This window comes from Pseudomonas sp. RGM2987, from assembly GCF_022952855.1.
In the GTDB taxonomy this organism is placed as follows: domain Bacteria; phylum Pseudomonadota; class Gammaproteobacteria; order Pseudomonadales; family Pseudomonadaceae; genus Aquipseudomonas.
Genome location: NZ_JALJDX010000195.1, coordinates 1 through 56,668, shown reverse-complemented (window position 1 = coordinate 56,668; position 56,668 = coordinate 1). Strand labels below are relative to the sequence as shown.

59 protein-coding genes, 4 tRNA genes and 1 rRNA gene (1 of these 64 cut by a window edge) are annotated in these 56,668 nt (G+C 58.6%); 7 read left to right on the top strand and 57 right to left on the bottom strand.

Translation table 11 applies throughout. The features are described from left to right. A protein-coding gene (locus RGM2987_RS14295; protein WP_245142179.1) for a DEAD/DEAH box helicase crosses the window boundary here: on the top strand, positions 1-4,236 show its 3' portion. It extends 78 nt beyond the left edge of the window; the window shows 4,236 of its 4,314 coding nt (coding positions 79-4,314); its start codon lies off the left edge, out of view; it ends in the stop codon at positions 4,234-4,236. A 134-nt stretch (positions 4,237-4,370) separates the two neighbouring features. On the opposite strand, the gene RGM2987_RS14290 is transcribed toward RGM2987_RS14295, so the two are convergent. After that, complete coding sequence (locus RGM2987_RS14290; protein WP_245142191.1) at positions 4,371-6,437, bottom strand: mechanosensitive ion channel family protein; 2,067 nt, start codon at positions 6,435-6,437, stop codon at positions 4,371-4,373. Positions 6,438-6,742: 305 nt separating this feature from the next. On the opposite strand from RGM2987_RS14290, the gene RGM2987_RS14285 reads away from it, so the two are divergent. Genes RGM2987_RS14285 through RGM2987_RS14270 form a run of 4 tightly spaced genes read left to right on the top strand, consistent with a single transcriptional unit; the run spans position 6,743 to position 10,764 of the window. Further along, positions 6,743-7,669 carry a DUF72 domain-containing protein gene (locus RGM2987_RS14285; RefSeq protein ID WP_245142176.1) on the top strand — a complete coding sequence of 309 codons (927 nt, stop codon included), beginning with the start codon at positions 6,743-6,745 and terminating at the stop codon, positions 7,667-7,669. Between the two features lie 44 nt (positions 7,670-7,713). After that, positions 7,714-8,481 (top strand): endonuclease/exonuclease/phosphatase family protein, encoded by a 768-nt coding sequence (locus tag RGM2987_RS14280; protein WP_245142188.1) that lies wholly within the window; start codon positions 7,714-7,716, stop codon positions 8,479-8,481. Then, the gene (gene clsB / locus RGM2987_RS14275) at positions 8,475-9,776 is read left to right on the top strand and encodes a cardiolipin synthase ClsB (RefSeq protein WP_245142186.1); all 1,302 of its coding nucleotides are present in this window, start codon (positions 8,475-8,477) and stop codon (positions 9,774-9,776) included. Before RGM2987_RS14280 ends, clsB begins: the two co-directional genes overlap by 7 nt. Further along, a complete protein-coding gene (locus RGM2987_RS14270) occupies positions 9,763-10,764 on the top strand; it encodes a lysylphosphatidylglycerol synthase domain-containing protein (protein ID WP_245142173.1) in 1,002 nt (333 codons plus the stop codon). The genes clsB and RGM2987_RS14270 overlap by 14 nt, the downstream gene beginning before the upstream one ends. 150 nt (positions 10,765-10,914) lie before the next feature. On the opposite strand, the gene RGM2987_RS14265 is transcribed toward RGM2987_RS14270, so the two are convergent. From RGM2987_RS14265 to RGM2987_RS14255, 3 genes are all read right to left on the bottom strand, one after another. Next, positions 10,915-11,673 carry an alpha/beta fold hydrolase gene (locus tag RGM2987_RS14265; protein WP_245142171.1) on the bottom strand — a complete coding sequence of 253 codons (759 nt, stop codon included), beginning with the start codon at positions 11,671-11,673 and terminating at the stop codon, positions 10,915-10,917. Beyond that, the gene (locus RGM2987_RS14260) at positions 11,663-12,772 is read right to left on the bottom strand and encodes a DUF3182 family protein (RefSeq protein ID WP_245142168.1); all 1,110 of its coding nucleotides are present in this window, start codon (positions 12,770-12,772) and stop codon (positions 11,663-11,665) included. The genes RGM2987_RS14265 and RGM2987_RS14260 overlap by 11 nt, the downstream gene beginning before the upstream one ends. A 269-nt stretch (positions 12,773-13,041) precedes the next feature. Further along, positions 13,042-14,040, bottom strand: coding sequence for a GlxA family transcriptional regulator (locus RGM2987_RS14255; protein ID WP_245142165.1), 999 nt, complete (start codon positions 14,038-14,040; stop codon positions 13,042-13,044). 99 nt (positions 14,041-14,139) lie between these two features. Between RGM2987_RS14255 and RGM2987_RS14250 the strand changes: the two genes are divergently transcribed. Continuing rightward, positions 14,140-14,694 carry a cysteine hydrolase family protein gene (locus RGM2987_RS14250; protein ID WP_245142163.1) on the top strand — a complete coding sequence of 185 codons (555 nt, stop codon included), beginning with the start codon at positions 14,140-14,142 and terminating at the stop codon, positions 14,692-14,694. A gap of 75 nt (positions 14,695-14,769) precedes the next feature. Here RGM2987_RS14250 and RGM2987_RS14245 read toward each other — a convergent pair whose 3' ends face one another. Beyond that, positions 14,770-15,285: a single-stranded DNA-binding protein gene (locus RGM2987_RS14245; RefSeq protein WP_024778338.1), complete on the bottom strand. Its 516-nt coding sequence runs from the start codon at positions 15,283-15,285 to the stop codon at positions 14,770-14,772. A 9-nt stretch (positions 15,286-15,294) separates the two neighbouring features. After that, positions 15,295-16,692 (bottom strand): MFS transporter, encoded by a 1,398-nt coding sequence (locus tag RGM2987_RS14240; RefSeq protein WP_245142160.1) that lies wholly within the window; start codon positions 16,690-16,692, stop codon positions 15,295-15,297. Between the two features lie 179 nt (positions 16,693-16,871). Here RGM2987_RS14240 and uvrA point away from each other — a divergent pair, with 179 nt between their 5' ends. Continuing rightward, positions 16,872-19,706 (top strand): excinuclease ABC subunit UvrA, encoded by a 2,835-nt coding sequence (gene uvrA / locus RGM2987_RS14235; protein ID WP_245142158.1) that lies wholly within the window; start codon positions 16,872-16,874, stop codon positions 19,704-19,706. Positions 19,707-19,863: 157 nt separating this feature from the next. Here the strand turns inward: uvrA and bfr are convergent, their stop codons facing one another. The 51 genes from bfr to rrf all read right to left on the bottom strand — a co-directional run. Then, positions 19,864-20,328: a bacterioferritin gene (bfr, locus tag RGM2987_RS14230; protein ID WP_215000980.1), complete on the bottom strand. Its 465-nt coding sequence runs from the start codon at positions 20,326-20,328 to the stop codon at positions 19,864-19,866. 158 nt (positions 20,329-20,486) lie between these two features. Next, a complete protein-coding gene (locus RGM2987_RS14225) occupies positions 20,487-21,935 on the bottom strand; it encodes a catalase (protein WP_245142155.1) in 1,449 nt (482 codons plus the stop codon). A 222-nt stretch (positions 21,936-22,157) separates the two neighbouring features. Beyond that, positions 22,158-22,544: a 50S ribosomal protein L17 gene (rplQ, locus tag RGM2987_RS14220; RefSeq protein ID WP_003186009.1), complete on the bottom strand. Its 387-nt coding sequence runs from the start codon at positions 22,542-22,544 to the stop codon at positions 22,158-22,160. A 42-nt stretch (positions 22,545-22,586) separates the two neighbouring features. After that, complete coding sequence (gene rpoA / locus RGM2987_RS14215; RefSeq protein WP_003186012.1) at positions 22,587-23,588, bottom strand: DNA-directed RNA polymerase subunit alpha; 1,002 nt, start codon at positions 23,586-23,588, stop codon at positions 22,587-22,589. Between the two features lie 22 nt (positions 23,589-23,610). Beyond that, positions 23,611-24,231 carry a 30S ribosomal protein S4 gene (gene rpsD, locus RGM2987_RS14210; protein ID WP_003176404.1) on the bottom strand — a complete coding sequence of 207 codons (621 nt, stop codon included), beginning with the start codon at positions 24,229-24,231 and terminating at the stop codon, positions 23,611-23,613. Between the two features lie 18 nt (positions 24,232-24,249). After that, entirely contained in the window at positions 24,250-24,639 is a 390-nt protein-coding gene (gene rpsK, locus RGM2987_RS14205; protein WP_002555466.1) for a 30S ribosomal protein S11, read from the bottom strand. Positions 24,640-24,669: 30 nt separating this feature from the next. Beyond that, complete coding sequence (gene rpsM / locus RGM2987_RS14200; RefSeq protein WP_003194635.1) at positions 24,670-25,026, bottom strand: 30S ribosomal protein S13; 357 nt, start codon at positions 25,024-25,026, stop codon at positions 24,670-24,672. Between the two features lie 130 nt (positions 25,027-25,156). Continuing rightward, positions 25,157-25,273, bottom strand: a complete 117-nt coding sequence (gene rpmJ / locus RGM2987_RS14195; protein WP_002555468.1) for a 50S ribosomal protein L36 — start codon at positions 25,271-25,273, stop codon at positions 25,157-25,159. Between the two features lie 30 nt (positions 25,274-25,303). Continuing rightward, entirely contained in the window at positions 25,304-26,632 is a 1,329-nt protein-coding gene (secY, locus tag RGM2987_RS14190; protein ID WP_003186029.1) for a preprotein translocase subunit SecY, read from the bottom strand. Next, entirely contained in the window at positions 26,633-27,070 is a 438-nt protein-coding gene (gene rplO / locus RGM2987_RS14185) for a 50S ribosomal protein L15 (protein WP_003186032.1), read from the bottom strand. It abuts the gene before it with no gap. Between the two features lie 3 nt (positions 27,071-27,073). Next, complete coding sequence (gene rpmD / locus RGM2987_RS14180; protein ID WP_003186033.1) at positions 27,074-27,250, bottom strand: 50S ribosomal protein L30; 177 nt, start codon at positions 27,248-27,250, stop codon at positions 27,074-27,076. A 2-nt stretch (positions 27,251-27,252) separates the two neighbouring features. Next, the gene (gene rpsE / locus RGM2987_RS14175; protein WP_003186035.1) at positions 27,253-27,753 is read right to left on the bottom strand and encodes a 30S ribosomal protein S5; all 501 of its coding nucleotides are present in this window, start codon (positions 27,751-27,753) and stop codon (positions 27,253-27,255) included. 3 nt (positions 27,754-27,756) lie between these two features. Beyond that, positions 27,757-28,107: a 50S ribosomal protein L18 gene (gene rplR / locus RGM2987_RS14170; RefSeq protein WP_003186037.1), complete on the bottom strand. Its 351-nt coding sequence runs from the start codon at positions 28,105-28,107 to the stop codon at positions 27,757-27,759. Between the two features lie 10 nt (positions 28,108-28,117). Next, positions 28,118-28,651 (bottom strand): 50S ribosomal protein L6, encoded by a 534-nt coding sequence (gene rplF / locus RGM2987_RS14165; protein WP_003186039.1) that lies wholly within the window; start codon positions 28,649-28,651, stop codon positions 28,118-28,120. A gap of 12 nt (positions 28,652-28,663) precedes the next feature. Beyond that, a complete protein-coding gene (gene rpsH, locus RGM2987_RS14160) occupies positions 28,664-29,056 on the bottom strand; it encodes a 30S ribosomal protein S8 (RefSeq protein ID WP_003186040.1) in 393 nt (130 codons plus the stop codon). A 210-nt stretch (positions 29,057-29,266) separates the two neighbouring features. Beyond that, entirely contained in the window at positions 29,267-29,572 is a 306-nt protein-coding gene (gene rpsN / locus RGM2987_RS14155; protein WP_003186042.1) for a 30S ribosomal protein S14, read from the bottom strand. 13 nt (positions 29,573-29,585) lie between these two features. Then, positions 29,586-30,125: a 50S ribosomal protein L5 gene (rplE, locus tag RGM2987_RS14150; protein WP_030140492.1), complete on the bottom strand. Its 540-nt coding sequence runs from the start codon at positions 30,123-30,125 to the stop codon at positions 29,586-29,588. Between the two features lie 20 nt (positions 30,126-30,145). After that, positions 30,146-30,460, bottom strand: coding sequence for a 50S ribosomal protein L24 (gene rplX / locus RGM2987_RS14145; RefSeq protein ID WP_003186046.1), 315 nt, complete (start codon positions 30,458-30,460; stop codon positions 30,146-30,148). 11 nt (positions 30,461-30,471) lie between these two features. Next, entirely contained in the window at positions 30,472-30,840 is a 369-nt protein-coding gene (gene rplN, locus RGM2987_RS14140; protein ID WP_002555479.1) for a 50S ribosomal protein L14, read from the bottom strand. A 23-nt stretch (positions 30,841-30,863) separates the two neighbouring features. Continuing rightward, positions 30,864-31,130 (bottom strand): 30S ribosomal protein S17, encoded by a 267-nt coding sequence (rpsQ, locus tag RGM2987_RS14135; protein WP_003194644.1) that lies wholly within the window; start codon positions 31,128-31,130, stop codon positions 30,864-30,866. 2 nt (positions 31,131-31,132) lie between these two features. Continuing rightward, positions 31,133-31,324: a 50S ribosomal protein L29 gene (gene rpmC, locus RGM2987_RS14130; protein ID WP_002555481.1), complete on the bottom strand. Its 192-nt coding sequence runs from the start codon at positions 31,322-31,324 to the stop codon at positions 31,133-31,135. After that, positions 31,324-31,737: a 50S ribosomal protein L16 gene (gene rplP, locus RGM2987_RS14125; protein WP_003186052.1), complete on the bottom strand. Its 414-nt coding sequence runs from the start codon at positions 31,735-31,737 to the stop codon at positions 31,324-31,326. Before rplP ends, rpmC begins: the two co-directional genes overlap by 1 nt. A gap of 12 nt (positions 31,738-31,749) precedes the next feature. Next, positions 31,750-32,436: a 30S ribosomal protein S3 gene (rpsC, locus tag RGM2987_RS14120; protein WP_003176422.1), complete on the bottom strand. Its 687-nt coding sequence runs from the start codon at positions 32,434-32,436 to the stop codon at positions 31,750-31,752. A 13-nt stretch (positions 32,437-32,449) separates the two neighbouring features. Further along, on the bottom strand, positions 32,450-32,782 hold the full coding sequence (rplV, locus tag RGM2987_RS14115; RefSeq protein ID WP_003103908.1) for a 50S ribosomal protein L22: 333 nt from the start codon (positions 32,780-32,782) through the stop codon (positions 32,450-32,452). Positions 32,783-32,793: 11 nt separating this feature from the next. Continuing rightward, the gene (rpsS, locus tag RGM2987_RS14110; RefSeq protein ID WP_002555486.1) at positions 32,794-33,069 is read right to left on the bottom strand and encodes a 30S ribosomal protein S19; all 276 of its coding nucleotides are present in this window, start codon (positions 33,067-33,069) and stop codon (positions 32,794-32,796) included. A gap of 16 nt (positions 33,070-33,085) precedes the next feature. Next, entirely contained in the window at positions 33,086-33,910 is an 825-nt protein-coding gene (gene rplB / locus RGM2987_RS14105) for a 50S ribosomal protein L2 (protein WP_007924198.1), read from the bottom strand. Between the two features lie 14 nt (positions 33,911-33,924). Then, positions 33,925-34,224: a 50S ribosomal protein L23 gene (gene rplW / locus RGM2987_RS14100; RefSeq protein WP_002555488.1), complete on the bottom strand. Its 300-nt coding sequence runs from the start codon at positions 34,222-34,224 to the stop codon at positions 33,925-33,927. Then, positions 34,221-34,823, bottom strand: coding sequence for a 50S ribosomal protein L4 (gene rplD, locus RGM2987_RS14095; protein ID WP_003186057.1), 603 nt, complete (start codon positions 34,821-34,823; stop codon positions 34,221-34,223). Before rplD ends, rplW begins: the two co-directional genes overlap by 4 nt. Before the next feature lie 12 nt (positions 34,824-34,835). Next, positions 34,836-35,471: a 50S ribosomal protein L3 gene (rplC, locus tag RGM2987_RS14090; RefSeq protein ID WP_003186059.1), complete on the bottom strand. Its 636-nt coding sequence runs from the start codon at positions 35,469-35,471 to the stop codon at positions 34,836-34,838. An 80-nt stretch (positions 35,472-35,551) separates the two neighbouring features. Further along, positions 35,552-35,863, bottom strand: a complete 312-nt coding sequence (rpsJ, locus tag RGM2987_RS14085; protein ID WP_003186070.1) for a 30S ribosomal protein S10 — start codon at positions 35,861-35,863, stop codon at positions 35,552-35,554. Positions 35,864-36,019: 156 nt separating this feature from the next. Further along, positions 36,020-37,213, bottom strand: a complete 1,194-nt coding sequence (gene tuf, locus RGM2987_RS14080) for an elongation factor Tu (protein WP_003186103.1) — start codon at positions 37,211-37,213, stop codon at positions 36,020-36,022. 30 nt (positions 37,214-37,243) lie between these two features. Continuing rightward, a complete protein-coding gene (gene fusA / locus RGM2987_RS14075; RefSeq protein ID WP_245142152.1) occupies positions 37,244-39,349 on the bottom strand; it encodes an elongation factor G in 2,106 nt (701 codons plus the stop codon). A 30-nt stretch (positions 39,350-39,379) separates the two neighbouring features. Further along, complete coding sequence (gene rpsG / locus RGM2987_RS14070) at positions 39,380-39,850, bottom strand: 30S ribosomal protein S7 (protein ID WP_024776462.1); 471 nt, start codon at positions 39,848-39,850, stop codon at positions 39,380-39,382. Between the two features lie 103 nt (positions 39,851-39,953). Then, entirely contained in the window at positions 39,954-40,325 is a 372-nt protein-coding gene (rpsL, locus tag RGM2987_RS14065) for a 30S ribosomal protein S12 (protein WP_003186084.1), read from the bottom strand. Between the two features lie 216 nt (positions 40,326-40,541). Next, on the bottom strand, positions 40,542-44,741 hold the full coding sequence (rpoC, locus tag RGM2987_RS14060; RefSeq protein WP_245142149.1) for a DNA-directed RNA polymerase subunit beta': 4,200 nt from the start codon (positions 44,739-44,741) through the stop codon (positions 40,542-40,544). Positions 44,742-44,805: 64 nt separating this feature from the next. Continuing rightward, complete coding sequence (gene rpoB, locus RGM2987_RS14055) at positions 44,806-48,879, bottom strand: DNA-directed RNA polymerase subunit beta (protein WP_245142145.1); 4,074 nt, start codon at positions 48,877-48,879, stop codon at positions 44,806-44,808. A gap of 220 nt (positions 48,880-49,099) precedes the next feature. Beyond that, entirely contained in the window at positions 49,100-49,465 is a 366-nt protein-coding gene (gene rplL / locus RGM2987_RS14050; protein WP_007970414.1) for a 50S ribosomal protein L7/L12, read from the bottom strand. Between the two features lie 78 nt (positions 49,466-49,543). Beyond that, on the bottom strand, positions 49,544-50,044 hold the full coding sequence (rplJ, locus tag RGM2987_RS14045; protein WP_003206099.1) for a 50S ribosomal protein L10: 501 nt from the start codon (positions 50,042-50,044) through the stop codon (positions 49,544-49,546). Positions 50,045-50,241: 197 nt separating this feature from the next. Further along, positions 50,242-50,937 carry a 50S ribosomal protein L1 gene (gene rplA / locus RGM2987_RS14040; RefSeq protein WP_003186095.1) on the bottom strand — a complete coding sequence of 232 codons (696 nt, stop codon included), beginning with the start codon at positions 50,935-50,937 and terminating at the stop codon, positions 50,242-50,244. Beyond that, on the bottom strand, positions 50,937-51,368 hold the full coding sequence (gene rplK, locus RGM2987_RS14035; RefSeq protein WP_003176435.1) for a 50S ribosomal protein L11: 432 nt from the start codon (positions 51,366-51,368) through the stop codon (positions 50,937-50,939). The genes rplA and rplK overlap by 1 nt, the downstream gene beginning before the upstream one ends. 117 nt (positions 51,369-51,485) lie before the next feature. Then, a complete protein-coding gene (gene nusG, locus RGM2987_RS14030) occupies positions 51,486-52,019 on the bottom strand; it encodes a transcription termination/antitermination protein NusG (protein WP_010443972.1) in 534 nt (177 codons plus the stop codon). Between the two features lie 9 nt (positions 52,020-52,028). Then, positions 52,029-52,397, bottom strand: coding sequence for a preprotein translocase subunit SecE (gene secE / locus RGM2987_RS14025; protein ID WP_003186101.1), 369 nt, complete (start codon positions 52,395-52,397; stop codon positions 52,029-52,031). Positions 52,398-52,442: 45 nt separating this feature from the next. Next, a tRNA-Trp gene (locus RGM2987_RS14020) sits at positions 52,443-52,518 on the bottom strand. 53 nt (positions 52,519-52,571) lie between these two features. Then, positions 52,572-53,765 (bottom strand): elongation factor Tu, encoded by a 1,194-nt coding sequence (gene tuf / locus RGM2987_RS14015; protein WP_003186103.1) that lies wholly within the window; start codon positions 53,763-53,765, stop codon positions 52,572-52,574. 84 nt (positions 53,766-53,849) lie between these two features. Beyond that, positions 53,850-53,925: transfer RNA gene (locus RGM2987_RS14010), tRNA-Thr, on the bottom strand. 26 nt (positions 53,926-53,951) lie between these two features. After that, positions 53,952-54,025 (bottom strand) — tRNA-Gly (locus RGM2987_RS14005). A gap of 24 nt (positions 54,026-54,049) precedes the next feature. Next, positions 54,050-54,134 (bottom strand) — tRNA-Tyr (locus RGM2987_RS14000). A 142-nt stretch (positions 54,135-54,276) separates the two neighbouring features. After that, positions 54,277-54,732, bottom strand: a complete 456-nt coding sequence (locus tag RGM2987_RS13995) for a hypothetical protein (RefSeq protein ID WP_245142143.1) — start codon at positions 54,730-54,732, stop codon at positions 54,277-54,279. 7 nt (positions 54,733-54,739) lie between these two features. Beyond that, positions 54,740-55,489: a pantothenate kinase gene (locus RGM2987_RS13990; RefSeq protein WP_245142141.1), complete on the bottom strand. Its 750-nt coding sequence runs from the start codon at positions 55,487-55,489 to the stop codon at positions 54,740-54,742. Next, positions 55,479-56,435: a bifunctional biotin--[acetyl-CoA-carboxylase] ligase/biotin operon repressor BirA gene (birA, locus tag RGM2987_RS13985; protein ID WP_245142139.1), complete on the bottom strand. Its 957-nt coding sequence runs from the start codon at positions 56,433-56,435 to the stop codon at positions 55,479-55,481. The genes RGM2987_RS13990 and birA overlap by 11 nt, the downstream gene beginning before the upstream one ends. 133 nt (positions 56,436-56,568) lie before the next feature. After that, positions 56,569-56,668, bottom strand: a 5S ribosomal RNA gene (rrf, locus tag RGM2987_RS13980); the annotation flags it as partial.

The window sequence follows — 56,668 nt, the reverse complement described above, 5'->3', positions numbered from 1 at the left end:
CCGGCGGTCACGGCCGCCCAGGCCCAGGCGTGGCCGTTGATCGGCCAGCGCCGCTCAACCCTGGTGGCCGCGCCCACAGGTTCGGGCAAGACCCTGACCGCCTTTCTCGCGGTGCTCGATGACCTGGTGCATCGCGGCCTCGAACAGGGCGGCCTGCCGAACCAGACCCTGGTGGTCTACGTCTCGCCGCTCAAAGCCTTGAGCAACGACATCCAGATCAACCTGCAAAACCCGCTGGCCGGGATCACCGAACAGCTACGACAAATGGACCTGCCGCCGCTGCACATCACAACCGCGGTGCGCACCGGCGACACTCCGCAGAAAGACCGCACGGCAATGCGCAAGACCGCGCCGCACATTCTGGTGACCACGCCCGAATCGCTCTACGTGCTGCTCGGCTCGGATTCCGGCCGACAGATGCTCGCCAGCACCCGCACGGTGATCGTCGACGAAATCCACGCCATCGCCGCCAGCAAGCGCGGCAGCCACTTGGCCTTGAGCCTGGAACGCCTGCAAGCGCTGTGTGCCGAACCCTTGGTGCGGATCGGCCTGTCCGCCACGCAGAAACCCATCGAAGCGGTATCGCGCTTTCTGGTCGGCGAAGGGCGAACCTGCGACATCGTCGACATCGGCCACGCCCGCCCCCGGGACCTGGACATCGAGGTGCCACCGGTGCCGCTCTCGGCGGTGATGGCCAACGACGTCTGGGAGCTGGTTTACAACCGTCTCGCCGAGCTGGCCCGGAAACACCGCACTACCCTGGTATTCGTCAATACCCGACGCCTGGCCGAACGCTTGAGCCGGCATTTGAGCGAGCGCCTGGGCAAGGACGCCGTGGCGGCCCACCATGGCAGCCTGGCGAAAGAGTTTCGCCTCGACGCCGAGCAACGGCTCAAGCGCGGCGAACTGCAGGTGCTGATCGCCACCGCATCGCTGGAACTGGGCATCGATATCGGCGATGTCGACCTTGTGTGCCAGATCGCCTCGCCCCGCTCGATCTCGGCATTCCTGCAACGGGTCGGACGCTCCGGGCACCAGGTGGGCGGCACGCCCAAGGGCCGGTTGTTCGCCATCACCCGCGACGATCTGATCGAATGCGCCGCCCTGCTCGACTGCGTGCGCCGCGGTGAGCTGGACATCCTGCACATCCCCAAGGCACCGCTGGACGTGCTGGCGCAGCAGATCGTCGCCGAAGTCAGTTGCCAGGAATGGCACGAGCAAGCGCTGCTGGCGATGTTCCGCCGCGCCGCGCCCTACGCAGAATTGGATGAAGGCCATTACCAGGCCTTGCTGCAAATGCTCGCCGAAGGCCTCAACGGGCGCCAGGGCGTGCGCAGCGCCTACCTGCACCGCGATGCCGTCACCCGCACGTTGCGCGGACGCCGCGGCAGCAAGCTGACCGCCGTGACCAGCGGCGGGACCATTCCGGATAACGCTGACTACAGCGTGCTGCTCGAACCCCAGGGCTTGAACATCGGCAGCGTCAACGAAGACTTTGCGGTGGAGAGCATTGCCGGCGACGTGTTCCAACTCGGCAATACCTCCTACCGGATCATTCGCGTCGAGACCGGCCGCGTACGGGTCGAGGATGCCCAGGGCCAGCCGCCGACCATTCCGTTCTGGCTCGGCGAGGCCCCGGGGCGCAGCGCTGAACTGTCGGTGGCGGTGGCGCGCCTGCAAGCGCAACTGGACGCACTGCTTGGCGCCACGCCGGGCGATCTGCAACCGGCGCTGGACTGGTTGACCGGCACTTTGCAGCTCAATCTGCCGAGCGCCGAGCAACTGCTCGACCACCTGGCCCCGGCGCGCCGGGCCTTCGGCGCCCTGCCGTCCCAGGACACGTTGCTGATGGAGCGCTTCTTCGACGAGTCCGGCGGCACGCAACTGATCATCCACACGCCGTTCGGCAGCCGTATCAACCGCGCCTGGGGCCTGGCCCTGCGCAAGCGCTTTTGCCGCACCTTCAGTTTCGAACTGCAAGCGGCCGCCAGCGAAGACGCCATCGTGTTGTCGCTGTCCACCAGCCACAGCTTCGAGCTCGAAGAAGTCTGGCGCTATCTCAACAGCCAGAGCGCCGAACAGATCCTGGTCCAGGCGGTGCTGGATGCGCCGCTGTTCGGCGTGCGCTGGCGCTGGAACGCCGGCGTGGCCCTGGCGCTGCCGCGCTATACCGGCGGACGCAAGGTTGCGCCGCAGATCCAGCGGATGAAAAGCGAAGACCTGATCGCCAGCGTGTTCCCGGACCAGATCGCCTGCCTGGAAAACCTCGCCGGTAAACGGGAGATTCCCGACCATCCGCTGGTGGAGCAGACCCTCGACGATTGCCTGCACGAAGCCATGGACAGCGAAGGCTGGCTGGCACTGCTGCGGCGCATGGAAGCGGGCGAGATTCGGCTGATCAGTCGCGACCTGCCCGCGCCCTCGCCCCTGGCGGCGGAGATCCTCAGCGCCCGGCCCTACACCTTCCTCGACGACGCACCGCTGGAGGAACGGCGCACCCAGGCGGTGATCAACCGGCGCTGGAGCGACCCACAGTCCACCGACGACCTCGGCGCGCTGGACGCCGAGGCCATCCAGTCGGTGCGCGAAGAAGCCTGGCCGACGCCGACCAACCTCGACGAGATGCACGAAGGGCTGATGAGCCTGGCCTGCATCGCCGACAGCGAAGCCAGCGCCAACGCGTCCTGGCTGGACTGGTTGCGCACGCTGGCCGAGCGTGGTCGCGCCAGCCATGTGCAGATCAGCGCCGAGCGCGGCCTATGGGTGGCACTGGAACGCCTGACCTGCCTGCAAGCCATTTATCCACAGGCCCGATGGCAGCCGCCGCTGACGCCCCTGGCCGACTTCGATGAAGCCTGGAACAGCGACGAAGCCGTGGTGGAAGTGCTCCGCGCCCGGCTCAGTGCGTTCGGGCCGCTGCCGTTGAAGGCCATCGCCTACCCGCTGGGGTTGTCGACGCCGCAAGCCACCCAGGCCCTGGCGCAACTGGAGCAGCAAGGCTACGTGTTGCGTGGTCGCTTCACGCCGGGCATCGGCCAGGAGGAATGGTGCGAGCGGCATTTGCTGGCGCGTATCCATCGCTACACGGTCAAGCGCTTGCGGCGGGAAATCGAGCCGGTAATGTTGCAGGATTTCATGCGGTTCCTGTTCGACTGGCAGCACCTTTCGACGTCCACTCAAGGCCGGGGCAGCGCCGTGCTGCCGTCAATCGTCAGTCAGTTCGAAGGCTATCCTGCCGCCGCTTCGGCCTGGGACAGCGACTTGCTGCCGGCGCGGATCAAGGATTACTCGCCCACTTGGCTCGATGAGTTGTGCCGCAGCGGCCGGCTAGTCTGGACGCGCTTGAGCGCCCGGCAAAAGCTTTCGGCCAGCGCCCTGCGCAGCACGCCGGTGGTGTTGCTGCCGCGCAGCCAGGTCGGCCTGTGGAGCAGCCTGGCCGAACAGACGCCTTTGGAAGAACTGTCGCTCAAGACGCAAAAAGTCCACCAGGCCCTTAGCGAACACGGCGCGTTGTTTTTTGACGAACTGCTGCACGAAGCCCACCTGCTGCGCGCCGAACTGGAAATTGCCTTGCAGGAACTGGTGGGCGCCGGGTTGGTGAATGCCGACAGCTTCGCCGGCCTGCGGGCGCTGATCACCCCCGCGAGCAAGCGTCAGGCCCGCAGCAGTCGGCGCGGGCGCGGGGCGTTTGTCGGCGGCATGGACGATGCCGGGCGCTGGGCCTTGTTGCGCCGCAGTGCGCCCGCCGCTGTTGAAGGCAACCGCCCGGCGCCGACCCCGCCCGAAACCCTGGAACACATCGCCATGACCTTGCTGCGCCGTTACGGCGTGGTGTTCTGGCGTCTGCTGGAACGAGAGGCCGATTGGCTGCCGAGCTGGCGCGAATTGCTGCGCACGTTCCATCGGCTGGAGGCTCGGGGGGAGATTCGCGGTGGGCGTTTCGTCAGCGGCCTGGCGGGCGAGCAGTTCGCCTTGCCCGAGGCCATCCCACTGCTGCGCGAAGTGCGCCGACGGCCCATCGACACCAGCCTGATCGTAGTGTGTGGCGTCGACCCGCTGAACCTGGCCGGCACCCTGCTGCCGGGGGCGAAAGTGCCGGCGTTGGCGAGTAACAGGTTGGTGTATCGCGATGGGTTGCCGGCCGGGGCGTTGATTGCCGGCAAGCCGGTTTTCTGGATGGAGCTGGATGCGCAGGGAATGGCTGAGGTGCGTAGCAGGTTGATCCAGAAGAATTGAGGGCGGCAGGCTGGCCTCTTCGCGAGCAAGCCCGCTCCCACAGTTTGATCGCATTCCATCTTAAGAAACTCGGTCACCTGTGGGAGCGGGCTTGCTCGCGAAAGGGCCATAAGCCTCGCCAACCGACTTAGCGATTATTGCGGTTGACCAGACACCCCATCCCCCACCTTCGACTCCCCGACCAACCGCTGCGGCATCATCACCTGCTGTGGATAAGTCTGCGCAAAATGCACCGCCGGGCTTTCATCCACCAGCTTCTTCAAACGCTGGTTGAACGCCCGGCTCACCGCATATTGCCCGCCGGACACGGTTCGGAACTGCGCCGTGAGCACCACACCGTTGAGGTCCATCCGGTCCACGCCAAACACATCCAACGGCCCTTGCAGGTTGAACTTGAGGAACGGGTCTTCGGAGATCGAGCGCCCGGCTTCGCGAATCAGTTCGATGGCCTGGTCCACATCGGTGTCGTAGGTGAACTGCACCGAGAAGAACGCGAAGGCGAATTGCCGCGATTGGTTGGTCACTGCCTTGATCTGGCCGAACGGCACCGAATGCACGAAGCCCTTGCCGTCGCGCAGGCGCAGGGTGCGGATGGTCAGGCCCTCGACGGTGCCGGCGTGACCGGAATCGAGCACCACCCAGTCGCCGATGGACAGCGTGTCTTCGATGATGATGAACAACCCGGTGATCACGTCCTGCACCAGTTGCTGCGAACCGAAGCCGATCGCCAGACCCACCACCCCGGCGCCGGCCAGCAGCGGCGCGACATTGATGCCCAGGTTGGCCATGGTGGTGATCGCGCAGATCACCACCAGGATGATTTTCGCGGCGTTGCGCAACAACGGCAGGATGGTCTTGATCCGCGTGCTCGGCTGCCGGGCCCCGCGTTTGTTGAGCGGCGGCTTCAAGGCCTCCTGGATGGCCGTGTCGAGCACCACCCACATCAGCCACGTCACCAGGAAGATCAGGCCGATGCGACTCAATGAATCACTGATCGCCCGGCCCACGGCATTGCGCGAGGCGAATTCGAACAGAGAAATCCCCCAGATCCGCCCGAGGATTTCAATGAACGCCACCGCCATGACGATCCGCAGCAAGGCATGCACCAGGCTCAGCAACCGGCTCTTGTAGGCGCTGTTGCGCTGGATCGCCTCAAAACGGGGGGACTTGAACACATGCTGGAACACGGTACTGAGAAACACCGTGGCGATCAGCAGGATGGTGGTGAACAACGCACAGCGCAGGGCCTTCTGGTTGTCCTCGCCGACGCCGATCAGGCTGACCGCCGAGACCAGCACCATCAACAGGATCGGCCAGTTCCACAACCCGGAGAAAATCCGCAGCGATTCCTGCAAGGCCGGCTGTTTCAGGCGTTGCGCCAGCGGCCGGTTGCGGATCAGGTGCGCCACCGGACGGCGCATGCGGATCACCAGCCAGCCAAAGATCACCGAAGCGAGCAAGCCGGTGAACACCGCGACGCTGCTGGTGATATTGCCACCCAGCTGCCGGGCGATCTGCGGGCTGGTCAGCGCATCGCTGAGGGCCGCGAGGAAGCCGATCAGGAACAACGGTCGCGGACTGAAGCGGCGGATAATTGCCACCGCCCGGCGCTTGTGCCCGGCGTTGAACATCACGATCACGCAGAGCAGCACCGAGGTGGAGAAAATACCGCTGCTGGTGGCGTAGGCGAAGCACAGCGCCAGGGCGCGCCCGACCGAAACCTGCAAGAAGTGGCTGACGTACAGCGTCAGCGGCAGGCAGACCAATGCCGGGACCGTGTAGGGCAACAAGTAACCAAGCAGGTCGCGGATGCGCTGGCGGCTACGCAGCCAACGCCCCGGGCCGAGGCGCCGCATCAGCAGGCGGGCGCCCGTCCAAAGCAGCGCAAACGTCCCCAGCCAGACGCCGGACAGCAACAGGAAATCCCCGGCCACCCGCCAGGAAGAACGCGACGTCTGGTCCACCAACCGGTCCACTTCATCCGCCGCCCGATCCGCCCGCAGGCGCCAGGCATCCACCAGGCTCTGGTTCAGGTCGAGTTTGTCCTGGACGTCGTCGATGCTCGAGCTGATGGCGCCGAGCAATCCGCCCTGCACCAGCGGCTCGGGTTCGGCGGGGGTTTCGCTGGGGGCGGGCGTGCCGGGAACGGCGGCCGTTGCGAAGGCGACGTTGCCGGTCAGTGTCAGCAGGACCAGCAGCAATGCAGCAGTCAATCGAGACAAAACGCGAGGCTCCTATGCAGGGGGCGGTAAGGAACTGATCCCGATCGGGCGGCCAAGTTCGCTGGAGAGATCAACACAGGATCCTGTGGCGAGGGAGCTTGCTCCCGCTGGGGCGCGTAGCGGCCCTGATTTTTGGGGCTGCTGCGCAGCCCAGCGGGAGCAAGCTCCCTCGCCACGAGGACCTCACCAACCCTTGCCGCCGAGCATTCCAGCGAAACTTTCCACCCCGCCCGACAGTCATCACAAGACACAGGCAGTACGAGGTCATTGGCACGGGAGGACACATGACGGCGATCCACATTGGCATTTCCGGTTGGCGCTACACGCCTTGGCGGGGGGATTTCTACCCCAAGGGGCTGACCCAGAAGCGGGAACTGCAATTCGCCTCGCGAGCAGTCAACAGCATCGAAATCAATGGATCGTTCTACGCCCTTCAACGCCCCGAACGGTATGCCCAGTGGTACGCCGAGACGCCGCCCGGCTTCATTTTCAGCGTCAAGGCCCCGCGCTTCATCACCCACATCAAGCGCCTGCGTGACGTGCACAAGCCAATGGCGAATTTCTTCGCCTCCGGCATTTTGGAGCTCAAGGAAAAACTCGGCCCGATCCTCTGGCAGTTTCCACCGAGCTTCAAATTCGACCCCGAGCTGTTCGAAGACTTCCTCAAGCAACTGCCCCACGACACCGAAGGCGCCGCAGCCCTGGCCCGCGAGCACGAACCGCGCCTGGACGGCCACGCCAGCACCCACGCCGATAAAAAACGCCCGTTGCGCCATGCTGTCGAGATCCGCCATGAGAGCTTCGTCGATCCGCTGTTCGTGACCCTGCTCAGGCGCTACGACGTGGCCCTGGTGATCGCCGACACCGCCGGCAAATGGCCCTATCGCGAAGACGTCACCAGCGATTTTGTCTACATACGGCTGCACGGCGCCGAAGAGCTGTACGCCAGCGGCTACACCGACCAGGCACTGAAACGCTGGGGTAATCGGATCGAGGCCTGGAGCCACGGCACGCAACCGGACGACGCGCAACTGATCGACCCGAAAAAGAAGCCCCGGGCGCGCAAGAACCGCGAGGTGTTCTGCTACTTCGACAACGACATCAAGGTCCGCGCGCCCTATGACGCGCGTCACTTGCTGCACCGCTTCGAACTCGACAAAGACCTCGCCACCGCACCCGGGGTAAGCCCGGCCGAGGGGGTGTTGCCATGAGCACCCGCCAGTCCACCGAGACCACCCGCGAGCCGCTCCAGCCAATGAGCCAGGACCTTGCCCCGGTCAATCGCTTCACAGTGCTGACGGTCAACACCCACAAAGGCTTCACCGCCCTGAACCGCCGTTTCATTCTCCCGGAACTGCGCGAAGCGGTGCGCAGCGTGGCCGCCGACGTGGTGTTCCTGCAGGAAGTCCACGGCACTCACGAACATCACCCCCAACGCTACAGCAACTGGCCGAGCATGCCGCAATACGAATTCCTCGCCGACAGCCTCTGGCCGCAGTTTGCCTATGGACGCAACGCGGTGTACCCGGAAGGCGACCATGGCAACGCCCTGCTGTCGAAATTCCAGATCATTCGCCACGACAACCTCGACGTCTCCATCAGCGGCCACGAAAGCCGCGGCATGCTCCACAGCGTGCTGAGACTGCCGGGCGGCGCCGAAGGCCAGCAAGTCCATGCGATCTGCGTGCACCTGGGGCTGCGCGAAGGCCATCGGGTCGAGCAACTCAAACTGCTCTGCCGACGCTTGAGCGAACTACCGCCCGATGCCCCGGTGATCGTCGCCGGCGACTTCAACGATTGGCGCGGCAAGGCCAGCGACTTGCTCGAACCCTGCGGCCTGCGCGAGGTGTTCGCCGAACACTGGGGCAAGCCGGCCCGCAGTTTTCCGGCGCGCCTGCCGGTGCTGCGCCTGGACCGCATCTACGTGCGCAACCTCAAGGCTTTGCAACCCAAGGTGTTGAGCGTACGCCCCTGGTCGCACCTTTCTGACCATGCACCGCTGTCGGTGGAGATCGAATTATGAGCGCGACGATGAACAAGGCGACGGTGGAACAGGTCGAGGCAACGCCCACCGAGCGCGACCCGGCGCTGGTCGATATCGAATACGGCTGGCACGGCAATAACCGCGTCACGCTGCTGGAGAACGGCGAGGAATACTTCCCCCGGGTCTTCGAGGCCATCCGTAGGGCGCAGACTGAGATCCTGCTGGAGACCTTCATCCTGTTCGAGGACAAGGTCGGCTACGAACTGCGTGACTTGCTGATAGACGCCGCCCAGCGCGGCGTGCGCATCACGGTCAGCCTCGACGGCTTTGGCTGCGGTGAGCTGAGCACCGGATTCCTGACCTCGTTGAGCGACGCCGGGGTGCGCTTGCAGATGTTCGACCCGGCGCCCCGGCATCTGGGGATCCGCACCAACTGGTTCCGCCGTCTGCATCGCAAGGTCGTGGTGGTGGACGGGGTGATTGCGTTTATCGGCGGGATCAACTTTTCCGCCGACCATCTCGGCGACTTCGGCCCCGAGGCCAAGCAGGATTATTCGGTGGAGATCAAAGGCCCGGCGGTGGTGGACATCCATCACTTCGCGCTGTTACAGAGCGGTCGGCCATCGCGGGCCAAATACTGGTGGCAGCGACGCCGCAGTCGACGCAGCGAGTTAGCCTTCAGCGATCACGACGGCCAGGTGCGCCTGGTCTACCGCGACAACCATGATCACCAGACCGACATCGAAGAGGTCTACCTGCAAGTGCTGCGCAGCGCCCAGCGCCGGGTGATGATCGCCAACGCCTATTTCTTCCCGGGTTATCGACTACTGCGGGAGATGCGTAATGCGGCGCGACGTGGCGTGGAAGTCAGCCTGATCCTGCAGGGCCAGCCGGACATGATGATCGCCAAGCTCGCGGCGCGGATGCTCTACAGCTACCTGCTCAAGGCCGGTGTAGTGATCTACGAATACTGCGAACGGCCGCTGCACGGCAAGGTCGCCCTGGTGGACGAGGACTGGAGCACCGTGGGATCGAGCAACCTCGACCCCCTGAGCCTGTCGTTGAACCTGGAAGCCAACGTGCTGATCCGCGACCGTGCGTTCAACCGCCAGTTGCACGAGCGCCTCGATTACCTGTGCCGCAACCATTGCACCGTCATGCGCGAAGCCCAGGCCCCACGCGGCCTGATCTGGCGCATGACCATCGGTTTCATGGTGTTCCACTTCTTGCGCCACTTCCCGGCCTGGGCCGGATGGCTGCCGGCCCATAAACCGCGTCTGAAACCTTTTTCGCCGCCGACGGCGGTCCGGAGCGAACCCCATGAACCACTCTGAAGCGCAGACCGCGCCAAGGGACAGCCGAGCGCCGGACCAGGCCAAGCCCACCTCCCGCTGGAGCCGCTGGAAAAGACCGCTGACCCTGGCCTTCTTCCTGCTGCTGATCGTACTGTTCACGACCCTGGCCCGACGCATCGACTGGTCGGAAGTGTTCGATACCCTGGCCGATTTCAAAGTGCGCACGCTGATCATCGCCGCTGGGTTGACCATCATCAGCTTCATCACCTACGCCTGCTTCGACTTGATTGGCCGCACCTACATCCGCCAGAAACTCGGTTGGCGACAGATCCTGCCGGTGGGGGTGATCAGTTACGCCTTCAACCTCAACCTCAGCGCCTGGGTCGGCGGCATCGCCATGCGCTATCGGCTGTATTCACGACTGGGGGTCAGCACCGGGAACATCGCCAAGATCCTCGGGCTGAGCCTGGCGACGAATTGGTTCGGCTACATGACCCTGGCCGGCGTGGTGTTCAGCAGCGGCCTGGTGACCATGCCACCCGGCTGGAAACTGAGCAGCGGTGCGTTGCAGGGTGTGGGCGTGCTGTTGCTGCTGGCGAGCGCCGGGTATCTGCTGGCCTGCCGCTTCTCCAAACGCCGGGCCTGGACCATTCGAGGCATGGAAATCAACCTGCCATCGCTGCGCATGGCGATCTTGCAACTGGCACTGGGGGCGCTCAACTGGTCGTTGATGGCGGCCGTCATATTCACTTTGCTGCCGAGCAAACTGGATTACCCGGTGGTGCTCGGGGTATTGCTGATCAGCAGTATTGCCGGGGTCATCACCCATATTCCGGCGGGGCTTGGGGTGTTGGAGGCGGTGTTCATTGCCTTGCTGCAGCATGAAGTGTCGCGGGGCAGCCTGCTGGCGGGGTTGATTGCTTATCGGGCGATCTATTTCATCCTGCCGTTGTTGATCACGGTGGTGATGTATTTGGTGATCGAGGCGAAGGCCAAGGCGTTGCGGGTCAAGCCTGGGGTCAAGTGAAACCTTGAGTTAGAGGTTGTATGGGCTGGCCCCTTCGCGAGCAAGCCCGCTCCCACATGGGTTTTGTGATGAATGCTGATTTGTGGGCCAGTGAAGACTCAGTGTGGGAGCGGGCTTGCTCGCGAAGAGGCCATCACAAACACCACACTACTACCGCTCCTGAATAATGCTCAACCGTTCCCCCACCACCATTTCCGTGATCCAGCCCACCAGGATCGAGGTGTAGGCCTGTTGTGACACGGGGTCGCTCAAGGAATGGTCGGCGCCATCGATGATCCGGTGGGTCAGCGAATGAGTCTGCTGGCAGGCCGCCCGGTAGCTCATGATGGTGGCGTGGGGCACGTGATCGTCCGTCTCGGACTCCACCAGCAGCACATCCCCGGTAAATTGCGAACAGGCCTGCAAGGCGCGGTTGGTGTCGGCGTGCACCAGGGTGCTGCGGTAATCCAGCAGGTCAGCCTTGTCCAGATCGCGCTTGGGCGTGTGCCACTGTTCGTCGCGGTACAGCGCCGGCACTCGCAAGGCCAGCCAGCGCACCGGTCGCAGCGCGGTCAGGATCGAGGCCAGGTAGCCGCCGTAGCTGGTGCCCACCACGGCAATCGCCGAAGTATCGAGGGCCGGATGGGCCAGCAATCGATCATAGGCCGCCAGCAGGTCACGCAGATTGTCTTCCCGTGTGACCCGCGACAGGGGAATCCCCGCCCCGCCGGTGTGGCCGCGCAAGTCGAAAGTCAGGCACACGCAACCCAGCCCTGCAATGCCCTTGGCCCGCTCCAGGTCGCGCTCCTGGCTGCCGCCCCAACCATGGACGAACAGCACGCCGGGGACCTTCGACTTGGGGCTCAGGAAAGTCCCGTCCATCCGCTCATCGTCAATCTCGATCTGAATGGTTTCGCTTCTAGCCGTCATAGGATTGAACCGTTACGTATTTGAGAAGGAAGTCGCCATTGTGTGCCGGGCCTCGATACACCTCTCGGGCCCCGGACGGCAACGGTTGGTCGACGTAGGTCTCCACCGAGGACACCCGCACCGCGCAGGTTTGCGGGTCCTCGACAAACACCTGCAACGCCGCCAGCTCCGCGCTGCTGGCGCCGCCCATGCGCCAGGACTGTTCCAGCACGCCGCCACGGGGCTGGCCGCCGACATCCAGGCCCTGGGCGATGTCGTAATTGCGCCGAGACGCGAAAAAGTTCGGGTAGGCCTGGTTGGAGGCGTCATCAAACACCTGCGCCAGTCGCACCGCCTCACGCACATCGTCGGGCAGCTCCAGCTTGAGCAATTCGATATAGCCACCCTGGGCCACCAGCAAGTCCGAGCCGCCGTACACCTCCAGCCCTTCACTGTCGCGGGTCAGGTGCTGCACGCCGCAGTAGCTCAGGACCCGGCCGTCGATGAAACTCTGGCCGACGCTCTGGGTCTTGACCTCGCTGAGGTTCTGCTCCAACACCACGCCATCACTGAACGTCGCCTGGGCGTCGGGCGCGGCGGCCAGCTCGTCAAATTGCGCCAGGCTGGTGATGACCCGCTGATCGCGCCCGGCAGAGGCATGGATCGGCTTGAAGCGCATCGCTCCGCTGTACAGCAAGTGCTCGGCGGCCAAGCGCGCATCCTTGAGCGAAAAGACTGTCACGCCATCCAGTACCGCGCCTCGGGTCAGCTTGGAAAACAACGGCGACCAACCTATTGGCGCCACCGCATGCTTATTCAACAGACCGTGGGTAATCGCCTTGGTGCAAATGAAATCATGCTCGACGAAACCGCCCCACAGGTCCTCCGGGCCCTGCACGCCCAGGCGCTGCGCAGTCTCGGTGCCAATCAGGGTTTGCGTGGGTAGCCAATACAGGTCTGGACCGACGGCTTGCTGTCCGTCATGACTGCCGCCGAAGTCCCATCCGAGGATCTGCGCCAGCCAGCGGGCCAGCGCCCGATTGGTCTCGACTTCATGGAGCGGTGCGTGAGGATTGACCGAATGGGCCATTACCGTTTTCTTGCGATTGACCGACGTCATGCGTTGTCCTTTTACCTGCGCTCGATGGCTGTGGGCAAAGGGGGTGCAGAGATCAGGCCAACGCCGCGGCGTTGGACGCAGGATCAACGGAGCGGAGGGCTGGAGGTGAATCAGATGGCACCTGGCCTGTTTCATTCTGCACGACAGGCCCGCACGATCCGGCAAATTGCACGATATGTCCGAAGCAACACTCCCCCGTGGCGAGGGAGCTTGCTCCCGCTGGGGTGCGAAGCGCCCCCTAAGATTCAAGGGTCTGCACCCCAACAGGCTTATTGTGGCCTTGTGAGCGCTGACGGACTCACCCCAAACCGCGCCCGATAATCGCTCGGCGCCATTCCGGTGATTTTCTTGAACGTGGCGCGAAAGGCACTCGGATCCTGATAACCGACGGTCCAGGCAATGTGGTCGATGGTGCCGTTGGTGAATTCGAGCATCGCCCGGGCCTTGCCGACGCGCAGGTGCTGGCAGTACTCGGTGGGCTTGAGCCCGGTGGCGGCGCGAAACCGGCGCAGGAAGGTGCGCTCTTCCAGCCCGGCCCGCTCGGCCATCGCCCCCAGAGACACGTCCACTGCGCCGCTGCCTTGCAACCAGTGCTGGACCTTGAGGATCGCCCCATCGCCATGCCCGAGGATCGGCGCGAAATTGCTGCCGCACTGGCTCGCGCTGTCGCTGTGCTCGACCACCAGGAACTGCGCGGTGCGCGTGGCAATGCTCGGGCCGAGCAGGCGATCCACCAGGCGCAGGCCCAGCTCCGACCAGGCCATCAGCCCGGCGGTAGTGATCAGGTCGCCGTCGTCGACGATGGGCTTGTCGGCGTTGAGCTTGATCGCCGGATAACGCGCGGCGAAGCTTTTGGCGGAAGTCCAATGGGTGGTGGCGCTACGCCCGTCGAGCAGACCGCTTTCGGCCAGCAGGATCGAACCGACGCAAACCCCGCCCAACACCGTGCCACCGGCATGCAACGTGCGCAACCAATCCATCAGCGCCGGGGTAGCCAGGCCATCGTCGAACCCGGCAATCGATGGCGGAATCAGCAACGCGACCAGATGACCGGCCGGCCCGGTTTCGCTGTCGAATTCGCGCGCCGGAGTCTCGCCCTGCCCCGCCCGCCAATGGCTGACCCGCAAGCGCGGCAGCTGCGCGCTGGCCTGTTCGCCGGCAATCCGCTGGGCCACGGCAAACAGATCGGTGAGCCCATGCACCGCCGCCAATTGCGCGCCGGGATAAACCAGGATCCCCAGCTCGGCGGCTGCCCTGTGCTGCGTCATTGTCAGTTTTCCCTCGTTTATTGTCGTTGCGGCCAATCCTCGAACCGATAGCGAGCGCCAATACTGGCCGCACATCCAATCCGATCAAGGAAAGCCTCCATGTCCAAGCAAGCGCTCATCGTAGTCGATATCCAGAACGACTACTTCCCCCAAGGAAAATGGCCACTGGCCGATGTCGAAGCCGCCGCCGACAATGCTTCAAAGGTCATCGAAGCCTTTCGCCACGCCGGCAACCAGGTGGTGCATATCCGCCACGAGTTCACTTCCGACGACGCCCCGTTCTTCACACCCGGCTCCGACGGCGCGAAGCTGCACGCCAAGGTGCTTAACCGGGCGGATGAACCGGTGGTGCTCAAGCACTTCGTCAATTCGTTCCGCGAGACCGAGTTGCAATCCATTCTTGAGCAACACGGTATCGAGCAACTGGTCATCGTCGGCAGCATGAGCCACATGTGCGTCGATGGCGTCACCCGTGCGGCGGCAGACCTGGGCTATGGCGTCACAGTGATCCATGATGCCTGCGCCACCCGGGACCTGGAATTCAACGGCGTCGTTGTCCCCGCCGCCCAGGTGCATGCGGCGTTTATGGCGGCGCTGGGGTTTGCTTATGCGAGCGTGGTGAGCACAGAGCAGTTCCTTAACCCCAAGGCATGATCAACAAGCGTAAAAAAACCGCGCATTGGTAACGAAGCGCGGTTTTTTTCTTGGGCTTGAAGCTTTCAGCTGCGTTTAGAACGGAATATCGTCATCAAAGCTGTCGAAATCCGGAGCCGGTTGCGGTGCGGCCTGTTGTGGGGCCGGACGCTCGCGCTGTGGCTGTGGCGCCGACTGCGGACGCGGGGCCTGCTGGCGCGGAGCCGACTGCTGGTAGTTGTTGCCACCTTGCTGCTGGTCACCCTGTGGACGACCGCCCAGCAGTTGCATGGTGCCTTGCATGTCGACCACGATTTCGGTGGTGTAGCGCTTGATGCCGTCTTTTTCCCACTCGCGGGTCTGCAGCTTGCCTTCGATGTACACCTGCGAACCTTTGCGCAGGTATTCGCCGGCGATCTCCGCCACTTTGCCGAACATCGACACGCGGTGCCATTCGGTCTTCTCGACCTTCTGGCCGGTCTGCTTGTCGGTCCACTGTTCGCTGGTCGCCAGACTCAGGTTGGTCACGGCGTTGCCGTTCGGCAGGTAGCGAACTTCGGGATCCTGGCCGCAAGTACCGACCAATATGACTTTGTTAACCCCACGGGCCATAACGTTCTCCTAGGCTTCGCACGCGGTCGGGGCCGGGTTGTTCACCAGGCGCTCGAGCGTCGCGCGATCCAATAATTCGGTGTCCAGTTTGATATAAACGGCCGCTTCGTCGGCGACCACCACTGCATCGGTTACTCCAACGACGGCCTTGAGGCGCTCGGTCAGGCCTGCTTCGCGGATGGCTTCGGGCGACAACGGCAAGCGCAGGCTCGTCACATACGGAGGTTCGCGCATGGTAACAGCAAAGACCAGCCAAAGTGCAGCCAGCGCGGCACATCCCAGGAACACAACCGACAAACCGCCATGCTGGAACAACCAGCCGCCGAGGATCCCGCCCAACGCCGAACCAAGGAACTGGCTGGTGGAGTACACCCCCATTGCCGTGCCCTTGCCGCCAGCCGGTGAAACCTTGCTGATCAACGAGGGCAGCGAAGCCTCAAGCAGATTGAACGCGGTAAAGAACACCACCGTGCCGATCACCAGCGCCCGCAAGCTGTCGCCGAACTCCCAGAAGAATAGCTCAGTGAGCATCAGCGTCATGACGGCGCCGAGCAAAACTCGTTTCATTTTGCGTCGTTTCTCGCCATAGATGATGAACGGGATCATGGCGAAGAACGAAATCAGCAGTGCCGTCAGGTACACCCACCAGTGCTGCTCCTTGGGCAGTCCTGCCTTCTCGACCAGCGCCAGCGGCAGGGCGACGAAGCTGGACATGAGCATGGCGTGGAGCACGAAAATCCCCAGGTCCAGGCGCAGCAGGTCCGGGTGCTTGAGGGTCGGGATCAGCGCCTGGCGGGCTACGCCGGATTCACGGTGCTGCAACGGCCCGGTGGAGCGCGGCACCATGAAGGCGACGATCAGGATCCCCACCAATGCCATGGCACCGGTCGCCAGGAACAAGCCCGACAGGCCAAAGGCACGGGTCAGCAACGGTCCTACGACCATAGCGACCGCGAACGACAGGCCGATCGTCATGCCGATCATCGCCATGGCCTTGGTCCGATGCTGTTCGCGGGTCAGGTCTGACAGCAGCGCCATCACCGCTGCGGAAATAGCCCCAGCGCCTTGCAGGATACGTCCGGCGATCACGCCCCAGATCGAGTCAGCGTTGGCGGCCAGCACACTGCCGAGGGCGAAGACGACCAGCCCCAGGTAGATCACCGGACGCCGGCCGATGCGGTCGGAAATGATCCCGAACGGAATCTGGAAAATCGCCTGGGTCAGGCCATAGGCGCCAATCGCCAGACCGATGAGGGCCGGGGTCGCGCCCGCCAGGTCCATGCCATAGGTGGCCAGTACTGGCAACACCATGAACATGCCCAGCATGCGGAAGGCGAACACCAGGGCCAGACCGCTTGCCGCGCGGGTCTCGCCGCTGCTCATGCGTTCGCTGTGGGGATCGTGCATGGAAAAACCTCATGTGAACCGGCGGCGATTCTACCAGTCCCATCGATTGAGGGGGTATATGGCGACCGTTTGCCGCGCAGTCTTCATGTATGGCGCGAAACTCACTTTCAATGGTGTGTATCCATCCAGTATTTACCCGTATACTCCTACGTTTTCGACGCCCGCCGAGCGAGGCCACTTTGGACAAGATCCTGATTCGTGGGGCCCGTACCCACAACCTGAAGAACATCGACCTGACCCTGCCACGGGACAAGCTGATCGTCATCACCGGCCTGTCCGGATCCGGTAAATCATCCCTGGCCTTCGACACCTTGTATGCCGAAGGCCAGCGACGCTATGTCGAGTCGCTGTCGGCCTACGCCCGGCAGTTCCTGTCGATGATGGAAAAACCTGACGTCGACACCATCGAAGGCCTGTCGCCAGCGATCTCCATCGAACAGAAGTCGACCTCCCATAACCCGCGGTCGACGGTCGGTACCATCACCGAGATCTACGATTACCTGCGCCTGCTGTATGCGCGGGTCGGGATCCCCCGCTGCCCCGACCATGACATTCCCCTGGAAGCCCAGACCGTCAGCCAGATGGTCGACCTGGTGCTGGCCTTGCCTGAAGGCAGCAAATTGATGCTGTTGGCACCGGTGGTCCGCGAGCGCAAGGGTGAGCACCTGCTGGTCTTCGAAGAACTGCGGGCCCAGGGCTTTGTACGGGCCCGGGTCAACGGCAAGCTGTGCGAGCTGGACGAACTGCCGAAGCTGGATAAACAGAAGAAGCACTCGATCGATGTGGTGGTCGACCGCTTCAAGGTCCGGGCGGATCTGCAGCAGCGGCTGGCCGAGTCCTTCGAGACCGCGTTGAAACTGGCCGATGGCATCGCCCTGGTGGCGCCGATGGACGACGAACCGGGCGAGGAAATCATCTTCTCGGCACGCTTCGCCTGCCCGGTCTGCGGCCACGCCATCAGCGAGCTGGAACCCAAGCTGTTTTCCTTCAACAACCCGGCCGGCGCCTGCCCGACCTGCGATGGCCTGGGGGTGAAGCAGTTCTTCGACACCAAGCGCCTGGTCAACGGCGAGCTGACCCTGGCCGAAGGCGCGATCCGTGGCTGGGACCGGCGCAACGTCTATTACTTCCAGATGCTCGGGTCGCTGGCGGCCCATTACAAGTTCAGCCTGGACAAACCGTTCAACGAATTGCCTGCCGACCAGCAGAAATACATCCTGCACGGCAGCGGATCACAGAGTGTCGACTTCAAGTACCTCAACGACCGCGGCGATATCGTCAAGCGCTCCCACCCGTTCGAAGGCATCGTGCCGAACCTGGAGCGCCGCTACCGCGAGACCGAATCGGCCAGCGTGCGCGAAGAATTGGCCAAGTTCCTCAGCACCCAGCCTTGCCCGGATTGCCGCGGCACCCGCCTGCGTCGCGAAGCGCGGCACGTATGGGTCGGTGAAAAGACTCTGCCAGCGGTGACCAGCCTGCCGATCGGCGACGCCACCCAATACTTCGACGGCTTGAAGCTGACCGGTCGCCGCGGTGAAATTGCCGACAAAATCCTCAAGGAAATCTGCGAGCGCCTGCAATTCCTGGTGAACGTAGGCCTGGATTACCTGACCCTGGATCGCAGCGCGGACACCCTGTCCGGCGGCGAGGCCCAGCGTATCCGCCTGGCCAGCCAGATCGGTGCCGGCCTGGTGGGGGTGATGTACATCCTCGACGAACCGTCCATCGGCCTGCACCAGCGCGACAATGACCGGTTGCTCGGGACCCTGAAGCATTTGCGGGACATCGGTAACACGGTGATCGTGGTCGAGCACGACGAAGACGCGATCCGCCTGGCCGACTACGTGGTGGACATCGGTCCCGGCGCAGGCGTGCATGGCGGGCACATCGTCGCCCAGGGCACCGCTGCCGAAGTCATGGCGCACCCGGACTCCCTGACCGGCAAATACTTGTCGGGCCGGGTGAAGATCAAGGTCCCGGCCAAGCGTACGCCGCGCAACAAGAAGCTGTCGCTGACCCTCAAGGGTGCCCGTGGCAACAACTTGCGTAACGTCGACCTGGAAATTCCCATCGGCCTGCTGACCTGCGTCACCGGCGTTTCCGGCTCGGGCAAGTCGACGTTGATCAACAACACCCTGTTCCCTCTCAGCGCCACCGCGCTGAACGGTGCCACGACCCTGGAGGCTGCTGCCCACGACAGCATCAAGGGCCTGGAACACCTGGACAAGGTCGTCGACATCGATCAGAGCCCGATCGGGCGAACGCCGCGTTCCAACCCGGCGACCTATACCGGGTTGTTCACGCCGATCCGCGAATTGTTCGCCGGCGTGCCGGAATCCCGCTCCCGTGGCTACGGGCCGGGCCGGTTCTCCTTCAACGTCAAGGGCGGGCGCTGCGAAGCCTGCCAGGGCGATGGCCTGATCAAGGTAGAAATGCACTTCCTGCCCGACATCTATGTGCCGTGCGACGTCTGCAAGAGCAAGCGCTACAACCGCGAAACCCTTGAGATCAAGTACAAGGGCAAGAACATCCACGAAACCCTCGAGATGACCATCGAAGAGGCACGGGAATTCTTTGATGCGGTGCCGGCCCTGGCGCGCAAGCTCCAGACGCTGATGGATGTGGGGCTGTCGTACATCAAGCTGGGCCAGTCGGCGACGACCTTGTCCGGCGGTGAAGCCCAGCGGGTCAAGTTGTCCCGGGAACTGTCCAAGCGCGACACTGGCAAGACCCTGTACATCCTCGACGAGCCAACCACCGGCCTGCACTTCGCCGATATCCAGCAACTGCTCGATGTGCTGCATCGCCTTCGCGACCATGGCAACACGGTGGTGGTGATCGAGCATAACCTGGACGTAATCAAGACCGCTGACTGGCTGGTGGACCTTGGGCCTGAGGGTGGCTCCAAGGGCGGTCAGATCATCGCCGTGGGTACGCCTGAACAAGTGGCCGAGATGAAGCAGTCCTACACCGGCTACTACCTCAAGCCGTTGCTGGAGCGCGATCGGGACTGATTATCCTGGCATGAAAAAAGCCCCTGTCATCTCATCGATGGCAGGGGCTTTTGCTTTCCCGTGGGAGCGAGCTTGCTCGCGGTGGCGGTGTGTCAGCTTGCATTTCTGCGATGGCTCAATCGCTATCGCGAGCGGGTCCGCTCCCACAATGACTCCGTCAGAACTGCGACTGCAGGTAATTCTCCAACCCGATCAACTTGATCAGACCCAGCTGCTTCTCAAGCCAGTAGGTATGGTCTTCCTCGGTATCGTTGAGCTGGATACGCAGGATCTCGCGGGTCACATAGTCGTTGTGCAACTCGCAAAGCTCGATGCCCTTGCACAGCGCAGCGCGGACCTTGTATTCCAGGCGCAGGTCGGCGGCGAGCATGTCCGGCACTGTGGTACCGATGTCCAGGTCATCCGGGCGCATGCGCGGCGTGCCTTCGAGCATCAGGATCCGGCGCATCAGTGCATCGGCGTGCTGCGCCTCTTCTTCCATCTCATGGTTGATACGTTCGTAGAGCTCGGTAAAACCCCAATCCTCGTACATCCGCGAGTGGATGAAATATTGATCACGGGCTGCCAGCTCGCCTGTCAGCAACGTGTTGAGGTAATCGATTACGTCCGGGTGACCTTGCATCGCCCTGTATCTCCACAAGCTTTGAAAGGCCCTAGTTTGAACCAAGCTGACCGTCAGGTCACTGTTCCATCGCAATAAAAGCGAAGAAAATCTGAGAAAACCAGGTGAAATAACGCAAAAACCGCCCTAATGAGGGCGGTTCTGCTTCTCGTTTAGACTTAGTTAAGCTGTACGCCCAATGCCTTCGCGATCCCTTCCCCGTAAGCGGCATCCGCCTTGAAGAAATGCTGCAACTGGCGATCAACGACATCCGCCGATACACCGCCCATGGCGCCGGCAATGTTGCTGATCAGCAGGGCTCTCTGCTCATCGTTCATCAAGCGGAACAGCGCACCGGCGTGGCTGTAGTAGTCAGTGTCTTCGCGATGATCGTAACGATCCGCGGCCCCGCTCAGTGCCAAAGCCGGTTCCGCATAACGCGGCGCCTGCTTGGGCGTCTCTACGTAGCTGTTAGGCTCGTAGTTCGGTGCCGCGCCGCCATTGCTGCCGAACGCCATGGCACCATCACGCTGGTAACTATTGACCGGGCTGCGCGGCGCATTGACCGGCAATTGCTGGTGATTGGTGCCAACACGGTAGCGGTGAGCATCGGCGTAGGCGAATACACGACCTTGCAGCATGCGATCCGGCGAGAGACCAACGCCCGGCACCATGTTGCTCGGACCAAACGCTGCCTGCTCGACTTCAGCAAAGTAGTTCAGCGGGTTACGGTTGAGCTCGAGCACACCCACTTCGATCAACGGAAACTCTTTCTGCGACCAGGTCTTGGTCACGTCAAACGGATTCTCGTAGTGGGCCGCAGCCTGGGCCTCGGTCATGATCTGGATGCAGACCTTCCATTTCGGGAAATCACCGCCCTCGATAGCATTGAACAAATCACGCTGGGCGTAATCAGGGTCAGTGCCCGCCAGGCGTGCCGCTTCGGCCGGTGCCAGGTTCTTGATCCCTTGCTGGGTCTTGTAGTGCCACTTCACCCAGTGACGCTCACCTTGGGCGTTGATCAGGCTGTAGGTATGGCTGCCGAAACCGTGCATGTGCCGGTAGCCATCAGGGATGCCGCGGTCCGAGAACAGAATGGTGATCTGGTGCAGCGCCTCAGGCGAGTGCGACCAGAAATCCCACATCATCTGAGCGCTTTTCAGGTTGCTTTGTGGCAGGCGCTTCTGGGTGTGGATGAAGTCCGGAAACTTCAGCGGATCACGAATGAAGAATACCGGCGTGTTGTTGCCAACGATGTCCCAGTTACCTTCCTCGGTGTAGAACTTCAGGGCAAAGCCACGTGGGTCGCGCTCGGTGTCGGCAGAACCGCGCTCACCGCCCACGGTGGAAAAACGCAGGAAGGTTGGCGTTTGTTTGCCGACCGACTCGAACAGCTTGGCGCTGGTGTATGCGGTGATGTCCTGGGTCACGGTAAACGTGCCATAGGCACCCGAACCTTTGGCGTGCACGCGACGCTCCGGGATGTTCTCGCGGTTGAAGTGAGCGAGCTTCTCGATCAGGTGAAAATCGTCGAGCAACAGCGGGCCGCGCGGGCCGGCGGAACGAGAATTCTGGTTATCAGCGACAGGAGCGCCGCTGGCGGTCGTAAGCGTTTTGATCTGGCTCATGCTCAATCTTCCTGGGTCGGTCTTCGGACTGCCGGCTAATCGGCTGGAAAGGAGTATTGATCATGTTAGTGACAGTATCCAAATTCATTAAATCATGGACATCGATAGCTATTATCTAACGTTGTTGTATTGCCAATAGCGAAGCCAGGCGAAACGGCAAATCATCTTTCTAACAAGCACAAAAAACCGGGCACTAGGCCCGGTTTTTTGTATGTTGCCGACTTACTCAGCGGATACAGCTTCACCGCTGGTAGCACGATCAACCAACTCGACGTACGCCATAGGCGCGTTGTCGCCAGCGCGGAAACCGCACTTGAGGATGCGCAGGTAGCCACCCTCACGGGTAGCGTAACGCTTGCCCAGGTCGTTGAAGAGCTTACCAACGATAGCTTTCGAACGGGTACGGTCGAAAGCCAGACGGCGGTTAGCCAGGCTATCTGTCTTGGCCAGAGTGATCAGCGGCTCAGCAACGCGGCGCAGTTCTTTGGCTTTCGGCAGTGTAGTTTTGATCAGCTCGTGCTCGAACAGCGACACCGCCATGTTCTGGAACATGGCCTTGCGGTGCGAGCTGGTGCGGCTCAGGTGACGACCACTTTTACGATGACGCATGGTTCATTCCTTACCAAACACAACGTTCGGTGATTACGACGATCAGGCAGTCGCCTTGTCGTCCTTCTTAAGACTTGCAGGCGGCCAGTTGTCGAGGCGCATGCCGAGGGACAGACCGCGGGAGGCCAGAACGTCCTTGATTTCAGTCAAGGATTTCTTGCCCAGGTTCGGAGTCTTCAACAGCTCTACTTCGGTACGCTGAATCAGGTCACCGATGTAGTAGATGTTTTCCGCCTTAAGGCAGTTAGCCGAACGTACAGTCAGTTCCAGATCGTCAACCGGGCGAAGCAGGATCGGATCGATCTCGTCTTCCTGCTCGACAACCACTGGCTCACTGTCACCCTTGAGGTCGACGAACGCAGCCAACTGCTGTTGCAGGATGGTTGCAGCGCGGCGAATGGCCTCTTCAGGATCCAGGGTACCGTTGGTTTCCAGATCAATAACCAGCTTGTCCAGGTTGGTACGCTGCTCGACACGGGCGTTTTCCACCACGTATGCGATACGGCGAACCGGGCTGAACGAAGAGTCAAGCTGCAAGCGACCGATGCTGCGGCTTTCGTCTTCATCGCTCTGACGCGAGTCTGCCGGTTCATAACCACGACCACGAGCTACGGTGAGCTTCATGTTCAGGGCGCCGTTAGACGCCAGGTTAGCGATTACGTGATCGGGGTTAACGATCTCGACATCATGATCCAGCTGAATATCGGCAGCGGTAACCACCCCCGAACCCTTCTTCGACAAGGTCAGCGTAACTTCGTCACGACCGTGCAGCTTGATAGCCAGACCTTTAAGGTTCAACAGGATTTCAATTACGTCTTCCTGTACACCTTCGATGGCGCTGTACTCATGGAGCACACCGTCAATCTCGGCCTCGACTACTGCACAGCCGGGCATTGAGGACAACAGGATGCGGCGCAGCGCGTTGCCCAGGGTGTGGCCGAAACCACGCTCGAGAGGCTCGAGCGTGATCTTGGCGCGGGTTGGACTGACAACCTGCACATCAATATGGCGGGGTGTCAGGAACTCATTTACCGAAATCTGCATGGATGCACCTATTTTCTAGCCCTTACTTGGAGTAGAGCTCGACAATCAGGCTTTCGTTGATGTCGGCGGACAGATCACTGCGAGCAGGAACGTTCTTGAAAACGCCCGACTTCTTCTCAGTGTCTACTTCTACCCATTCTACGCGGCCACGTTGGGCACACAGATCGAGAGCTTGGACAATGCGAAGTTGGTTCTTTGCTTTCTCGCGAACAGCAACCACGTCACCAGCACGAACCTGGTAGGACGGAACGTTTACGGTCTGACCGTTAACGCTGATCGACTTGTGCGATACCAGCTGACGGGATTCGGCACGAGTAGAACCGAAACCCATACGGTATACAACGTTGTCCAGACGGCATTCGAGCAGTTGCAACAGGTTTTCGCCGGTTGCGCCTTTCTTGCCAGCTGCTTCTTTGTAGTAGCCGCTGAATTGACGCTCGAGAACGCCGTAGATACGACGGACCTTCTGCTTTTCACGCAGTTGGGTGCCGTAGTCGGACTGGCGACCGCGGCGTTGGCCGTGGATACCAGGTGCTGCTTCAATGTTGCACTTCGATTCGATCGCGCGCACGCCGCTCTTCAGAAAGAGATCGGTGCCTTCGCGACGAGCGAGTTTGCATTTTGGACCAATGTAACGAGCCATTCTTTACAATCTCCTGGATTACACGCGGCGCTTCTTCGGCGGACGGCACCCGTTGTGCGGGATTGGCGTCACGTCGGTGATGCTGGCGATCTTGTAGCCGCAGCCGTTCAAAGCACGGACTGCAGATTCACGACCTGGACCTGGACCCTTGACGTTGACGTCGAGGTTTTTCAGGCCGTATTCCAGCGCAGCTTGACCAGCACGCTCAGCAGCTACCTGAGCAGCGAACGGGGTGGACTTGCGGGAACCGCGGAAACCCGAACCACCGGAGGTAGCCCAGGAAAGAGCGTTACCTTGACGGTCGGTAATGGTCACGATGGTGTTGTTAAAAGATGCATGGATGTGGGCGATGCCATCAACCACTGTCTTTTTAACTTTTTTACGAGGACGAGCAGCAGGTTTTGCCATGATTAAATTCCTGTCGATTCGCTGGGGCGATTACTTGCGGATCGGCTTACGCGGACCTTTACGGGTACGCGCGTTGGTCTTGGTACGCTGACCGCGTACTGGCAGACCACGACGATGACGCAGACCGCGATAGCAACCGAGGTCCATCAAGCGCTTGATTTTCATGTTGATTTCGCGACGCAGGTCACCTTCAGTGGTGAACTTCGCCACTTCGCCACGCAGCTGTTCAATTTGCTCGTCGCTCAGATCCTTGATCTTTGCGGCTGGGTTGACCCCAGCAACTGCACAAATTTTCTGTGCAGTGGTGCGACCAACACCATAGATGTAGGTCAGCGAGATAACAGTATGCTTGTTATCTGGAATGTTGACGCCTGCAATACGGGCCATTCAGTGGGACTCCAATTGACAGCTACCTACGCCCCGGAAGCCAAGAAATAGGGCGCGAGATAATATCGCTGTAATAACAAATAATCAACCCGGCAGCGCACTAGCTGCCGGGCTTAAAGCACAATCACACTCAGCCTTGGCGCTGTTTGTGACGCGGTTCCGCGCTGCAAATTACCCGAACAACACCTTCGCGGCGAATAATCTTGCAGTTGCGGCACAGCTTTTTCACCGATGCACGAACTTTCATCACCAACTCCTCGAACCTTATGGACGCTACTCAGCGCAACATGCCGCTGCCGTAGCCCTTCAGGTTGGCTTTCTTCATCAGGGATTCGTACTGGTGCGAAACGAGGTGCGATTGTACTTGGGACATAAAGTCCATCACAACCACGACCACGATCAGCAACGAGGTCCCGCCAAGGTAGAACGGTACGTTTGCCGCAACCACCAGGAACTGGGGCAACAGACAGACGGCCGTCATGTAAAGAGCACCGAACATGGTCAAGCGAGTCAGAACGCCATCAATGTAGCGCGCAGACTGCTCACCTGGACGGATGCCCGGAATAAAGGCACCGGACTTCTTCAGGTTTTCCGCTACGTCTTTCGGATTGAACATCAACGCCGTATAGAAGAAGCAGAAGAAAATAATCCCTGCACTAAACAGCAGAATATTCAACGGCTGACCAGGAGCGATCGACTGCGAGATGTCCTGCAACCAGCCCATACCTTCAGACTGGCCGAACCAGGCACCCAACGAAGCCGGGAACAGCAGGATGCTGCTCGCGAAAATGGCCGGAATAACACCGGCCATGTTCACTTTCAACGGCAAGTGGCTGGTCTGCGCAGCAAACACCTTGCGGCCCTGCTGACGCTTGGCGTAGTGAACAGCAATACGACGCTGACCACGCTCGATGAACACCACGAAACCGATAATCGCTACTGCCAGCAGACCGATGGCAACCAAGGCGAAAATGTTGATATCACCCTGACGCGCAGACTCGAAAGACTGCCCGATCGCTCTCGGAAGACCGGCGACGATACCTGCGAAGATCAACATCGAGATACCGTTGCCAACACCACGCTCAGTAATCTGCTCCCCCAGCCACATCATGAACATCGCGCCGGCCACAAAGGTGGTTACCGCAACGAAATGAAAGCTGAAGTCAGCAGTGAACGAAACGCCCTGCCCCGCCAGACCAATGGACATGCCAATGGCTTGAACGAGTGCGAGGACGACAGTGCCGTAGCGGGTGTACTGGCTGATCTTGCGACGGCCAGCTTCACCTTCCTTCTTCAACTGCTCCAGCTGCGGGCTGACGGCGCTCATCAGTTGCATGATGATCGATGCCGAAATGTACGGCATGATCCCCAGCGCAAAGATGCTCATCCGCTCCAGCGCGCCGCCGGAAAACATGTTGAACAAGCTAAGAATGGTCCCCTCATTCTGTCGAAACAGGTCCGCGAGTCGGTCCGGGTTGATACCTGGAACCGGGATGTGTGCGCCTATTCGGTAGACGATAATCGCCAGGAACAGAAAACGCAGACGAGCCCAGAGTTCAGACATACCGCCTTTGCCGAGCGCAGAGAGAGCACCTTGCTTAGCCATTTATTCCTCGAACTTGCCGCCAGCTGCTTCGATAGCCGCACGCGCACCTTTGGTGGCGCCGATTCCCTTTCCGATGGTGACAGCACGAGCAACTTCGCCCGACAGCATGATTTTCACACGCTGAACGTTCTGGTTGATCACGTTGGCATCCTTCAGGGACTGCACGGTGACGATGTCGCCGTCCACTTTAGCCAGCTCGGACAGACGCACTTCTGCGCGGTCCATGGCTTTCAGGGAAACGAAACCGAACTTCGGCAGGCGACGATGCAGCGGCTGTTGACCGCCTTCAAAGCCTGGAGCAATGGTGCCACCGGAGCGGGAGGTCTGACCTTTGTGGCCACGGCCACCGGTCTTGCCCAAACCACTACCGATACCACGGCCCGGACGATGCTTTTCGCGACGGGAACCCGGCGCTGGACTCAGATCATTGAGTTTCATCGATTAACCCTCGACACGCAGCATGTAGTAAGCCTTGTTGATCATCCCGCGATTCTCGGGAGTATCCAGGACTTCTACAGTGTGACCGATGCGACGCAGACCCAGACCCTTAACGCACAGCTTGTGGTTAGGGATGCGGCCGGTCATGCTTTTGATCAGCGTAACTTTTACGGTAGCCATGATCAGAAGATCTCCTTGACGCTTTTGCCACGCTTGGCGGCAATGGATTCAGGAGACTGCATTGCTTTCAAACCCTTGAAAGTGGCGTGAACCACGTTTACCGGATTAGTCGAGCCATAGCACTTGGCCAGAACGTTCTGAACGCCAGCAACTTCGAGGACAGCACGCATAGCGCCGCCAGCGATGATACCGGTACCTTCAGAAGCAGGCTGCATGTACACCTTCGAAGCGCCATGGGCAGACTTCATTGCGTACTGCAGGGTGGTGCCGTTCAGATCAACCTGGATCATGTTGCGGCGAGCAGCTTCCATTGCCTTCTGGATCGCAGCAGGCACTTCACGCGACTTGCCACGGCCGAAGCCAACACGGCCCTTACCATCACCCACCACGGTCAACGCGGTGAAAGTGAAGATACGGCCGCCTTTGACGGTTTTGGCTACGCGGTTAACTTGAACCAGCTTCTCGATGTAGCCTTCGTCGCGCTTTTGGTCGTTATTTGACATAACTTAGAACTCCAGCCCAGCTTCACGAGCAGCATCAGCCAGCGCCTTGACGCGGCCGTGATACTTGAAGCCAGAGCGGTCGAAAGCCACCTGCGAGACGCCAGCGGCTTTAGCACGCGTAGCGACCAGCTGGCCAACCTTAGTGGCCGCGTCGATGTTGCCAGTGGCGCCATCACGCAGTTCTTTATCCAAAGTCGAGGCACTTGCCAGGACTTTGTTGCCGTCGGCCGAAATGACCTGGGCGTAGATGTGCTGCGACGAGCGGAACACGCAGAGACGCACGACTTCGAGTTCGTGCATTTTCAGGCGTGCTTTGCGAGCGCGACGCAGTCGAGTAACTTTTTTGTCGGTCATTTGCTATGCCCTACTTCTTCTTGGCTTCTTTACGACGGACGACTTCGTCCGCGTAGCGCACACCTTTGCCTTTGTACGGCTCTGGTGGACGGAAGTCGCGGATCTCGGCGGCCACTTGACCTACCAGCTGCTTGTCGATGCCCTTGATCAGGATATCGGTCTGGCTAGGAGTCTCAGCGGTGATGCCTTCCGGCAGTTCGTAATCCACTGGATGCGAGAAGCCAAGAGCCAGGTTCAGCACTGTGCCTTTTGCTTGCGCCTTGTAACCAACACCGACCAGCTGGAGCTTGCGCTCGAAGCCTTGGCTTACGCCTTGGACCATGTTGTTTACCAACGCACGAGTGGTACCAGCCATTGCGCGAGTCTGTTGATCGCCATTGCGAGCAGCGAAACGCAGCTCACCGGCTTCTTCAACGATCTCAACGGACGAATGGATGTTCAGTTGCAGAGTGCCCTTGGCACCCTTCACCGAAAGCTGTTGGCCTGCGAATTTGACTTCGACACCGGCTGGCAGCTTAACGGGGTTCTTAGCGACGCGTGACATGCTTATCCCCCCTTAGAACACAGTGCAAAGCACTTCGCCGCCGACACCGGCAGCGCGCGCAGCACGATCCGTCATCACACCTTTATTGGTGGAGACGATAGACACACCGAGACCGCCACGAACTTTTGGCAGATCATCGACGGACTTGTACTGACGCAGGCCTGGACGGCTAACGCGCTTCACTTCCTCGATGACCGGACGGCCTTCGAAGTACTTCAGCTCGATGGACAGCAGAGGCTTGATTTCGCTGCTGATCTGATAACCCGCAATGTAACCTTCGTCCTTCAGGACTTTGGCAACAGCTACCTTCAAAGTAGAAGATGGCATGCTTACGACGGACTTTTCAGCCATCTGGGCATTACGGATACGAGTTAGCATGTCCGCTAACGGGTCCTGCATACTCATGGGCTAGACGCTCCTAATACACAAAAAATTAGCCTTTCGGCTAGTACGTGTCGCCGAGAAATTCCGGGCGTGAAAAACACGGGCTCAGGCGAGCCGGGTATTCTAGACACACCCCAGAAATGAATCAAGCCCCGTGAGGAGCTTGATTCATTTTCTAGGCCACCGGCGGTCAGGATCCTGGGATCCCGAACGCCGAGACTTCGACAGTGCTTACCAGCTGGCTTTGACCAGACCTGGAACGTCACCACGCATTGCAGCTTGACGCAGCATGTTACGGCCGAGGCCGAACTTGCGGTACACGCCGTGCGGACGACCAGTCAGGCGGCAGCGGTTACGCATGCGCGAGGCGCTTGCGTCACGTGGCTGCTTCTGCAGGGCTACGGTAGCTTCCCAACGCGCTTCTGGACTTGCGTTCAGATCAACGATGATAGCTTTCAGCGCTGCACGCTTGGTGGCGTACTTGGCAACGGTGAGCTGACGCTTCAGCTCACGGTTCTTCATGCTCTTCTTGGCCATTTTCCTACTCCAATCAGTTGCGGAACGGGAATTTGAAAGCACGCAGCAGTGCGCGACCTTCTTCATCCGTCCGAGCAGTGGTGGTCAGGGTAATGTCCAGACCGCGGAGAGCGTCGATCTTGTCGTAATCGATTTCCGGGAAGATGATCTGCTCTTTTACGCCCATGCTGTAGTTGCCACGACCATCGAAGGACTTGGCATTCAGGCCGCGGAAGTCGCGAACCCGAGGCAGGGAGATCGACAGCAGACGATCCAGGAACTCGTACATACGCTCGCGGCGCAGGGTCACTTTGACGCCGATCGGCCAACCTTCACGGACTTTAAAGCCAGCGATGGATTTCCGAGCGTAAGTCACAACGACTTTCTGACCGGTGATCTTTTCCAGGTCGGCAACAGCGTGCTCGATGACTTTTTTGTCGCCGATCGCTTCGCCCAGACCCATGTTCAGGGTGATTTTGGTAACGCGCGGAACTTCCATCACGTTCGAAAGCTTAAGTTCTTCCTTAAGTTTCGGTGCGATTTCCTTCCGGTAAATCTCTTTTAGTCGTGCCATGGTCTTCTACCTAGCAGTGTTCAAGCATCAACCGCTTTTTGGGTCGACTTGAAGACACGAATTTTCTTACCGTCTTCTACTTTGAAACCAACGCGGTCAGCCTTGTTGGTTTCGCCATTGAAGATGGCGACGTTGGAAGCGTGCAGTGGCGCTTCTTTCTCGACGATACCGCCCTGTACGCCCGACATCGGGTTAGGCTTGGTATGACGCTTGACCAGGTTCAGACCACCCACAACCAGACGGTTGTCAGCAAGAACCTTCAGCACCTTACCGCGCTTACCTTTGTCTTTGCCGGCGATCACGATGATCTCGTCGTCACGACGAATCTTTTGCATGTCGGATCTCCTTACAGCACTTCTGGGGCGAGCGAGACGATCTTCATGAACTTCTCAGTACGAAGTTCACGGGTCACTGGCCCAAAGATACGGGTGCCGATCGGCTCTTGCTTGTTGTTCAACAGAACAGCAGCGTTGCCATCAAAGCGGATAATGGAGCCGTCAGCACGACGAACGCCATGGCGAGTGCGGACTACAACAGCAGTCATCACTTGGCCTTTTTTCACCTTACCGCGAGGAATTGCTTCCTTGACGGTAACTTTGATGATGTCACCGATACCAGCGTAACGACGATGGGAGCCACCCAGCACCTTGATGCACATAACGCGGCGAGCGCCGCTGTTATCGGCCACATCGAGCATGGATTGAGTCTGAATCATATAATTTCTCCGACCCCTAGCCCTTAGACTTCCACAGCGCGTTCGAGAACATCAACCAGCGCCCAAGACTTGGTCTTGGCCATCGGACGAGTTTCACGAATAGTGACTTTGTCGCCGATATGGCACTGATTGGTTTCGTCGTGCGCGTGCAGCTTAGTCGAACGCTTAACGTATTTACCGTAGATCGGGTGCTTGACGCGACGCTCGATCAGAACGGTGATGGTTTTGTCCATCTTGTCGCTGACAACACGGCCAGTCAGCGTACGGACAGTTTTTTCGGCTTCAGCCATGATTACTTACCTGCCTGCTGGTTGAGCACAGTTTTCACGCGAGCGATGTCACGCTTAACTTGCGAGAGCAGATGAGACTGCCCCAACTGGCCAGTTGCCTTCTGCATACGCAGATTGAACTGGTCGCGCAGCAGGCCGAGCAGTTGCTCGTTCAGCTGCTGTGCTGATTTTTCACGAAGTTCATTCGCTTTCATCACATCACCGTCCGTTTAACAAAGGAGGTGGCGAGCGGCAGCTTTGCAGCAGCCAGGGCGAAAGCCTCACGCGCCAGCTCTTCAGAAACACCCTCGATTTCATACAGGACTTTGCCTGGCTGAATCTGGGCAACCCAGTACTCCACGTTACCCTTACCTTTACCCATCCGAACTTCGAGTGGCTTCTTGGTGACAGGCTTGTCCGGGAATACACGGATCCAGATCTTGCCGCCACGTTTTACGTGACGGGTCAGAGCACGACGCGCTGACTCGATCTGACGAGCGGTGAGACGACCACGAGCAACAGACTTCAGCGCGAACTCGCCGAAGCTGACTTTGCTACCGCGCAATGCCAGGCCACGGTTGTGACCGGTCATCTGCTTGCGGAACTTCGTACGCTTTGGTTGCAACATTTGGCGTACCCCTTACTTAGCAGCTTTTTTACGAGGCGCTGGTGCTTGTGGTTTCAGTTCTTCTTGGCGACCACCAATTACTTCGCCTTTGAAGATCCAAACCTTTACACCGATCACACCGTAGGTGGTGTGAGCTTCGTAGTTGGCATAGTCGATGTCGGCACGCAGGGTGTGCAGTGGCACACGACCTTCGCGATACCATTCAGTACGTGCGATTTCAGCACCGCCGAGACGACCGCTCACTTGGATTTTGATGCCTTTGGCACCAATGCGCATGGCGTTCTGTACAGCGCGCTTCATAGCGCGACGGAACATTACGCGACGCTCCAGCTGCTGAGCTACGCTCTGCGCAACCAGCATACCGTCGAGCTCCGGCTTGCGGATCTCTTCGATATTGATGTGCACAGGCACACCCATTTGCTTGGTCAGGTCCTGACGCAGCTTCTCAACATCTTCACCCTTCTTCCCGATAACGATACCTGGACGAGCGGTGTGGATGGTGATGCGTGCAGTCTGAGCCGGACGATGGATATCGATACGGCTTACGGACGCGCTTTTTAGTTTGTCTTGGAGATACTCACGCACCTTCAGATCAGCGAACAAGTAGTCCGCATAAGTCCGACCGTCTGCGTACCAGACGGAGGTGTGCTCCTTGACGATTCCCAGGCGAATGCCAATGGGATGTACTTTCTGACCCATCTCTTCGACTCCGTTACTTGTCAGCAACCTTGACAGTGATATGGCAAGACCGCTTGACGATGCGATCAGCACGGCCTTTGGCACGTGGCATGATGCGCTTCAGCGAACGCCCTTCGTTGACGAAAACGGTGCTGACCTTCAGGTCATCAACGTCTGCGCCTTCGTTATGCTCGGCGTTGGCTACGGCCGACTCCAGCACTTTTTTCATGATCTCGGCGGCTTTCTTACTGCTGAAAGCCAACAGGTTGAGCGCTTCGCCCACCTTCTTCCCGCGGATCTGGTCGGCGACCAAGCGGGCTTTCTGGGCGGAGATTCGAGCGCCCGACAACTTAGCGGCTACTTCCATTTCCTTACCCCTTAACGCTTGGCTTTCTTGTCAGCCACGTGCCCACGGTATGTGCGGGTACCGGCGAACTCGCCCAGTTTGTGGCCGACCATGTCTTCGTTCACGAGAACTGGGACGTGCTGGCGACCGTTGTGTACAGCGATGGTCAGACCGACCATTTGTGGCAGGATCATCGAACGACGCGACCAGGTCTTAACTGGTTTGCGATCGTTCTTTTCCGCCGCCACTTCGATCTTCTTCAGTAGGTGAAGATCAATAAAAGGACCTTTTTTCAGAGAACGTGGCACTGTCGTATCCCTCTATTTACTTGCGACGACGGACGATCATTTTGTCGGTACGCTTATTACCACGAGTCTTCGCGCCCTTAGTCGGGAAGCCCCATGGCGATACCGGATGACGACCACCAGAGGTACGACCTTCACCACCACCATGTGGGTGGTCAACCGGGTTCATGGCAACACCACGAACGGTTGGGCGAACGCCACGCCAGCGCTTGGCACCAGCTTTACCCAGCGAACGCAGGCTGTGCTCGGAGTTCGAGACTTCGCCCAGGGTCGCACGGCATTCAGCCAGGACTTTACGCATCTCACCAGAACGCAGACGCAGGGTCACGTAGACACCTTCACGAGCGATCAGCTGAGCCGAAGCACCAGCGGAACGAGCGATTTGCGCGCCTTTACCTGGCTTCAATTCGATGCCGTGTACGGTGCTACCAACTGGAATGTTGCGCAGTTGCAGAGCGTTGCCCGGCTTGATCGGTGCCAGGGCACCTGCGATAAGCTGGTCGCCAGCGCTCACGCCTTTAGGGGCGATGATGTAGCGACGCTCGCCATCTGCGTACAGCAGCAGAGCGATGTGAGCAGTACGGTTTGGATCGTATTCGATACGCTCGACGGTGGCAGCGATGCCATCCTTGTCGTTGCGACGGAAGTCGACCAGACGGTAATGCTGCTTATGACCACCACCCACGTGACGTGTAGTGATACGGCCATTGTTGTTACGACCACCAGACTTCGATTTTTTCTCGAGCAGCGGTGCGTGAGGAGCGCCTTTATGCAGCTCCTGGTTGACCACCTTGACCACAAAACGGCGGCCAGGGGAAGTCGGTTTGCATTTAACGATTGCCATGATGCACCCCTTCCTTACTCAGCACTGCTGCTGAAATCGAGATCTTGGCCTGGCTGAAGGGAGATAACTGCCTTCTTCCAGTCATTACGCTTGCCCAGACCGCGAGCAGTGCGCTTGCTTTTACCCAGAACGTTCAGGGTAGTCACGCGCTCTACTTTCACGCTGAACAGGCTTTCGACGGCCTTCTTGATTTCCAGCTTGGTTGCGTCGGTAGCAACCTTGAAAACGAACTGGCCTTTCTTGTCTGCCAGAACCGTAGCCTTCTCGGAAACGTGCGGGCCAAGCAGAACTTTAAATACGCGTTCCTGGTTCATCCCAGCAGCTCCTCGAATTTCTTCACGGCCGACACGGTGATCAACACCTTGTCGTATGCGATCAGACTGACCGGATCGGAACCTTGCACATCACGTACGTCGACGTGAGGCAGGTTGCGAGCAGCCAGGTACAGGTTCTGATCAACAGCGTCAGACACGATCAGGACGTCAGTCAGGCCCATGCCGTTCAGCTTGTTCAGCAGATCTTTGGTTTTCGGTGCTTCAACAGCGAAGTCCTGAACCACGACCAGACGATCAGTACGCACCAGCTCAGCAAGGATGGAACGCATTGCTGCGCGATACATCTTCTTGTTCAGCTTCTGGGAGTGATCCTGAGGACGAGCTGCGAAAGTGGTACCGCCGCCACGCCAGATTGGGCTACGGATAGTACCGGCACGAGCACGGCCAGTACCTTTCTGACGCCATGGGCGCTTGCCGCCACCGGAAACGTCGGAACGGGTCTTTTGCTGCTTGCTACCTTGACGGCCGCCAGCCATGTAGGCCACGACTGCTTGGTGAACCAGCGTCTCGTTGAATTCGCCGCCAAATGTCAGTTCGGAAACTTCGATCGCTTGAGCGTCATTTACATTTAATTGCATGTCAGCTTCCCCTTAACCGCGAGCCTTGGCTGCTGGACGTACAACCAAGTTGCCGCCAGTAGCGCCAGGAACAGCGCCCTTGACCAACAACAGATTGCGTTCAGCGTCCACGCGCACTACTTCGAGGGACTGCACGGTCACGCGCTCGGCGCCCATATGACCGGACATTTTCTTGCCCTTGAATACACGACCAGGAGTCTGGCACTGGCCGATAGAGCCTGGAACGCGGTGGGATACGGAGTTACCGTGGGTGTTATCTTGCCCGCGGAAGTTCCAACGCTTGATCGTACCCTGGAAGCCTTTACCCTTGGACTGACCGGTTACATCAACCAGTTGACCAGCGGCGAAGATTTCAGCGTTGATCAGATCGCCGGCCTGGTACTCGCCTTCTTCAAGACGGAATTCCATTACGGTACGACCAGCGGCAACGTTCGCCTTGGCGAAGTGGCCAGCTTGAGCAGCTGTTACACGCGAAGCACGACGCTCGCCGACAGTGACTTGCACTGCACGATAGCCATCGGTCTCTTCAGTTTTGAACTGGGTGACGCGATTCGGCTCGATCTCAATGACCGTGACCGGAATGGAGACACCTTCTTCGGTGAAAATACGGGTCATACCGCATTTACGACCGACTACACCAATAGTCATGTTGTAAACCTCATGAGTGTACGGGGCTTTCACCCGCTATGGCCGCCCATTTCAGAGCGTTACACGACTAAGACCGAGTCTTAGCCGAGGCTGATCTGCACTTCCACACCGGCCGCAAGATCAAGCTTCATAAGTGCATCAACGGTTTTATCCGTTGGCTGGACGATGTCCAGAACGCGCTTATGAGTACGGATCTCGTACTGGTCACGCGCGTCTTTGTTGACGTGCGGGGAGACCAGAACGGTGAACCGCTCTTTACGGGTAGGCAGTGGAATTGGACCACGCACTTGAGCACCAGTACGTTTCGCGGTTTCCACGATTTCCTGGGTGGATTGGTCGATCAGGCGATGATCAAAAGCCTTCAACCTGATACGGATTTGCTGATTTTGCATTGGATTTCAGACTCCGGCTGCTATTCCCACCGGGCGCAATACGCCCGTTAAAAGGAGGCGCAATTCTATAGACGCCCCCGATAGGTGTCAACCCAATAAAAAAGCCCCCGCTAAGCGGGGGCTTTTTCAACTCATCAAGCTGACTCTAAAAGAGACTTACTCGATGACTTTGGCTACGACGCCAGCGCCGACGGTACGACCGCCTTCACGGATAGCGAAACGCAGACCATCTTCCATCGCGATGGTTTTGATCAGAGTGACAGTCATCTGGATGTTGTCACCTGGCATTACCATTTCAACGCCTTCTGGCAGCTCGCAGTTACCGGTCACGTCAGTTGTACGGAAGTAGAACTGTGGACGGTAGCCTTTGAAGAACGGAGTATGACGGCCGCCTTCTTCCTTGCTCAGAACGTAGACTTCTGCGGTGAACTTGGTGTGCGGCTTGACGGTGCCTGGCTTGACCAGAACCTGGCCACGCTCAACGTCGTCACGCTTGGTGCCGCGCAACAGCACGCCGCAGTTCTCGCCAGCACGACCTTCGTCGAGCAGCTTGCGGAACATTTCAACGCCGGTGCAGGTAGTTTTCTGAGTGTCGCGCAGACCGACGATCTCAACTTCTTCCTGGATACGGACGATGCCACGCTCAACACGACCAGTCACAACAGTACCGCGACCGGAGATCGAGAATACGTCTTCGATTGGCATCAGGAACGGCTTGTCGATAGCACGCTCTGGCTCTGGGATGTAGCTGTCCAGAGTCTCTACCAGCTTCTTGACAGCGGTAGTGCCCATTTCGTTGTCGTCTTGGCCGTTCAGAGCCATCAGCGCCGAACCGATGATGATTGGAGTGTCATCACCTGGGAAGTCGTAAGTGCTCAGCAGGTCGCGCACTTCCATCTCAACCAGTTCCAGCAGTTCAGCGTCGTCAACCATGTCAGCCTTGTTCAGGAAGACAACGATGTACGGAACGCCTACCTGACGGGACAGCAGGATGTGCTCACGGGTTTGTGGCATCGGACCATCGGCGGCCGAGCAAACCAGGATCGCGCCGTCCATCTGGGCAGCACCGGTGATCATGTTTTTTACGTAGTCGGCGTGACCTGGGCAGTCAACGTGTGCGTAGTGACGCACGGCCGAATCGTATTCAACGTGAGCGGTGTTGATGGTGATACCGCGAGCTTTTTCTTCCGGGGCGCTGTCGATCTTGTCGAAGTCAACCTTGGCCGAACCGAAGACTTCGGAGCAGACGCGGGTCAGAGCAGCGGTCAGAGTGGTTTTACCGTGGTCAACGTGGCCGATGGTGCCAACGTTGACGTGCGGTTTGTTCCGTTCAAATTTTTCTTTAGCCACGACAATTAACTCCTAGCTTAAAGGGCTGAATCAGCCTTGCTTTTTAGTAACAGTTTCGACGATATGCGACGGAGCTGTATTGTATTTTTTGAATTCCATGGAGTAGCTTGCGCGACCCTGAGACATGGAACGAACGTCGGTTGCGTAACCGAACATCTCGCCCAACGGAACCTCGGCACGAATGACCTTGCCGGAAACCGTATCTTCCATACCCAGAATCATGCCGCGACGACGGTTAAGGTCGCCCATGACATCACCCATGTAGTCTTCAGGCGTAACGACTTCTACCGCCATGATCGGCTCGAGCAACTCACCACCACCCTTCTGGGCCAGTTGCTTGGTCGCCATGGAAGCAGCCACCTTGAACGCCATCTCGTTGGAGTCGACGTCGTGGTAAGAACCGTCGAACACGGTCGCCTTCAGGCCGATCAGCGGATAGCCGGCAACAACGCCGTTCTTCATCTGCTCTTCGATACCCTTCTGGATCGCCGGGATGTATTCCTTAGGAACCACACCACCTACGACTTCGTTCACGAATTGCAGACCTTCCTGACCTTCGTCAGCAGGCGCAAAACGAATCCAGCAGTGGCCGAACTGACCACGACCGCCGGACTGACGAACGAACTTGCCTTCGATCTCACAGTTCTTCGTGATGCGCTCACGATAGGAAACCTGAGGCTTGCCGATGTTGGCTTCGACGTTGAACTCACGGCGCATCCGGTCAACCAGGATGTCCAGGTGCAGCTCGCCCATGCCGGAGATGATCGTTTGACCAGTCTCTTCATCAGTCTTGACGCGGAAAGACGGGTCTTCCTGAGCGAGTTTGCCCAGAGCGATACCCATTTTTTCCTGGTCATCCTTGGTCTTTGGCTCAACGGCAACCGAAATAACCGGCTCCGGGAAGTCCATGCGAACCAGGATGATTGGCTTGTCAGCGTTGCACAAGGTTTCACCAGTGGTGACGTCCTTCATGCCGATCAGGGCCGCGATGTCGCCAGCGCGTACTTCCTTGATCTCTTCACGGGCGTTTGCGTGCATTTGCACCATACGACCCACGCGCTCTTTCTTGCCTTTTACCGAGTTGATCACGCCGTCGCCGGAGGCCAACACGCCCGAGTAAACGCGGACAAAGGTCAAGGTACCCACGAATGGGTCGGTAGCGATCTTGAATGCCAAGGCCGCGAACGGCTCGTCGTCACTTGCGTGACGCTCCATTTCCTCTTCCTCGTTATCCGGGTTGGAACCCTTGATAGCAGGAATGTCGGTTGGAGCAGGCAGGAAGTCGATAACGGCGTCGAGAACCAGGGGAACACCCTTGTTCTTGAAGGAGGAGCCGCAAACAGCAAGAACGATCTCACCAGCGATAGTACGCTGACGCAGGGCGGCCTTGATTTCCTCGTTGGTGAGCTCTTCACCCTCGAGGTACTTGTTCATCAGCTCTTCACTGGCTTCGGCAGCAGCCTCGACCATGTTGCTGCGCCATTGCTCGGCTTCTTCCAACAGCTCGGCAGGAATGTCCTTGCGAACAGGGACCATGCCCTTGTCCGAGTCATTCCAGTAGACCGCTTGCATGTTGATCAGATCGATCTGGCCCTGGAAGTTGTCTTCCGAACCGATAGCGAGCTGGATAGGCACCGGAGTGTGACCCAGGCGCTGCTTGATCTGAGCGATCACGCGCAGGAAGTTGGCACCAGCACGGTCCATCTTGTTTACGTAAACAAGACGTGGAACGCCGTATTTGTTGGCTTGACGCCATACGGTTTCCGACTGAGGCTCAACACCCGAAGTACCACAGAACACAACGACAGCGCCGTCGAGTACGCGCAGGGAACGCTCAACTTCAATGGTGAAGTCTACGTGGCCCGGGGTATCGATTACGTTAAAGCGATGCTCGTGCGGGTACTGCTTCTCAGAACCTTTCCAGAAGGCGGTGATGGCAGCAGAAGTAATGGTAATACCACGCTCCTGCTCCTGCACCATCCAGTCTGTGGTCGCGGCGCCGTCATGCACCTCGCCCATTTTGTGACTTTTGCCGGTGTAAAAAAGGACGCGCTCGGTGGTGGTGGTTTTACCAGCATCCACGTGAGCAACGATACCGATGTTACGGTAGCGGTTAATCGGTGTAGTACGAGCCATAAAGCCCTCGCAAATTGAGTGACGCTAAAATTAGAAGCGGTAGTGCGAGAAAGCCTTGTTGGCTTCAGCCATACGGTGCACGTCTTCACGCTTCTTAACTGCAGCACCTTTACCTTCAGCAGCGTCCAACAGTTCGCCAGCCAAACGCAGAGCCATGGACTTCTCGCCGCGCTTGCGGGCGAAGTCTACGAGCCAGCGCATGGCCAGAGCGTTACGACGGGACGGACGAACTTCAACCGGAACCTGGTAGGTAGCACCGCCTACGCGGCGCGACTTCACTTCGACCAGCGGAGCGATGGCGTCGAGTGCTTTTTCGAAGAGTTCCAGGGGATCGGAGTTCTTACGCTCTTTAACTTTTTCCAGCGCGCCATAAACAATACGCTCGGCAACGGCTTTCTTGCCGCTTTCCATTACGTGGTTCATGAACTTGGCGAGGATCTGGCTTCCGTATTTCGGATCGTCCAGAATCTCACGCTTGGCTGCTACGCGACGTCTTGGCATGATAAGCCCTCAAGCGGTCTTCAGGTTAGCTCGGGACAGCTGACGCGTGCCCGACCTTACTCTTATCGACTCAATAAAATTAAAAACTGCAAAAAACGGCCGATTATTTCGGACGCTTGGTACCGTATTTCGAACGACCCTGGTTACGACCTTTGACGCCGGAAGTATCCAAAGAACCGCGAACGGTGTGGTAACGAACACCTGGCAAGTCTTTTACACGACCGCCGCGGATCAGTACCACGCTGTGCTCTTGCAGGTTGTGGCCTTCACCGCCGATGTACGAGGAAACCTCGAAACCGTTGGTCAGGCGCACACGGCATACTTTACGCAGTGCCGAGTTAGGTTTTTTCGGCGTAGTGGTATACACACGGGTGCATACGCCACGACGTTGCGGGCAGTTCTGCAGCGCAGGCACGTCGGATTTCTCGACGATACGCTTACGCGGCTGACGTACCAGCTGGTTGATAGTTGCCATCTACTAGCTCCACTGTTGTCTTGCGACGCTATTGTCTTGCAAGAAAAGCAAAATGGCAGGAACGAATTCCCGCCAAATTTAGGGGATCAAGAGTCTAAAGAGGATCTTGTCCCCAGTCAAGGCAAGGCCCCGACCTCCCCGCCCGCCGGATCTCGACAATTTGTCTCGATCCGCCGAACGGGATGACCAGGGCCAGGCACTCAATTACCGCAGAACTCAGTTACCGCTCGAGTTCAGCGCTTCGGTCAGTGCAGCTTCCACTTCACTGGCGCTTACGCGCAACGGCTTGTCTGCATCACGGCGACGCTTGCGCTCGCTGTGGTAGGCCAAACCGGTACCGGCCGGGATCAGACGACCCACGACCACGTTTTCTTTCAGGCCGCGCAGGTAATCGCGCTTGCCGGTTACCGCCGCTTCGGTCAGTACGCGGGTGGTCTCCTGGAAGGAAGCCGCCGAGATGAACGATTCGGTGGACAACGACGCCTTGGTGATACCCAGCAATACGCGAGTGAACTTGGCGACGAATTTGTCTTCCGCAGCCAGGCGCTCGTTTTCTACCAGGACGTGCGTCAGTTCCATCTGGTCGCCCTTGATGAAGCTGGAATCGCCAGACTCGGAAATTTCAACTTTACGCAGCATCTGACGCAGGATGGTCTCGATGTGCTTGTCGTTGATCTTCACGCCTTGCAGACGGTAAACATCCTGGATCTCGTTCACGATGTACTTGGCCAGCGCACTCACACCCAGCAGACGCAGGATGTCGTGTGGATCGCTTGGACCGTCGGAGATAACTTCGCCGCGGTTTACCTGTTCGCCTTCGAAGACGTTCAGGTGACGCCACTTCGGAATCAGCTCTTCGTACGGATCGCTACCGTCGTTCGGCGTAATGACCAGACGGCGCTTGCCTTTGGTTTCTTTACCGAACGCGATGGTGCCGCTGACTTCAGCCAGGATCGAGGCTTCTTTCGGGCGACGAGCTTCGAACAAGTCGGCAACACGCGGCAGACCACCGGTGATGTCGCGGGTTTTCGAAGTTTCCTGCGGGATACGGGCGATAACGTCACCGATCGCAATCCGCGCGCCGTCCGCAACACCGACCAGGGCGTTGGCTGGCAGGAAGTACTGAGCGATAACGTCAGTGCCTGGCAGCAACAGATCCTTGCCGTTGTCGTCGACCATCTTCACAGCAGGACGGATGTCCTTGCCAGCCGCTGGACGATCCTTCGGATCGAGCACTTCGATGTTGGTCATACCGGTCAATTCGTCGGTCTGACGCTTGATCGTGATGCCTTCTTCCATGCCCACGTAGGTCACGGTACCTTTCATTTCGGTAACGATCGGGTGAGTGTGCGGATCCCACTTAGCCACGATTGCGCCAGCGTCGACCTTGTCACCTTCCTTAACCGAAATCACAGCACCGTACGGCAGCTTGTAGCGCTCGCGCTCACGACCGAAGTCGTCAGCGATCGCCAGCTCACCGGAACGGGACACGGCTACCAGGTGACCATCCACTCGCTCAACATGTTTCAGGTTATGCAGACGGACAGTACCGCCGTTCTTCACCTGGACGCTGTCGGCTGCCGAGGTCCGGCTGGCCGCACCACCGATGTGGAACGTACGCATCGTCAGCTGGGTACCCGGCTCACCGATGGACTGGGCAGCGATAACGCCAACCGACTCACCGATGTTCACCTGGTGACCACGAGCCAGGTCGCGGCCGTAGCACTTGGCGCAAATGCCGTAGCGGGTTTCGCAGCTGATCGGCGAACGCACGATCACTTCGTCGATGCTGTTCAGCTCGATGAACTCGACCCACTTCTCGTCGACCAGGGTGCCGGCAGGAACGATCACGTCCTCGGTACCTGGCTTGAATACGTCACGGGCAATGACACGACCCAATACGCGCTCGCCCAACGGCTCGACAACGTCGCCGCCTTCGATGTGCGGAGTCATGACCAGGCCGTGTTCGGTGCCGCAGTCGATCTCGGTCACGACCAGATCCTGCGCAACGTCTACCAGACGACGAGTCAGGTAACCGGAGTTCGCCGTTTTCAACGCGGTATCCGCAAGACCCTTACGAGCACCGTGAGTGGAGATGAAGTACTGGAGTACGCTCAAACCTTCACGGAAGTTAGCAGTAATCGGGGTCTCGATGATGGAGCCGTCCGGCTTGGCCATCAGGCCACGCATACCGGCGAGCTGACGGATCTGCGCAGCAGAACCCCGGGCGCCCGAGTCAGCCATCATGTACATCGAGTTGAAGGATTCTTGATCAACTTCGTCGCCGTGACGGTCGATGACTTTCTCTTTCGAGAGGTTGGCCATCATCGCCTTGGAAACTTCGTCGTTCGCCTTGGACCAGAGGTCGATCACCTTGTTGTACTTCTCGCCCTGGGTTACCAGGCCGGAGGCGTACTGGCTTTCGATCTCTTTCACTTCTTCGGTAGCAGCACCGATGATGCGGGCTTTTTCATCCGGGATAACGAAGTCGTTAACACCGATGGAAACGCCGGAAATGGTCGAATAGGCAAAACCGGTGTACATCAGTTGGTCAGCGAAGATCACGGTCTCTTTCAAACCCACCACGCGGTAGCACTGGTTGATCAGCTTGGAGATCGCTTTCTTCTTCATCGGCAAGTTGACGACATCGAAGGACAGGCCTTTTGGCACGACCTGGAACAACAGCGCACGGCCGACAGTGGTGTCGACGATGCGGGTGCCGCTCACGCTGCCGCCATCACGATCGTTCACGGTTTCGTTGATCCGCACCTTGACCTTGGCGTGCAGTGCGGCTTCGCCGGCACGGAACACACGGTCGACTTCCTGCAGATCCGCGAACACACGACCTTCGCCCTTGGCGTTGATCGCTTCACGCGTCATGTAGTACAGACCCAATACAACGTCCTGCGACGGAACGATGATTGGCTCACCGTTGGCTGGCGACAGGATGTTGTTGGTCGACATCATCAACGCACGCGCTTCGAGCTGGGCTTCCAGCGTCAGCGGTACGTGCACGGCCATCTGGTCGCCGTCGAAGTCGGCGTTGTACGCAGCACAGACCAGCGGGTGCAGCTGGATAGCCTTGCCTTCGATCAGTACCGGTTCAAACGCCTGGATACCCAGACGGTGAAGGGTCGGTGCACGGTTGAGCAGTACCGGGTGTTCGCGAATCACTTCAGCGAGAACGTCCCAGACCTCTGGCAGCTCGCGCTCGACCATTTTCTTGGCGGCTTTAATGGTGGTAGCGAGACCACGCATTTCCAGCTTGCCGAAAATGAACGGCTTGAACAGCTCCAGAGCCATCTTCTTAGGCAGACCGCACTGGTGCAGACGCAGGGTCGGACCTACGGTAATTACCGAACGACCGGAGTAGTCAACACGCTTGCCGAGCAAGTTCTGACGGAAACGACCTTGCTTACCCTTGATCATGTCAGCCAGGGATTTCAGAGGACGCTTGTTGGAACCGGTAATCGCACGGCCACGACGACCGTTGTCGAGCAGTGCGTCGACCGCTTCCTGCAACATACGCTTTTCGTTGCGCACGATGATGTCCGGAGCGGACAGGTCAAGCAGGCGCTTCAAGCGGTTGTTACGGTTGATCACTCGACGATACAGATCGTTGAGGTCGGACGTCGCGAAACGGCCGCCATCGAGCGGAACCAGTGGACGCAGGTCTGGCGGCAGAACCGGCAGAACGGTCAGCACCATCCACTCTGGCAGGTTGCCGGAGCCCTGGAAGGCTTCCATCAACTTCAGACGCTTGGACAGCTTCTTGATCTTGGTTTCGGAGTTGGTTTGCGGAATCTCTTCGCGCAGGCGGCCAATCTCGTGCTCCAGGTCGATCGCGTGCAACAGCTCACGGACAGCTTCGGCACCCATGCGGGCATCGAAATCGTCGCCGAACTCTTCCAGCGCCTCGAAGTACTGCTCGTCGTTGAGCAACTGGCCTTTTTCAAGGGTGGTCATGCCCGGATCGATAACGACATAGCTCTCGAAGTAGAGAACGCGCTCGATATCACGAAGGGTCATGTCCATCAGCAGGCCGATACGCGACGGCAGCGATTTCAGGAACCAGATGTGAGCAACCGGCGAGGCCAGTTCGATGTGCGCCATGCGCTCACGACGAACTTTTGCCAGCGCGACTTCAACGCCGCACTTCTCGCAGATCACACCACGATGCTTCAAGCGCTTGTACTTACCGCACAGGCACTCGTAATCCTTTACCGGGCCAAAGATCTTGGCGCAGAACAGGCCGTCACGCTCGGGTTTGAACGTACGGTAGTTGATGGTTTCCGGCTTTTTAACTTCACCGAACGACCACGAACGGATCATCTCAGGCGAGGCCAATCCAATACGGATGGCGTCGAACTCTTCGACTTGACCCTGGTTTTTCAGCAAATTCAGTAGGTCTTTCAAGGCCTTTCCTCCTGACGGAGCAGAGAGCGGGCAAAACAGCCCCGCTCTCGATTCGCGTCACGTGTTATTCGGTTTCCAGATCGATATCGATGCCGAGGGAACGAATTTCCTTGATCAACACGTTGAAGGACTCGGGCATGCCCGGCTCCATACGGTGATCGCCGTCCACGATGTTTTTGTACATCTTGGTCCGGCCGTTCACATCGTCCGACTTCACTGTGAGCATTTCTTGCAGAGTGTATGCAGCACCGTACGCTTCCAGTGCCCAGACCTCCATCTCCCCGAAACGCTGACCACCGAACTGCGCCTTACCACCCAGCGGCTGCTGGGTAACCAGGCTGTAAGAACCGGTAGAACGAGCGTGCATCTTGTCGTCTACCAAGTGGTTCAGCTTCAGCATGTACATGTAGCCAACGGTGACCGGGCGCTCGAACTTGTTGCCGGTACGACCATCGAACAGCTGCATCTGGCCGCTTTCCGGCAGGTCTGCCAGTTTCAGCATGGCCTTGATTTCGCTTTCCTTGGCACCGTCGAACACAGGAGTGGCCATTGGAACGCCGCCCTTGAGGTTCTTCGCCAAGTCCAGGATTTCCTGGTCGGAGAAGCTGTCCAGCTCTTCGTTGCGGCCGCCAATCTCGTTGTAGATCTCGTGCAGGAACTTACGCAGGTCAGCAACCTTGCGCTGCTCTTCGAGCATGCGGTTGATCTTCTCGCCCAGGCCCTTGGCCGCGAGGCCCAGGTGGGTTTCAAGGATCTGACCGACGTTCATACGCGAAGGTACGCCCAGCGGGTTGAGGACGACGTCCACCGGCGTGCCGTTGGCATCGTGCGGCATGTCTTCAACAGGCATGATCACCGAGACCACACCTTTGTTACCGTGACGGCCGGCCATCTTGTCGCCCGGTTGGATACGACGACGGATTGCCAGGTAGACCTTGACGATTTTCAGCACGCCTGGAGCCAGGTCATCGCCCTGCTGCAGTTTGCGCTTCTTGTCTTCGAACTTGTCGTCCAGCAGACGGCGGCGATCAACGATGTAGGCCTGGGCCTTCTCGAGCTGCTCGTTCAGAGCGTCTTCAGCCATGCGCAGTTTGAACCACTGGCCGTGCTCAAGACCGTCGAGGACTTCGTCGGTGATTTCCTGACCTTTCTTCAGGCCGGCGCCACCTTCGACCTTGTGGCCGACCAGTGCTGCGCGCAGACGCTCGAAAGTTGCGCCTTCGACGATACGGAACTCTTCGTTCAGGTCCTTGCGGATCTCGTCAAGCTGGGTCTTCTCGATCGACAGGGCACGAGCATCACGCTCGACGCCGTCACGGGTGAAGACCTGTACGTCGATGACGGTACCCTTGGTGCCGGTTGGCACGCGCAGGGAGGTGTCTTTAACGTCGCTGGCCTTTTCACCGAAGATGGCACGCAGCAGTTTTTCTTCCGGAGTCAGTTGGGTCTCGCCTTTGGGAGTGACCTTACCAACCAGGATGTCGCCTGCGCCGACTTCAGCACCAACATAGACGATACCGGCTTCGTCCAGCTTGTTCAGTGCAGCCTCACCCACGTTCGGGATGTCTGCAGTGATTTCCTCTGGGCCAAGCTTGGTGTCACGGGCCACACAGGTCAGTTCCTGGATGTGGATCGTGGTGAAGCGATCTTCCTGAACCACGCGCTCGGACAGGCAGATGGAGTCTTCGAAGTTGAAGCCGTTCCACGCCATGAACGCGATGCGCATGTTCTGACCCAGTGCCAGTTCACCCATGTCGGTGGACGGACCGTCGGCCATGATGTCGCTGCGCTGAACCCGATCACCCTTGCTCACCAGCGGACGCTGGTTGATGCAGGTGTTCTGGTTGGAGCGGGTGTATTTGGTCAGGTTGTAGATGTCGACACCGGCTTCGCCAGTTTCAACTTCGTCATCGGCAACACGAACCACGATACGGCTGGCATCGACAGAGTCGATCACGCCACCACGACGAGCCACGACGCAGACGCCGGAGTCACGGGCAACGTTACGCTCCATGCCGGTACCTACCAGCGGCTTGTCGGCGCGCAGAGTCGGCACAGCCTGACGCTGCATGTTCGAACCCATCAACGCACGGTTGGCGTCGTCGTGCTCGAGGAACGGGATCAGCGACGCCGCTACCGACACAACCTGCTTGGGCGATACGTCCATCAAGGTGACGTCTTCCGGCGCCTTGACGGTGAACTCGTTCAGGTGACGTACAGCCACCAGCTCGTCGACCAGCACTTTCTGCTCGTTCATGGTCGCCGAAGCCTGGGCGATCACGTGATCGGCCTCTTCGATAGCGGACAGGAACACGATGTCGTCGGTGACCACACCCTCTTTCACCACACGGTACGGGCTTTCCAGGAAGCCGTACTGGTTGGTGCGCGCATAAGCCGCCAGGGAGTTGATCAGGCCGATGTTCGGACCTTCAGGCGTTTCAATCGGGCATACACGACCGTAGTGAGTCGGGTGCACGTCACGCACTTCAAAGCCTGCGCGCTCCCGGGTCAGACCGCCTGGGCCGAGCGCGGAGACACGACGCTTGTGGGTGATCTCGGACAGCGGGTTGTTCTGGTCCATGAACTGAGACAGCTGGCTGGAACCGAAGAACTCCTTCACCGCCGCAGCCACTGGCTTGGCGTTGATCAGGTCCTGTGGCATCAGGCCTTCGCTTTCAGCCATCGACAGACGTTCCTTGACCGCACGCTCTACGCGCACCAGGCCAACACGGAACTGGTTCTCGGCCATTTCGCCTACGCAGCGAACACGACGGTTACCCAGGTGGTCGATGTCATCGACGATGCCTTTGCCGTTACGGATGTCGACCAGAGTCTTGAGCACCGCAACGATGTCATCCTTGTTCAGCACGCCCGAACCTTCGATTTCGGTACGACCGATACGACGGTTGAACTTCATCCGGCCGACCGCAGACAGGTCATAGCGCTCAGGGCTGAAGAACAGGTTGTTGAACAGGGTCTCGGCTGCATCCTTGGTTGGTGGCTCGCCAGGACGCATCATGCGATAGATTTCGACCAGGGCTTCCAGTTGGTTGCCGGTGGAGTCGATCTTCAGCGTGTCGGAGATGAACGGACCGCAATCGATATCGTTGGTGTACAGAGTTTCGATACGAACGACCTGAGCCTTGACGATTTTCGCCAGGATCTCGGTACTCAGTTCGGTATTGCACTCTGCAATGATCTCGCCGGTGGCCGGATGCACGATAGCCTTGGCAGTGGTGCGACCCAGGACGTAGTCCATTGGCACCTGCAGTTCCTTGATGCCGGCTTTCTCGAGCTGGTTGATGTGGCGAGCGGTGATACGACGACCCTGCTCGACAATAACCTTGCCCTTTTCGTCCTGGATATCGAGGACGGCAATTTCACCGCGCAGGCGCTGGGGCACCAGTTCCAGGCTGAGATTTTCACCCTGCACATGGAAAACGTTGGTGGTGTAGAACGCGTCCAGCACTTCTTCGGTGGTATAGCCGAGCGCGCGCAGCAATACCGATGCAGGCAGCTTGCGACGACGGTCGATACGCACGAATACGCAGTCCTTCGGGTCGAACTCGAAGTCCAGCCACGAACCGCGGTAAGGAATGATGCGCGCGGAGTAAAGCAGTTTGCCGGAGCTGTGCGTCTTGCCACGGTCGTGGTCGAAGAACACGCCCGGGGAACGGTGCAGCTGGGAAACGATTACACGCTCGGTACCGTTGATAACGAAGGTACCGTTTTCAGTCATCAGGGGGATTTCACCCATGTAGACTTCTTGCTCTTTGATGTCCTTGATCGCTTTGTTCGACGATTCTTTGTCGAAAATGATCAGGCGCACTTTTACCCGCAAAGGTACGGCATAAGTTACACCGCGCAATACGCATTCTTTGACATCAAATGCCGGTTCGCCCAGGCGATAACCGACGTACTCCAGCGCAGCATTGCCGGAGTAGCTGATGATCGGGAAAACGGATTTGAAGGCCGCATGCAGGCCCACGTCGCGGAACTGATCTTTAGTCGCTCCCGCTTGCAAGAATTCACGATACGAATCCAGCTGGATGGCCAGGAGGTACGGCACATCCATGACGTCCGGCAACTTGCTAAAGTCCTTGCGGATACGTTTTTTCTCAGTATATGAGTAAGCCATCAGCGTTCCCCAGCTTGGTCACCTGCTTGTTTGGCCTCCCCCGACGGGAGCGGCCAGAAAATCGTGCAAACCCCATGGTTTGCGCCACCGCATCGGGTGGTTGAAGCTCGCTATCGGCGCCGACCCAGTCGGCTGCCAATAACGGAAAAAGGCCGGTGGCAAAAGCCACCAGCCATCAGCCTGTCGCTTAACGCTCGGGCTGGAGACGCAAAGTCGATGCTTACTTCAGCTCGACTTTAGCGCCTGCTTCTTCCAGAGCGGCCTTGGCTTTGTCAGCTGCGTCTTTGGCAACAGCTTCCAGAACCATGGCAGGAGCGCCGTCAACTACAGCCTTGGCTTCTTTCAGGCCCAGACCGGTCAGTTCACGTACTGCCTTGATCACGTTTACTTTCTTCTCGCCAGCTTCGGTCAGCATGACGTTGAATTCGGTTTGCTCTTCAGCAACGGCAGCAGCAACAGCTGGACCAGCCGAAGCGGCAGCTGCGGTAACACCGAATTTTTCTTCGAAAGCTTTGATCAGCTCAACAACTTCCATTACGGACATGTTGCCAACGGCTTCGAGGATATCGTTTTGAGAGATAGACATGACTCTAAATTCCTGGATTGGGGGACGGCCTACGCGACCATCGAAATAAACAAAAAACGCGAAAAGGAGTGTCGAGCCTTAGGCTGCGGCAGCTTCTTTCTGGTCGCGCAGTGCCGCCAGAGTACGAGCCAATTTGCTGGTTGCGCCTTGAATCACGCTCATCAGCTGAGAAATTGCTTCGTCACGGGTCGGCAGAGTTGCCAGTACGTCGATCTGGTTAGCTGCGAGGAACTTGCCCTCGAACGCAGCTGCCTTAATCTCGAACTTGTCCTGACCTTTGGCGAACTCCTTGAACAAACGGGCAGCAGCGCCAGGATGTTGGGTGGAGAACGCGATCAAGGTCGGGCCGGTGAACACGTCGTTGAGAACACTGTATTCAGTGTCAGCAACAGCGCGCTTGAGCAGGGTGTTACGTACAACACGTACGTAAACGCCAGCTTCACGAGCCTCTTTACGGAGTCCGGTCATAGCGCCTACTGTTACGCCACGGGCATCAGCCACGACAGCGGACAGAGCAGCTTTGGCAGCCTCGTTGACTTCAGCGACGATGGCCTTCTTGTCTTCGAGTTTAATTGCCACGGGTTTAACTCCTGCTTGTTACCGTTTCATCCGGTCGGAACCGAATGTCGTTTTGGTGTCTGATTCGGTAAGGAACCGGGAGCACCATCTGCGTAGGCTTGTGGTTTAAGACTTGCGTCGCCTACGGTCTTGGACAGCCCCCGCCAGGCAGGGACCCCAATTTGTTGATTGGCGCAATGACTGCGCCAATCCGAGTCTTACGCGTCGAGCGAGCTCTGATCGATGACCAGACCTGGGCCCATAGTGGTGCTCAGGGTAACGCGCTTGACGTAGATACCTTTCGAAGAAGCTGGCTTGATGCGCTTCAGGTCAGCGATCAGGGCTTCAACGTTTTCCTTCAGCTTGACGGCGTCGAAGCCGATCTTGCCAACGGAAGTGTGGATGATACCGTTCTTGTCGGTGCGATAACGAACCTGACCAGCCTTGGCGTTTTTAACCGCGGTGGCTACGTCTGGGGTTACGGTGCCGACCTTAGGGTTAGGCATCAGGCCACGTGGACCGAGGATCTGACCCAACTGACCCACAACGCGCATGGCATCCGGGGATGCGATGACCACGTCATAGTTCAGGTCGCCGCCTTTCATTTCAGCAGCCAGGTCATCCATGCCAACGCGATCAGCACCAGCAGCCAGAGCAGCTTCAGCTGCTGGGCCCTGGGTGAAAACGGCCACACGAACGGTCTTGCCAGTGCCGTGAGGCAGCACGGTAGCGCTACGAACGACCTGGTCGGATTTACGAGGGTCAACGCCCAGGTTTACAGCAACGTCGAACGACTCGCTGAACTTGACAGTCGACAGCTCAGCCAGCAGAGCGGCGGCGTCTACAAAATTGTAGGCCTTGCCTGCTTCGATTTTGCCGGCGATAGCCTTTTGACGCTTGGTCAGCTTAGCCATTACACACCCTCCACGTTAAGGCCCATGCTACGAGCAGAACCGGCGATAGTACGCACGGCTGCATCCATATCAGCTGCAGTCAGATCCGCGTTTTTGGTTTTCGCGATTTCTTCCAGCTGAGCACGGGTAACAGTGCCAACCTTAACGGTGTTTGGACGAGCGGAACCGCTGGTCAAACCTGCAGCCTTCTTCAGCAGAACCGAAGCAGGGGTGCTCTTTGTTTCGAAAGTGAAGCTACGGTCGCTGTAGACAGTGATGATCACTGGAGTCGGCAGGCCTGGCTCAAGACCCTGGGTACGGGCGTTGAAAGCTTTGCAGAATTCCATGATGTTCACACCGTGCTGACCCAGAGCAGGACCGACGGGTGGGCTTGGGTTAGCCTGAGCGGCCTTCACTTGCAGCTTGATGTAAGCGGTAATTTTCTTGGCCATGAGGCACTCCAATTACGGGTTCGAACGCCTCGAAAGGCTCCCCGGTTACTTGCGCGTTTATCCCAGTGACGACAAAACCCCACAGCCTAGGGCTGCGGGGTTGGGATGCCTGCTCAATCAGACCTTTTCGACCTGACTGAACTCTAGCTCTACCGGAGTAGAGCGACCGAAAATGAGCACTGCCACTTGGATCCGGCTCTTTTCGTAGTTAACTTCTTCAACCGTGCCATTGAAATCAGCGAATGGACCGTCAGTGACACGTACCACTTCACCTGGCTCAAACAGCGTCTTCGGCTTCGGCTTGTCGCTACCATCAGCAACACGACGCAGAATCGCTTCTGCCTCTTTATCCGTGATTGGTGCAGGCTTGTCGGCAGTACCGCCAATGAAGCCCATCACCCGAGGGGTATCCTTGACCAAGTGCCAAGTCCCTTCGTTCATATCCATCTGCACCAGCACATAGCCTGGAAAGAACTTACGCTCACTTTTGCGCTTCTGGCCATTACGCATCTCAACCACTTCTTCAGTGGGGACCAGAATCTCGCCGAAGCCATCTTCCATGCCAGCCAGCTTTACGCGCTCAATCAGCGAGCGCATGACATGCTTCTCGTAACCCGAGTAAGCATGCACAACGTACCAACGCTTAGCCACGGGACACCCTTAGCCAACAATCAAGGAAACAAGCCAGCCGAGCAGGGAATCAAGCCCCCACAACAGCAACGCCATTACCAGAACAACAGCCACAACGATCAACGTGGTCTGCGTGGTTTCTTGGCGAGTCGGCCATACGACTTTACGAATCTCAGTGCGAGCTTCCTTAGCGAGTACAAAGAAAGACTTGCCCTTGGCTGTCTGCAACCCTACAAAGGCAGCAACAGCAGCAATGGCGAGCAATGCGAGTACACGGTACAGGATCGGCGAAGCAGAGTAATACTGATTGCCAACAACGCCAACAACCACCAAAGCGACTACCACTAGCCACTTGAGCAGATCGAAGCGAGAGCCTTGAGCTTCAGCTTTAGGAGTCATCTATGAAGATCCTGTGAAAAGAAAGCCAGACACACTGAGTGAATCTGGCAGGTCAGGAGGGAATCGAACCCCCAACCTACGGTTTTGGAGACCGTCGCTCTGCCAATTGAGCTACTGACCTAAAACAAAATCAGGCCGACCATTATGCCGGCCCGAAAAAGACATTACAACTGTTTACTCGATGACTTTGGCTACGACGCCAGCGCCGACGGTACGACCGCCTTCACGGATAGCGAAACGCAGACCATCTTCCATCGCGATGGTTTTGATCAGGGTGACAGTCATCTGGATGTTGTCACCTGGCATTACCATTTCAACGCCTTCTGGCAGCTCGCAGTTACCGGTCACGTCAGTTGTACGGAAGTAGAACTGTGGACGGTAGCCTTTGAAGAACGGAGTATGACGGCCGCCTTCTTCCTTGCTCAGAACGTAGACTTCTGCGGTGAACTTGGTGTGCGGCTTGACGGTGCCTGGCTTGACCAGAACCTGGCCACGCTCAACGTCGTCACGCTTGGTGCCGCGCAGCAGTACGCCGCAGTTCTCGCCAGCACGACCTTCGTCGAGCAGCTTGCGGAACATTTCAACGCCGGTGCAGGTAGTTTTCTGAGTGTCGCGCAGACCAACGATCTCAACTTCTTCCTGGATACGGACGATGCCACGCTCAACACGACCAGTCACAACAGTACCGCGACCGGAGATCGAGAATACGTCTTCGATTGGCATCAGGAACGGCTTGTCGATAGCACGCTCTGGCTCTGGGATGTAGCTGTCCAGAGTCTCTACCAGCTTCTTGACAGCGGTAGTGCCCATTTCGTTGTCGTCTTGGCCGTTCAGAGCCATCAGCGCCGAACCGATGATGATTGGAGTGTCATCACCTGGGAAGTCGTAAGTGCTCAGCAGGTCGCGCACTTCCATCTCAACCAGTTCCAGCAGCTCAGCGTCGTCAACCATGTCAGCCTTGTTCAGGAAGACAACGATGTACGGAACGCCTACCTGACGGGACAGCAGGATGTGCTCACGGGTTTGTGGCATCGGACCATCAGCGGCCGAGCAAACCAGGATCGCGCCGTCCATCTGGGCAGCACCGGTGATCATGTTTTTTACGTAGTCGGCGTGACCTGGGCAGTCAACGTGTGCGTAGTGACGCACGGCCGAATCGTATTCAACGTGAGCGGTGTTGATGGTGATACCGCGAGCTTTTTCTTCCGGGGCGCTGTCGATCTTGTCGAAGTCAACCTTGGCCGAACCGAAGACTTCGGAGCAGACGCGGGTCAGAGCAGCGGTCAGAGTTGTTTTACCGTGGTCAACGTGACCAATGGTACCAACGTTGACGTGCGGCTTATTACGTTCGAACTTTTCCTTAGCCATCGAAATCACCCCTAGGAGAAGAATTTAGCAAGTCACACAAGCCATTAAAACAAAGGCAGATATTTTCATATCTGCCTTGTTATATGGAGCTCTTGAGCGGATTTGAACCGCTGACCTCACCCTTACCAAGGGTGTGCTCTACCAACTGAGCTACAAGAGCAAAACACTTTGCACAACCTGCAAACTTGGAGCGGGTAGCGGGAATCGAACCCGCATCATCAGCTTGGAAGGCTGAGGTTCTACCACTAAACTATACCCGCGGAGCTTGCAGCTCACGCTAAAAATGGTGGAGGGGGAAGGATTCGAACCTTCGAAGTCGTAGACGTCAGATTTACAGTCTGATCCCTTTGGCCGCTCGGGAACCCCTCCTAAGCGAGCCGGCATTCTATATCATGCCAGCCTTCTGTCAAGCATTTTCTCATTAAAAACCTGAGGTTAGCTGCGTTGACCGTGTTTCGCGTCGTTGACTATTAAAGGTCTTCGCTGCGAAGCGGGCGCCATTCTATGCAAACTACCCTGCGGGTGCAACCCCCTCGCATGGCATTATTTTATGTTTTAACTCATTGAATTCTTTAGAAAGGTTCTGAAGCAGGATTTCATTCACCTTCCCCCCGTTTTCCGGGGAAACCTGGACCCAGAATCCTGCGCCCTCAGGCAGCGCCGAAGCAGTCAATGTGACAGTGCGACCAGCAACACCCGAAGCAACCAACCGCTGTTCAAGCTGCCTTGCCAAATCCGACCGAACGAAACCGCCCAGATATACGCAGCTCCTCTGACCCTCAGCGGCCCGGGCTGAGTCACGCCGGACCAATGCGTCCGCCGTCTCGCTCAAGAGATGAATATCCTGCTGCGATCCACGATACAAACTCAGCGGCGTTACGTCCTTGGCTCGAAGCGGAGCCTCTTGCTGATGCCATATGTAGTAGAAAACATTCAAGACCAGCAACAACAGAAAAAGCCACCGCATAGAAACCTCAAGACAAAGGACATGCCATTGCCAGACCGACAAAAACCAAGTCAGGCACCACCCTGGCATCAGGAACGACCCCGGAAACCAGATTGGCGTCTCCCCCCGTGAGAAATACCACGAAATCATTTCCCCAATACCGCCGAGCCAGCTCAAGCTGAGTCAGGACGAAGCCCCTGAGCATGAGCGTGCAACCACGCTCCACCGCCTCGACCGTCGCCCGGCCCGGGGCGAGACTCTCATGAGCCCGCTCCGCAGCGGTGTCGTCATATCGAATTCTCCGGGTATGGGTGCGCAACTGGTTGCGCATCAAAGGCATTCCAGGACAAATAAACCCCCCCAGATGCTCACCGCTTGCTGCAACGAAATCCGCAGTAACGGCTGTTCCGAAATCAAGCACCAGGCACGCGCCCGAGGCAAGGTGGAACCCGCCAAGCAATGCCAGCCATCGATCGAGGCCTAACCGCTCGAAATCTTCATATCCATTTCGCACGCCTGCCATTTCCCGGGTCGGAACTGCACGAGCCACGGATACTCCGAAAGCGTCAACCAACGCAGTGACCAGCGAATCGGTTTCCTCCGGAGTTCTTACGCTGACAAGTCGGCATTTCTCCAACTGGAATTTCTCGGCATTACTCAAGCACGCCAGGAGATCGCCATCAGAACTGACCACACCTCCTTCGACAGGCGTAACACCATCGGAGCGGAGTACCCTCCACTTAATAAAACTGTTGCCGCAATCGAGCTCAAGAATCATCACGCAACCTCAAACTGAGCTCACCACCGCTAAAGATTTTCTCCACACCATCTACCTTCAAACGCAGCGCACCCTGGAGATCAATACCCTTCACCACACCGTCAACTCGAGAGGATCCCGCGATCAGCGAAACAGTCCGACCCTGCCACAAATGGTAGCTCTCCCACTCGGCCTGAATCGCGGCAAATCCTGACGCCTGATGAAGCTTCAAATATTGCTGAAGCATGCCACTCATTCGCGCCACCAGCTCATTTCTGTCTACGTCCACACCCGTCTCTAGAGCCATGGATGTCCATTGCTGGTCGACCTCATCAGTCGATTGCATGTTCACATTGATCCCTATGCCCAAGACGACATGACAAACGTCCGCAGGATCCCCTACCAACTCAAGCAAGATCCCCGCGATCTTCTTCTGCCCAACCAGGACATCGTTAGGCCATTTCAGTCCTGCCTCGACAATCCCCATCTCGCGCAATGTATGCATGACAGCAAGGCCGACTACGAGACTGAGCCCCTCCAGCTGTCGCATCCCCCCGTCAATACGCAACACGAGACTGTAATAGAGGTTGTCGGCAAACGGACTGACCCATTTACGTCCTCGCCGCCCGCGGCCAGCGATCTGTCTTTCAGCCAGGACCAGGAACGGCGCCTCTACTCCGCGCTCAACTGAGCGCAGCGCCTCGGCGTTAGTGGAATCGATAGAGTCGAATGCGTGGATAGGCCACTCACACAGCCCTTTTGCATGGATCTGCACTGCATCGAGGAGTAACAGCGGCTTGGCCAACTGATATCCCTTGCCACGCACCTTATGTACGGACAACCCTAACTCTGCCTCCAGCAGCTGCAGTTGCTTCCACACCGCACTACGGCTGACCCCCAGGGCCGCACCAAGCGCCTGTCCCGAATGAAAGCGCCCATCCTTGAGAAGTTTTAGCAACGTGAGCATGCGGACTGCGCCCTGATAATAAGGCCCGCATGATAGCCATGCGAAAGACCGTTGCATAGAAACTCAGGATCACTTTCCTGCGGGCAAAACAAAACCCCTACCTGCATCAGCAGATAGGGGTTTCGGAATTTAATCTTGACGATGACCTACTCTCACATGGGGAAACCCCACACTACCATCGGCGATGCATCGTTTCACTTCTGAGTTCGGGATGGGATCAGGTGGTTCCAATG

Excerpts from the sequence above, each read along its gene's own strand:
- RGM2987_RS14285 (WP_245142176.1), top strand. The coding sequence starts at position 6,743 with ATGACGGCGATCCACATTGGCATTTCCGGTTGGCGCTACACGCCTTGG.
- RGM2987_RS14280 (WP_245142188.1), top strand. The coding sequence starts at position 7,714 with ATGAGCCAGGACCTTGCCCCGGTCAATCGCTTCACAGTGCTGACGGTC.
- RGM2987_RS14270 (WP_245142173.1), top strand. The coding sequence starts at position 9,763 with ATGAACCACTCTGAAGCGCAGACCGCGCCAAGGGACAGCCGAGCGCCG.
- RGM2987_RS14265 (WP_245142171.1), bottom strand. The coding sequence starts at position 11,673 with ATGACGGCTAGAAGCGAAACCATTCAGATCGAGATTGACGATGAGCGG.
- RGM2987_RS14260 (WP_245142168.1), bottom strand. The coding sequence starts at position 12,772 with ATGACGTCGGTCAATCGCAAGAAAACGGTAATGGCCCATTCGGTCAAT.
- RGM2987_RS14255 (WP_245142165.1), bottom strand. The coding sequence starts at position 14,040 with ATGACGCAGCACAGGGCAGCCGCCGAGCTGGGGATCCTGGTTTATCCC.
- RGM2987_RS14250 (WP_245142163.1), top strand. The coding sequence starts at position 14,140 with ATGTCCAAGCAAGCGCTCATCGTAGTCGATATCCAGAACGACTACTTC.
- RGM2987_RS14245 (WP_024778338.1), bottom strand. The coding sequence starts at position 15,285 with ATGGCCCGTGGGGTTAACAAAGTCATATTGGTCGGTACTTGCGGCCAG.
- RGM2987_RS14240 (WP_245142160.1), bottom strand. The coding sequence starts at position 16,692 with ATGCACGATCCCCACAGCGAACGCATGAGCAGCGGCGAGACCCGCGCG.
- bfr (WP_215000980.1), bottom strand. The coding sequence starts at position 20,328 with ATGCAAGGTCACCCGGACGTAATCGATTACCTCAACACGTTGCTGACA.
- RGM2987_RS14225 (WP_245142155.1), bottom strand. The coding sequence starts at position 21,935 with ATGAGCCAGATCAAAACGCTTACGACCGCCAGCGGCGCTCCTGTCGCT.
- rplQ (WP_003186009.1), bottom strand. The coding sequence starts at position 22,544 with ATGCGTCATCGTAAAAGTGGTCGTCACCTGAGCCGCACCAGCTCGCAC.
- rpoA (WP_003186012.1), bottom strand. The coding sequence starts at position 23,588 with ATGCAGATTTCGGTAAATGAGTTCCTGACACCCCGCCATATTGATGTG.
- rpsD (WP_003176404.1), bottom strand. The coding sequence starts at position 24,231 with ATGGCTCGTTACATTGGTCCAAAATGCAAACTCGCTCGTCGCGAAGGC.
- rpsK (WP_002555466.1), bottom strand. The coding sequence starts at position 24,639 with ATGGCAAAACCTGCTGCTCGTCCTCGTAAAAAAGTTAAAAAGACAGTG.
- rpsM (WP_003194635.1), bottom strand. The coding sequence starts at position 25,026 with ATGGCCCGTATTGCAGGCGTCAACATTCCAGATAACAAGCATACTGTT.
- rpmJ (WP_002555468.1), bottom strand. The coding sequence starts at position 25,273 with ATGAAAGTTCGTGCATCGGTGAAAAAGCTGTGCCGCAACTGCAAGATT.
- secY (WP_003186029.1), bottom strand. The coding sequence starts at position 26,632 with ATGGCTAAGCAAGGTGCTCTCTCTGCGCTCGGCAAAGGCGGTATGTCT.
- rplO (WP_003186032.1), bottom strand. The coding sequence starts at position 27,070 with ATGAAACTCAATGATCTGAGTCCAGCGCCGGGTTCCCGTCGCGAAAAG.
- rpmD (WP_003186033.1), bottom strand. The coding sequence starts at position 27,250 with ATGGCTACCGTAAAAGTTACGCTGATCAAAAGCATGACCGGCCGCATC.
- rpsE (WP_003186035.1), bottom strand. The coding sequence starts at position 27,753 with ATGTCAAATAACGACCAAAAGCGCGACGAAGGCTACATCGAGAAGCTG.
- rplR (WP_003186037.1), bottom strand. The coding sequence starts at position 28,107 with ATGACCGACAAAAAAGTTACTCGACTGCGTCGCGCTCGCAAAGCACGC.
- rplF (WP_003186039.1), bottom strand. The coding sequence starts at position 28,651 with ATGTCACGCGTCGCTAAGAACCCCGTTAAGCTGCCAGCCGGTGTCGAA.
- rpsH (WP_003186040.1), bottom strand. The coding sequence starts at position 29,056 with ATGAGTATGCAGGACCCGTTAGCGGACATGCTAACTCGTATCCGTAAT.
- rpsN (WP_003186042.1), bottom strand. The coding sequence starts at position 29,572 with ATGGCCAAGAAGAGCATGAAGAACCGTGAGCTGAAGCGTCAGCTCACC.
- rplE (WP_030140492.1), bottom strand. The coding sequence starts at position 30,125 with ATGGCACGACTAAAAGAGATTTACCGGAAGGAAATCGCACCGAAACTT.
- rplX (WP_003186046.1), bottom strand. The coding sequence starts at position 30,460 with ATGCAAAAGATTCGTCGTGACGACGAGATCATCGTGATCGCCGGCAAA.
- rplN (WP_002555479.1), bottom strand. The coding sequence starts at position 30,840 with ATGATTCAGACTCAATCCATGCTCGATGTGGCCGATAACAGCGGCGCT.
- rpsQ (WP_003194644.1), bottom strand. The coding sequence starts at position 31,130 with ATGGCTGAAGCCGAAAAAACTGTCCGTACGCTGACTGGCCGTGTTGTC.
- rpmC (WP_002555481.1), bottom strand. The coding sequence starts at position 31,324 with ATGAAAGCGAATGAACTTCGTGAAAAATCAGCACAGCAGCTGAACGAG.
- rplP (WP_003186052.1), bottom strand. The coding sequence starts at position 31,737 with ATGTTGCAACCAAAGCGTACGAAGTTCCGCAAGCAGATGACCGGTCAC.
- rpsC (WP_003176422.1), bottom strand. The coding sequence starts at position 32,436 with ATGGGTCAGAAAGTACATCCCATTGGCATTCGCCTGGGAATCGTCAAG.
- rplV (WP_003103908.1), bottom strand. The coding sequence starts at position 32,782 with ATGGAAGTAGCCGCTAAGTTGTCGGGCGCTCGAATCTCCGCCCAGAAA.
- rplB (WP_007924198.1), bottom strand. The coding sequence starts at position 33,910 with ATGGCAATCGTTAAATGCAAACCGACTTCCCCTGGCCGCCGTTTTGTG.
- rplW (WP_002555488.1), bottom strand. The coding sequence starts at position 34,224 with ATGAACCAGGAACGCGTATTTAAAGTTCTGCTTGGCCCGCACGTTTCC.
- rplD (WP_003186057.1), bottom strand. The coding sequence starts at position 34,823 with ATGCAATTAAATGTAAATGACGCTCAAGCGATCGAAGTTTCCGAACTG.
- rplC (WP_003186059.1), bottom strand. The coding sequence starts at position 35,471 with ATGACTATTGGTGTAGTCGGTCGTAAATGCGGTATGACCCGTATTTTC.
- rpsJ (WP_003186070.1), bottom strand. The coding sequence starts at position 35,863 with ATGCAAAATCAGCAAATCCGTATCAGGTTGAAGGCTTTTGATCATCGC.
- fusA (WP_245142152.1), bottom strand. The coding sequence starts at position 39,349 with ATGGCTCGTACTACACCGATTAACCGCTACCGTAACATCGGTATCGTT.
- rpsG (WP_024776462.1), bottom strand. The coding sequence starts at position 39,850 with ATGCCAAGACGTCGCGTAGCAGCCAAGCGTGAGATTCTGGACGATCCG.
- rpsL (WP_003186084.1), bottom strand. The coding sequence starts at position 40,325 with ATGGCAACTATCAACCAGCTGGTACGTCAGCCGCGTAAGCGTATCGTC.
- rpoB (WP_245142145.1), bottom strand. The coding sequence starts at position 48,879 with ATGGCTTACTCATATACTGAGAAAAAACGTATCCGCAAGGACTTTAGC.
- rplL (WP_007970414.1), bottom strand. The coding sequence starts at position 49,465 with ATGTCTATCTCTCAAAACGATATCCTCGAAGCCGTTGGCAACATGTCC.
- rplA (WP_003186095.1), bottom strand. The coding sequence starts at position 50,937 with ATGGCTAAGCTGACCAAGCGTCAAAAGGCTATCGCCGGCAAAATCGAA.
- rplK (WP_003176435.1), bottom strand. The coding sequence starts at position 51,368 with ATGGCCAAGAAAATTACCGCTTACATCAAGCTGCAAGTGAAGGCCGCT.
- secE (WP_003186101.1), bottom strand. The coding sequence starts at position 52,397 with ATGACTCCTAAAGCTGAAGCTCAAGGCTCTCGCTTCGATCTGCTCAAG.
- tuf (WP_003186103.1), bottom strand. The coding sequence starts at position 53,765 with ATGGCTAAGGAAAAGTTCGAACGTAATAAGCCGCACGTCAACGTTGGT.
- RGM2987_RS13995 (WP_245142143.1), bottom strand. The coding sequence starts at position 54,732 with ATGCGGTGGCTTTTTCTGTTGTTGCTGGTCTTGAATGTTTTCTACTAC.
- RGM2987_RS13990 (WP_245142141.1), bottom strand. The coding sequence starts at position 55,489 with ATGATTCTTGAGCTCGATTGCGGCAACAGTTTTATTAAGTGGAGGGTA.
- birA (WP_245142139.1), bottom strand. The coding sequence starts at position 56,435 with ATGCTCACGTTGCTAAAACTTCTCAAGGATGGGCGCTTTCATTCGGGA.